General features: G+C 68.0%; 46 protein-coding genes and 4 pseudogenes (2 of these 50 cut by a window edge). 28 read left to right on the top strand and 22 right to left on the bottom strand.

Going from position 1 to position 57,671, the window contains the following annotated elements; all coding sequences use genetic code 11:
• A protein-coding gene (locus ACFVT1_RS30990) for an aldo/keto reductase family oxidoreductase (RefSeq protein ID WP_382911254.1) crosses the window boundary here: on the bottom strand, nt 1-604 show its 5' portion. The gene continues 269 nt to the left of window position 1, outside the view; the window shows 604 of its 873 coding nt (coding positions 1-604); the start codon lies at nt 602-604; the stop codon falls past the left edge of the window.
• Nucleotides 605-744: 140 nt separating this feature from the next.
• On the opposite strand from ACFVT1_RS30990, the gene ACFVT1_RS30985 reads away from it, so the two are divergent.
• The 5 genes and pseudogenes from ACFVT1_RS30985 to ACFVT1_RS30965 all read left to right on the top strand — a co-directional run bounded on the left by ACFVT1_RS30985 (nt 745) and on the right by ACFVT1_RS30965 (nt 5,550).
• On the top strand, nt 745-1,182 hold the full coding sequence (locus tag ACFVT1_RS30985) for a winged helix-turn-helix transcriptional regulator (protein ID WP_389801275.1): 438 nt from the start codon (nt 745-747) through the stop codon (nt 1,180-1,182).
• Between the two features lie 523 nt (nt 1,183-1,705).
• A pseudogene (locus ACFVT1_RS30980) lies at nt 1,706-2,249 on the top strand (GNAT family N-acetyltransferase).
• Between the two features lie 305 nt (nt 2,250-2,554).
• Nucleotides 2,555-2,722 (top strand): hypothetical protein, encoded by a 168-nt coding sequence (locus ACFVT1_RS30975; protein WP_389801241.1) that lies wholly within the window; start codon nt 2,555-2,557, stop codon nt 2,720-2,722.
• Nucleotides 2,719-3,279, top strand: coding sequence for a cysteine hydrolase family protein (locus ACFVT1_RS30970; RefSeq protein WP_389801240.1), 561 nt, complete (start codon nt 2,719-2,721; stop codon nt 3,277-3,279). Before ACFVT1_RS30975 ends, ACFVT1_RS30970 begins: the two co-directional genes overlap by 4 nt.
• A 1,356-nt stretch (nt 3,280-4,635) precedes the next feature.
• Complete coding sequence (locus ACFVT1_RS30965; protein ID WP_389801238.1) at nt 4,636-5,550, top strand: serine protease; 915 nt, start codon at nt 4,636-4,638, stop codon at nt 5,548-5,550.
• A gap of 342 nt (nt 5,551-5,892) precedes the next feature.
• On the opposite strand, the gene ACFVT1_RS30960 is transcribed toward ACFVT1_RS30965, so the two are convergent.
• Together ACFVT1_RS30960 and ACFVT1_RS30955 are read right to left on the bottom strand one after the other, a co-directional pair.
• Nucleotides 5,893-6,429, bottom strand: a complete 537-nt coding sequence (locus ACFVT1_RS30960; protein ID WP_389801236.1) for a hypothetical protein — start codon at nt 6,427-6,429, stop codon at nt 5,893-5,895.
• Between the two features lie 320 nt (nt 6,430-6,749).
• Nucleotides 6,750-7,375, bottom strand: a pseudogene (locus ACFVT1_RS30955) (sigma factor).
• A 199-nt stretch (nt 7,376-7,574) separates the two neighbouring features.
• On the opposite strand from ACFVT1_RS30955, the gene ACFVT1_RS30950 reads away from it, so the two are divergent.
• Entirely contained in the window at nt 7,575-8,060 is a 486-nt protein-coding gene (locus ACFVT1_RS30950) for a carboxymuconolactone decarboxylase family protein (RefSeq protein ID WP_389801234.1), read from the top strand.
• Between the two features lie 473 nt (nt 8,061-8,533).
• Here the strand turns inward: ACFVT1_RS30950 and ACFVT1_RS30945 are convergent, their stop codons facing one another.
• Both ACFVT1_RS30945 and ACFVT1_RS30940 read right to left on the bottom strand, forming a co-directional pair.
• Nucleotides 8,534-10,627, bottom strand: coding sequence for a DUF6351 family protein (locus tag ACFVT1_RS30945; protein ID WP_389801232.1), 2,094 nt, complete (start codon nt 10,625-10,627; stop codon nt 8,534-8,536).
• A gap of 304 nt (nt 10,628-10,931) precedes the next feature.
• Nucleotides 10,932-12,074, bottom strand: coding sequence for a mandelate racemase/muconate lactonizing enzyme family protein (locus tag ACFVT1_RS30940; protein ID WP_389801230.1), 1,143 nt, complete (start codon nt 12,072-12,074; stop codon nt 10,932-10,934).
• 234 nt (nt 12,075-12,308) lie between these two features.
• Here ACFVT1_RS30940 and ACFVT1_RS30935 point away from each other — a divergent pair, with 234 nt between their 5' ends.
• The 7 genes from ACFVT1_RS30935 (at nt 12,309) to ACFVT1_RS30905 (ending at nt 22,125) form a co-directional block, all read left to right on the top strand.
• Nucleotides 12,309-13,310 (top strand): LacI family DNA-binding transcriptional regulator, encoded by a 1,002-nt coding sequence (locus tag ACFVT1_RS30935; RefSeq protein WP_389801228.1) that lies wholly within the window; start codon nt 12,309-12,311, stop codon nt 13,308-13,310.
• A gap of 119 nt (nt 13,311-13,429) precedes the next feature.
• Nucleotides 13,430-14,770, top strand: a complete 1,341-nt coding sequence (locus ACFVT1_RS30930; protein WP_389801227.1) for an ABC transporter substrate-binding protein — start codon at nt 13,430-13,432, stop codon at nt 14,768-14,770.
• A 7-nt stretch (nt 14,771-14,777) separates the two neighbouring features.
• Complete coding sequence (locus ACFVT1_RS30925) at nt 14,778-15,728, top strand: carbohydrate ABC transporter permease (RefSeq protein WP_389801226.1); 951 nt, start codon at nt 14,778-14,780, stop codon at nt 15,726-15,728.
• Nucleotides 15,725-16,603 carry a carbohydrate ABC transporter permease gene (locus ACFVT1_RS30920; protein ID WP_327277530.1) on the top strand — a complete coding sequence of 293 codons (879 nt, stop codon included), beginning with the start codon at nt 15,725-15,727 and terminating at the stop codon, nt 16,601-16,603. Before ACFVT1_RS30925 ends, ACFVT1_RS30920 begins: the two co-directional genes overlap by 4 nt.
• 104 nt (nt 16,604-16,707) lie before the next feature.
• A complete protein-coding gene (locus ACFVT1_RS30915; RefSeq protein ID WP_389801224.1) occupies nt 16,708-18,999 on the top strand; it encodes a hypothetical protein in 2,292 nt (763 codons plus the stop codon).
• Nucleotides 19,000-19,010: 11 nt separating this feature from the next.
• On the top strand, nt 19,011-21,233 hold the full coding sequence (locus ACFVT1_RS30910) for an FAD-dependent oxidoreductase (RefSeq protein ID WP_389801223.1): 2,223 nt from the start codon (nt 19,011-19,013) through the stop codon (nt 21,231-21,233).
• 25 nt (nt 21,234-21,258) lie between these two features.
• Nucleotides 21,259-22,125 carry an NAD-dependent epimerase/dehydratase family protein gene (locus ACFVT1_RS30905; RefSeq protein ID WP_389801221.1) on the top strand — a complete coding sequence of 289 codons (867 nt, stop codon included), beginning with the start codon at nt 21,259-21,261 and terminating at the stop codon, nt 22,123-22,125.
• A 928-nt stretch (nt 22,126-23,053) separates the two neighbouring features.
• On the opposite strand, the gene ACFVT1_RS30900 is transcribed toward ACFVT1_RS30905, so the two are convergent.
• The 3 genes and pseudogenes from ACFVT1_RS30900 to ACFVT1_RS30890 form a co-directional block, all read right to left on the bottom strand.
• Entirely contained in the window at nt 23,054-23,605 is a 552-nt protein-coding gene (locus tag ACFVT1_RS30900) for a YciI family protein (protein WP_389801219.1), read from the bottom strand.
• A 168-nt stretch (nt 23,606-23,773) separates the two neighbouring features.
• Nucleotides 23,774-23,968, bottom strand: a pseudogene (locus ACFVT1_RS30895) (hypothetical protein); the annotation flags it as partial.
• Nucleotides 23,969-24,397: 429 nt separating this feature from the next.
• A complete protein-coding gene (locus ACFVT1_RS30890) occupies nt 24,398-25,045 on the bottom strand; it encodes a hypothetical protein (RefSeq protein ID WP_389801218.1) in 648 nt (215 codons plus the stop codon).
• Between the two features lie 302 nt (nt 25,046-25,347).
• On the opposite strand from ACFVT1_RS30890, the gene ACFVT1_RS30885 reads away from it, so the two are divergent.
• The 3 genes from ACFVT1_RS30885 (at nt 25,348) to ACFVT1_RS30875 (ending at nt 27,749) form a co-directional block, all read left to right on the top strand.
• Entirely contained in the window at nt 25,348-25,863 is a 516-nt protein-coding gene (locus ACFVT1_RS30885; protein WP_389801216.1) for a hypothetical protein, read from the top strand.
• A gap of 729 nt (nt 25,864-26,592) precedes the next feature.
• Nucleotides 26,593-27,009 carry a hypothetical protein gene (locus tag ACFVT1_RS30880; RefSeq protein WP_389801214.1) on the top strand — a complete coding sequence of 139 codons (417 nt, stop codon included), beginning with the start codon at nt 26,593-26,595 and terminating at the stop codon, nt 27,007-27,009.
• Between the two features lie 92 nt (nt 27,010-27,101).
• On the top strand, nt 27,102-27,749 hold the full coding sequence (locus ACFVT1_RS30875) for a class I SAM-dependent methyltransferase (RefSeq protein ID WP_389801213.1): 648 nt from the start codon (nt 27,102-27,104) through the stop codon (nt 27,747-27,749).
• A gap of 872 nt (nt 27,750-28,621) precedes the next feature.
• On the opposite strand, the gene ACFVT1_RS30870 is transcribed toward ACFVT1_RS30875, so the two are convergent.
• From ACFVT1_RS30870 to ACFVT1_RS30855, 4 genes are all read right to left on the bottom strand, one after another.
• The gene (locus ACFVT1_RS30870; RefSeq protein ID WP_389801211.1) at nt 28,622-28,936 is read right to left on the bottom strand and encodes a hypothetical protein; all 315 of its coding nucleotides are present in this window, start codon (nt 28,934-28,936) and stop codon (nt 28,622-28,624) included.
• Nucleotides 28,937-29,361: 425 nt separating this feature from the next.
• A complete protein-coding gene (locus tag ACFVT1_RS30865) occupies nt 29,362-30,090 on the bottom strand; it encodes an SDR family oxidoreductase (protein WP_389801210.1) in 729 nt (242 codons plus the stop codon).
• 926 nt (nt 30,091-31,016) lie between these two features.
• Entirely contained in the window at nt 31,017-31,790 is a 774-nt protein-coding gene (locus tag ACFVT1_RS30860; RefSeq protein WP_389801209.1) for a LuxR C-terminal-related transcriptional regulator, read from the bottom strand.
• A 31-nt stretch (nt 31,791-31,821) separates the two neighbouring features.
• Nucleotides 31,822-33,525: an amidohydrolase gene (locus ACFVT1_RS30855; protein WP_389801208.1), complete on the bottom strand. Its 1,704-nt coding sequence runs from the start codon at nt 33,523-33,525 to the stop codon at nt 31,822-31,824.
• A gap of 458 nt (nt 33,526-33,983) precedes the next feature.
• On the opposite strand from ACFVT1_RS30855, the gene ACFVT1_RS30850 reads away from it, so the two are divergent.
• Both ACFVT1_RS30850 and ACFVT1_RS30845 read left to right on the top strand, forming a co-directional pair.
• Nucleotides 33,984-34,175, top strand: a complete 192-nt coding sequence (locus ACFVT1_RS30850) for a PqqD family peptide modification chaperone (RefSeq protein ID WP_389801206.1) — start codon at nt 33,984-33,986, stop codon at nt 34,173-34,175.
• 296 nt (nt 34,176-34,471) lie between these two features.
• Nucleotides 34,472-34,957, top strand: coding sequence for a hypothetical protein (locus tag ACFVT1_RS30845; RefSeq protein WP_389801204.1), 486 nt, complete (start codon nt 34,472-34,474; stop codon nt 34,955-34,957).
• Nucleotides 34,958-35,115: 158 nt separating this feature from the next.
• Here ACFVT1_RS30845 and ACFVT1_RS30840 read toward each other — a convergent pair whose 3' ends face one another.
• Both ACFVT1_RS30840 and ACFVT1_RS30835 read right to left on the bottom strand, forming a co-directional pair.
• Nucleotides 35,116-36,333, bottom strand: a complete 1,218-nt coding sequence (locus ACFVT1_RS30840) for a hypothetical protein (RefSeq protein ID WP_389801202.1) — start codon at nt 36,331-36,333, stop codon at nt 35,116-35,118.
• A gap of 79 nt (nt 36,334-36,412) precedes the next feature.
• Nucleotides 36,413-36,721, bottom strand: coding sequence for a chaplin family protein (locus ACFVT1_RS30835; protein ID WP_389801200.1), 309 nt, complete (start codon nt 36,719-36,721; stop codon nt 36,413-36,415).
• A 394-nt stretch (nt 36,722-37,115) separates the two neighbouring features.
• Here ACFVT1_RS30835 and ACFVT1_RS30830 point away from each other — a divergent pair, with 394 nt between their 5' ends.
• The 3 genes from ACFVT1_RS30830 to ACFVT1_RS30820 all read left to right on the top strand — a co-directional run bounded on the left by ACFVT1_RS30830 (nt 37,116) and on the right by ACFVT1_RS30820 (nt 39,151).
• Nucleotides 37,116-37,592 carry a nuclear transport factor 2 family protein gene (locus ACFVT1_RS30830; protein WP_389801197.1) on the top strand — a complete coding sequence of 159 codons (477 nt, stop codon included), beginning with the start codon at nt 37,116-37,118 and terminating at the stop codon, nt 37,590-37,592.
• A gap of 652 nt (nt 37,593-38,244) precedes the next feature.
• Nucleotides 38,245-38,367 carry a hypothetical protein gene (locus ACFVT1_RS30825; RefSeq protein ID WP_389801196.1) on the top strand — a complete coding sequence of 41 codons (123 nt, stop codon included), beginning with the start codon at nt 38,245-38,247 and terminating at the stop codon, nt 38,365-38,367.
• A 379-nt stretch (nt 38,368-38,746) separates the two neighbouring features.
• Nucleotides 38,747-39,151 (top strand): nuclear transport factor 2 family protein, encoded by a 405-nt coding sequence (locus ACFVT1_RS30820; RefSeq protein WP_389801194.1) that lies wholly within the window; start codon nt 38,747-38,749, stop codon nt 39,149-39,151.
• Between the two features lie 623 nt (nt 39,152-39,774).
• Here the strand turns inward: ACFVT1_RS30820 and ACFVT1_RS30815 are convergent.
• Nucleotides 39,775-40,368: an isochorismatase family protein gene (locus ACFVT1_RS30815; RefSeq protein WP_389801272.1), complete on the bottom strand. Its 594-nt coding sequence runs from the start codon at nt 40,366-40,368 to the stop codon at nt 39,775-39,777.
• 622 nt (nt 40,369-40,990) lie between these two features.
• Between ACFVT1_RS30815 and ACFVT1_RS30810 the strand changes: the two genes are divergently transcribed.
• Nucleotides 40,991-41,464 carry a hypothetical protein gene (locus ACFVT1_RS30810; RefSeq protein WP_389801192.1) on the top strand — a complete coding sequence of 158 codons (474 nt, stop codon included), beginning with the start codon at nt 40,991-40,993 and terminating at the stop codon, nt 41,462-41,464.
• Between the two features lie 787 nt (nt 41,465-42,251).
• On the opposite strand, the gene dnaE is transcribed toward ACFVT1_RS30810, so the two are convergent.
• Nucleotides 42,252-45,848, bottom strand: a complete 3,597-nt coding sequence (gene dnaE, locus ACFVT1_RS30805) for a DNA polymerase III subunit alpha (RefSeq protein WP_389801191.1) — start codon at nt 45,846-45,848, stop codon at nt 42,252-42,254.
• 354 nt (nt 45,849-46,202) lie between these two features.
• On the opposite strand from dnaE, the gene ACFVT1_RS30800 reads away from it, so the two are divergent.
• The 5 genes from ACFVT1_RS30800 (at nt 46,203) to ACFVT1_RS30780 (ending at nt 50,987) form a co-directional block, all read left to right on the top strand.
• On the top strand, nt 46,203-47,138 hold the full coding sequence (locus tag ACFVT1_RS30800) for a LysR family transcriptional regulator (RefSeq protein WP_389801189.1): 936 nt from the start codon (nt 46,203-46,205) through the stop codon (nt 47,136-47,138).
• 758 nt (nt 47,139-47,896) lie between these two features.
• A complete protein-coding gene (locus ACFVT1_RS30795) occupies nt 47,897-48,784 on the top strand; it encodes a peptidoglycan recognition protein (protein ID WP_389801187.1) in 888 nt (295 codons plus the stop codon).
• 211 nt (nt 48,785-48,995) lie between these two features.
• Nucleotides 48,996-49,622, top strand: a complete 627-nt coding sequence (locus ACFVT1_RS30790; RefSeq protein ID WP_389801185.1) for a TetR/AcrR family transcriptional regulator — start codon at nt 48,996-48,998, stop codon at nt 49,620-49,622.
• Nucleotides 49,619-50,380, top strand: a complete 762-nt coding sequence (locus tag ACFVT1_RS30785; RefSeq protein ID WP_389801184.1) for a VC0807 family protein — start codon at nt 49,619-49,621, stop codon at nt 50,378-50,380. The genes ACFVT1_RS30790 and ACFVT1_RS30785 overlap by 4 nt, the downstream gene beginning before the upstream one ends.
• Before the next feature lie 19 nt (nt 50,381-50,399).
• Entirely contained in the window at nt 50,400-50,987 is a 588-nt protein-coding gene (locus ACFVT1_RS30780) for a histidine phosphatase family protein (protein ID WP_389801182.1), read from the top strand.
• 27 nt (nt 50,988-51,014) lie between these two features.
• Here ACFVT1_RS30780 and ACFVT1_RS30775 read toward each other — a convergent pair.
• The 3 genes and pseudogenes from ACFVT1_RS30775 to ACFVT1_RS30765 all read right to left on the bottom strand — a co-directional run.
• Nucleotides 51,015-51,528: pseudogene (locus ACFVT1_RS30775) on the bottom strand (IS5 family transposase); the annotation flags it as partial.
• A gap of 145 nt (nt 51,529-51,673) precedes the next feature.
• Entirely contained in the window at nt 51,674-52,072 is a 399-nt protein-coding gene (locus ACFVT1_RS30770; protein WP_389801181.1) for a transposase, read from the bottom strand.
• A gap of 162 nt (nt 52,073-52,234) precedes the next feature.
• Nucleotides 52,235-53,284, bottom strand: a complete 1,050-nt coding sequence (locus ACFVT1_RS30765) for an ISL3 family transposase (protein ID WP_389801270.1) — start codon at nt 53,282-53,284, stop codon at nt 52,235-52,237.
• Between the two features lie 398 nt (nt 53,285-53,682).
• On the opposite strand from ACFVT1_RS30765, the gene ACFVT1_RS30760 reads away from it, so the two are divergent.
• Entirely contained in the window at nt 53,683-53,889 is a 207-nt protein-coding gene (locus ACFVT1_RS30760) for a DUF5988 family protein (protein ID WP_362211267.1), read from the top strand.
• Nucleotides 53,890-54,671: 782 nt separating this feature from the next.
• Here ACFVT1_RS30760 and ACFVT1_RS30755 read toward each other — a convergent pair.
• From ACFVT1_RS30755 to ACFVT1_RS30745, 3 genes are all read right to left on the bottom strand, one after another.
• Nucleotides 54,672-55,256 carry a hypothetical protein gene (locus ACFVT1_RS30755; protein ID WP_389801179.1) on the bottom strand — a complete coding sequence of 195 codons (585 nt, stop codon included), beginning with the start codon at nt 55,254-55,256 and terminating at the stop codon, nt 54,672-54,674.
• A gap of 1,004 nt (nt 55,257-56,260) precedes the next feature.
• A complete protein-coding gene (locus ACFVT1_RS30750) occupies nt 56,261-56,503 on the bottom strand; it encodes a hypothetical protein (RefSeq protein ID WP_389801177.1) in 243 nt (80 codons plus the stop codon).
• A 376-nt stretch (nt 56,504-56,879) separates the two neighbouring features.
• Nucleotides 56,880-57,671, bottom strand: the 3' portion of a protein-coding gene (locus tag ACFVT1_RS30745) for a S1 family peptidase (RefSeq protein WP_389801175.1). It continues 378 nt past the right edge of the window; the window shows 792 of its 1,170 coding nt (coding positions 379-1,170); the start codon falls outside the window, past its right edge; the stop codon is at nt 56,880-56,882.

Raw genomic sequence — 57,671 nt, 5'->3', positions numbered from 1 at the left:
CGATGAGCTTGTCGTCGTGGCGGTGGGCGAGGTTGTACATGTTCTGCACGCACACGATCGGCGCGATGCTCTGTGCCTCGGTGACCTGCTCCTCGGTGGCGTTGCTGACCCCGAGGTGGCGGATCAGGCCCTGCTGCTGGAGTTCGACGAGCGTCTCGAACGCCTCGGCGAGCGAGCCGGGCTGGGGTCCTTCGGCGTTGCCGAGTCGGAGGTTGACCAGGTCGAGTACGTCGAGCCCGAGGGACTTGAGGTTGTCGTGGACCTGGCGGCGCAGATCTTCGGGCCGCCGGGCCGTAGGCCAGCCACCCTGTTCGTCGCGGGTCGCGCCCACCTTGGTCACGATGTGCAGCGACTCGGGATAGGGACGCAGTGCCTCGCGGATCAACTCGTTGGTGACGCGCGGCCCGTAGGCGTCGCTGGTGTCGATGTGGGTGATACCGACGTCGACCGCTTCACGCAGAACGGCCAGGGCACCCTCGCGATCGGCGGGCGGCCCCATAACCCACGGGCCGGCCAGTTGCATGGCGCCGTAACCGAACCGGGTGACGGTCAGGTCACCCAGAGCCCAGGTGTCGCCGGGAAGAGAGAGGGAAGACGTGCTCATCTTGTTGCCTTTCGTCGTGCACTTGGGGGTGGCGCCCGCTGCCTCCCTGCATCAGCATTGGAGAGAAACTTCCTGTCGGGAAGTAGGCACTTTGGAGTGCGTAACCCACCCATTGGTGAGAGGTGCGATCAGTGACGACAATGAAGGCGGCCCAGAAGAGGGCTCAGGCCAAGGTGGAGTACAACGCGTTCCTGGCAGAGTGCCCCAGCCGGCAGCTGCTCGACCGAATCTCGGACAAGTGGGTCGTCCTGATCTTGTGTGCGCTGGGCGGCGACAACAGCCCTCGCCAGCCCGGTGCAGCACACGCAGACGCTCCGAAGGCGATGCGCTACTCCGAGATCTCTCGTCTTCTGGCCGGGGTCAGCCAGAAGATGCTGACCCAGACGCTACGCTCGCTGGAGCACGATGGTCTGCTCACCCGTACCGTGACGCCAACCGTCCCTGTCACCGTCTCCTACGAGCTGACCGACCTCGGCCTCTCGCTCCACCACATGACGCGCGGGCTCAGAAACTGGGCGCAGACGCACATGGCCGAGGTCCTCGCAAACCGCGAGAACTACGACTCTCGCACGTCCTGACGCCTCACATCCAACCGTCCAACAGCACTACATTCATCGGCGCTACACCCTCAACTGCGAAGAGCCGTCGAACCGGGCGATCTCCAGGCGTCGGCCTTCTGCGAAGTGCCCTGGTGCTCGCGGCTGGCAGGCGGCTACGTGAGCTTCTGGCTGCCGGCGGCAGTGGTGAAGGGCGGCTCGGCGCGCTGGACGTACGTCCCCGGTTCGGCGCAGGCGGACGTGGACGCCTACCGGCGGTGGGACTGGGCGGAGGTCGTCGCGAACGCGCAGGCCGTGGGCAGGTACGCGCAGTGGCGCAGGCCGTGGGTGGTGGAAGGCACGGCGAAGCCGTGGGCGCGCCGGGTCGGTTCGCAGTTCCGTGTCGCGGTGGAGCTACCTGGCGCTGCGCGAGCGGCGGCTGCTGGTGGCGGCGGCGGACGAGCAGTTGGAGCCAGCGGTGCCGTGGCTCGGCGAGTGCGGGCAGCCACTGCCGTTCGCCGGTCGTCTGAGACTCCTGCCCGGCAGGCGTACGAGGTTGCCCGCCATGACCGATCTCGGACCCGTCGCCTGGCCACCTGCCCCGATCAGGACCGAGCGGCTCGTGCTCCGCGAGTCCGACGCCCGGGACCGTGCGGCGTTCATCGAGCTGTTCGCCTCGCCAGAGGTGGGCACCTACATCAGTGGCCCTCAACCGCGTGATGAGCTCGAGCGCGCGGTGCCCGAGGTTCCCGGGCGGCGCCCCGGCTTTTTCGTGATCGATCTCGACGGGGCGATGATCGGCACGATCATGCTCGATCCGCACGCAGAGCGTCAGGGGCACGTCCGTCCGGACGTCGGGGAGGTCGAGTTCGGCTGCATGTTCCTGCCGGAGGCGTGGGGATGCGGGTACGCCATCGAGGCGTGCGCAGCGGCACTCGACTGGTTCGCCGACGCGCTTCCCGGCGAGGCGGTGGTGCTCCGCACCCAGACCGCCAACGAGCGCTCGATGCGCCTCGCGATGAAGCGGGTTCACCGAGGTGGAGCGGTACGAGGACTACGGCGCCGAGCAGTGGTTCGGCGTGTGGACCTCGGTCACGCCCTCCGGTTGAGCTCGTGCCCGGCAACGCGGATCCACGAGGCCACCGAACGCCTCCTGCCGGCACGTGGATTGGGTCGAGGAGTTCCACAACGACCCCGAGGCGATGCGCCGCCCGGCTGCCTGGCTGCCTGGCTGCCTGGCTGCCTGGCTGCCGGGCTGCCGGGCTGCCGGGCTGCCGGGCTGCCGGGCTGCCGGGCTGCCGGGCTGCCGGGCTGCCTCCGAGAGCGTAGCCGTCCGGCGCACCGTCGGCGCACGCCCGTCACCTGCACCGACGTCCTGGACCGACTCTCGCGCGACCCCGGCCCCAACCCTCAAGTGCAGTCCAGCTTCGCCTACTTCTGCGAGGACGCCATGGCAGGCCGCCTGGCGAAACCCGTCCCCGGCAGGCACACTGCCACGGTGCGGGCGGCCGCGCACTACCCAAACATGGAGAACCCGGTCCGCTTCAGCACCGAACCGACATCGTTCCTGGAGACCGTATGAACAGCGCCCTTCTCGTGATGGACGTCCAGCGAGCCGTCGTGGACATTGTCGACGACGGTTCCGGATACCTGCCCCGCCTGCGCAGGGCGATCGATGGTGCCCGGGCGGCAGACATACCTGTCATCTACGTGGTCATCTCACTACGCCCGGGCTTTCCGGAAGTCGGCCCGCACAACAGGGCACTCACCGCCGTCGCGCGAGCCGGACTCCATGTCGAGGGAGATCCTGGAACCGAGATCCACCCCGATGTCGCGCCCCGGCCGGGCGAGGTGGTGGTCACCAAGAGACGGGCGAGCGCGTTCTCGGGCAGTGACCTCGACGTGGTGCTCAGAGCGCACGGCATCGACAGCCTCGTCCTCACCGGAATCGCCACCAGCGCCGTGGTGCTGCACACCCTGTGCCAGGCCAACGACCTGGACTTCGACCTCACCGTCCTCGCCGACGCCTGCCTGGACACCGACGCCGATGTTCACCGGTTCCTCACCGAGAAACTGTTCCCGCAGTGGGCGGATGTCGTCACCGTCGACAACTGGCTCGATGCCACCACACCCCGTTAGCGGCAGACCAGGGAGGAACTGGCGTGTGGTGGCGCACGTCGACGCACCGCTGCCGCTTCGGGCACGACCTTGTCATGACGCTCCGTCACGGCATGTGAGAATCCTTGTAGGCAGCGATGCCGCCTTCGACGAGCCGGGCAGCGGTGCCGGCCGAACGAGCGAGCGTCGCGGCGTGCGAGCTGGCTGACGGGTACCCCGATGTCTCTGTCCTCAAGGACGAGCTTGTCCGCCGGGCTGAGCCGCACGCCCGGGCGTCGCTGCCCCGTTGGTGTTCGTCGGCCAGACCGACACCGCTGCACGACGGCCGACGACCCCGCCGGCTTCGGGCCGTAGCACTTCTGGACCGCCTTCGTCGCACCCGCCGTACGCGGCCCGAACGCCCCGTCCGCGGTGACCGTGTACGCGGCGGCGAAGCGGATGCCGGACGGTACGGACGTCCGCTCCCCGGGCGGCGATCAGTACGTCGGGATGCGGGACGAAACCGCAGGCGGCGGAGACGGCCAGGAATAGGGGTCAGGCCGTATCCGAGTGCCTGCCGGGCAGCGATCCGGTCCGCGACCGAACCCGCCGATCAGCGCGGCGATCAGCGCCGCGGCGGAGCTTCCCGGTGCTCTGGAGAGGCCCACTGACGGAACGGGCGTGGCGGTGGGCATGAAAGGCTCCCCGGGAGGGTGGTGGCGAGCGGGGTCCCGCAGGGAGGCCGGCTCAGGCAGACGGTGTGGCGGGCGGTGCGGGCCGGTCAGCCGACGCGACGTCGGCTTGGAGTCCCTCACCAGATACCTGAAGGCCCACACTGCCCGTCCGGCACGGTCTTCACGGCGCCCCGCAATGCCTGTCATGGAACGCGAATACATCCGCGACCGCACCCTCGAAGGCCACGAGTCCGCCCGCAAACGCGGCAAGACCATCGGCGACGCCGGCGTCACGACAACGACGTGCTGTCCATGACCCTCCACTTCCGCAACCAGGAGATGAACCTGCGCGACATCGCCGAGCGCCTCGTCATCACCACAGGCGCGGAAAGGGCCGGCATCCCTCGCCCGCCACCGTCATACAGATGCTCCGCGAACACGACGAGCAGATGGCCACCGCGGTGAGTACACGATCCCCCGCTGCTTTGCGGCTGATGTCTGAGCCAGGACACCGGGACCGACTCAAGGCACCGGGACGGTCGGCCTCTGTGTACCCATGGCCAAGGAAGGCAGTCCCGCTGCGGTGGCCGTCAAGGGAGCGAAAAGAGCCAGGACGGAGCCGCGGGGTAGCGGAGAACTTGGCTGTACGCCGACAATGCGGTCACCCTTCACCGTCCGGGGGCCACCGGGCTCCCGGATCGAACCGAGAGGACCGACCATCACCATGCGCAAGCCTCTCCTCGCCACCCTCACCGCCGTGGCCCTCGGTGCCGCCGCCTTGATAGGCACCACGGGCACGGCAGCCGCAGCACCCAACCGCGTGAGCGGGGCGACCCCCACTGCCGCGACGGCCGCCGTGCACCCTGAAAGTACGCCCGCCTCGGTGACAGCTTCCTCCTTCGCCGGCACCGTGGCGCTCAGCAACTGCTCGGGTTCCCTGATCCGCATGCCGAACTCGCAGGCGACGGACCCGGGACTGGTCATGACGAACGGCCACTGCCTCGAAACCGGCTTCCCGAGCGCAGGTCAGGTCATCACCAACCAGTCCTCCACCCGCAGCTTCACGCTTCTCAACGCCTCGGCAGGCACCGCAGGAACACTCAAGGCGAACAAAGTCGTCTACTCGACGATGACCGACACCGACGTCACGCTCTACCAACTGACCAAGACCTACGCCCAGATACAGCAGTCCACGGGAATCGCACCGCTGACGCTGTCCGCCACCCACCCGGTGCAGGGGCACGCGATCGACGTGGTCTCCGGCTACTGGAAGCGGGTCTACTCCTGCTCCGTCGACGGATTCGCGTACCGCCTGAAGGAGGACCAGTGGACATGGAAGGACGCCGTCCGCTATACCCCGGAATGCCAGGTCATCGGGGGTACTTCGGGCTCTCCGGTCATCGACACGACGACCGGGCAGGTCACGGCGATCAACAACACCACCAACGAGAACGGCGAAAACTGCACCCTTGACAACCCTTGCGAGGTAAATGAGCAGGGAGCCGTCACCATCCGCCAGGGAACCGGATACGCCCAGGAGACCTACGGCATCCCCGCCTGCTTCACGACGGGCAACAAGCTCAACCTGTCGGCCCCGGGCTGCACGCTCGCGAAGCCGGCAGCGGTAACAGCACGCTGAGTTGACACCTGCTGGAACTCCGACAGCACCAAAAGACACACCACCCGCATCAAAACGCTGTCGCTCAGCCGGGGGCATCACAGCCCCCGGCCCTCACAGAACCGTACGTAACGATCTTTCGTGTGCAGGTGGGGCCCTGCGGCCGATGGCCTTCGCGTCGGCCGCCGCACCCACAACCGCACGGGGGTGCCGACGTTCCGACTGCACGAAGACGCACCATTGGCCCAGGCGGGGGCGGAGGACTGCTCCAGGCAAGCTTGCGCTGCTCGCCTGAAGCCTGTCCAGTCGATCGTGTGAGCCGGGTGACGGTCGAGCGCGGGAGGCAGATGTTGGTGGCGGGCCTCAGTGCTGGATCAGGCCTCCGACCTGGACGGGAGCGACGTGGCCGGTTTCCGGAACGGTCTGCGCCAGGGCGAGGCCGACGTCGACCGGCGACGACCGGCGCAGGCAAGCAACGTCGGGGATCGGGGTCCAGACCGACTCGACGGTTTCACCGTTTGGCTCAGGCCGGAGTTGACCGCCCGTGATACGGACCTGGTAGAAGACACCCACATTCTGGTGCTCGGGTCCGCCGGAGATGGTGCGTTCGGCCGCAGGGATCGGAGTGGTGCCGGCGGCGTGTGGGTTTCCTCCCTCGCATGGGTGCACGTCGGTGCGGGTGCCGGGTGCGGCGGGTGACCCGCGATCAGGACTGGTGTGCTCCCAGTCCTGCGCCTCCTTGCCTTGGGATGCCGCACCGCCTTTGTAGCCGACGAGGTCGGTCGGGTTGAAGACGAAGCGAAAGGTCTGCCAAGGACTGGACCTCGCGACTGTCGTCGTACGCGTGCTCCCTACTGCCCTTGATGGCCGCTCGGTCGAGCCGGCCTTCGACTGCGCCACCGGTCGAATCGTGCAGCCCGTTTGAAGGACGGTCGGCATCATCCGCCACGCAGGTCGGCCGAGACCACGGGGAAATGCCATATCCGTGAGACGGAGCGGCTGCGCCATCGACGTGGGACTGAAGAAGAGCCGCTGGTCGACCGATCAACCGAACCTTCTGCCCACGAGCAGCGAGACCCACACGACTCTTGCAGGGTCGCAGGCTCGGCTTCACGCTCTCTCGGATCTGACTGGACATCAGCAGCACTCATGCAGCGACATGAGACTCACTGTTGAGCGCATCCACCCTTTCGGTCAACGGCTCGCCGGACGCGCCCGGCTCAGCGGCCCACTGCGGTCTCCCGGTCGATGCGCGACAACTTCTCGGGGTTGCGTACGGCGTAGAGCCCGGTGATGAGGCCGCCTTCGAGACGTACCGCCAGGACGGTGTCGATCTCGCCGCCCCTACGCAGGATCAAGGCCGGGTGGCCGTTGACCTGGGCCGACTGCAAGGTCGCGGACGTGAGCCTGCTGAGCACATTGGCCACCGTTTCGGCGCCCACGACGGGCTCCAGTGCGGCCCGTACGACTCCGCCGCCGTCGGTCAGCAGCACGACGTCCGGGGCGATCAAGTCGAGCAGGCGCTGCACGTCACCTGACTCGGCTGCCTGTTGGAAAGCCTCAAGCGCACTGCGCGTCTGGGCTGGGGAGACGACCTCGCGCGGTCGGCGCGCCGCGACGTGGGCTCGCGCGCGGTGGGCGATCTGCCGGACTGCGGCGACGGTCTTGTCGACAGCCAGGTCTCCTGAAGGACGTCCTCGGCGTCGGCGGCGGAGCCGAGCATCTCGTAGGCAACGGTGAACAGCAGGTTGCGATGGACGACGAACGCCTCGGTGGCGGAGTCCGTACCTCCGGCGCGTGGGCTGTGCCCGGTCACGCCGGCCGCTCGCTCGGTGTGCTCGTCCATCGTCGGCTCCTGCCTGTTACGTCTCTTGCCCGTGTCACGCACAAGTCGCCGCTCCTCACTCTCTTGTGACACGGAAGCTCGGTGGCCTTCGTCACATCGCCGTGCTGTCACAGGGCCTGGGCGGCCGGCGACTTATGAGCGTCAAGACGCTGCGCGGACGATCCGCGCAGCAGACGATTCCACAAGCGAGGACGTGGTGATGGAACCCCGAATGAACCTGTTCGCGAACGAGACCGGCACCAAGATCGGCAAGCGGATCTTCGCCGTCAGCCAGGCGATCCAGGAGTCGCCGCTGCCCAAGCCCACCCAGGAGCTGGTGCAGCTGCGCGCCAGCCAGATCAACGGCTGCGGCTTCTGCGTCGACATCCACAGCAAGGACGCCGCAGCCGCCGGCGAGACCGCAACCCGGCTGAACCTGGTCGCCACCTGGCGTCACTCCACCGTGTTCACCGAGTCCGAGCGCGCCGCGCTGGCCCTCACCGAGGAGGGCACCCGCATCACCGACAGCTACGAGGGTGTCTGCGACGAGACCTGGGCCCAGGTCCGCAAGCACTACGACGACGACCAGGCCATCGCGCTGGTCTCCCTGATCGCCGTGATCAACGCGGCCAATCGGCTTGGCGTGATCCTCAACAACCAGGGCGGCGCCTACGAGCCCGGCAATCTCGCCACCATCGCCGGCTGATCGCCGTCGATGCCGCTGGGCCGGCCCTCGAACATTCGATTCGGGCCGGCCCAGGGGCAAGGCCACCTCGCCCCTGCCGGTTTCGAGCCCCTGTGACGAATCGCGACTGTCGGCAGATGCCGAGCTTCAGCCCGAATCAGGGTGCAGGTGGGAACGGACAGGGATGCCAGTTCCCAGACCGATTGGAGGAAGTGCTTCCCGGCCATCGGACCCGCGCTCCCCCCGTCGGCGGCGTCCGGTCCCCGGCCGGGCGCCGGACTCGGCCCGCCGGGGCTGGGAAAGCCTCCAGGCCCCATACCCCCCCGATGCTCTCCTCCCCCACGGGCGACAAGGAGGGGAGGAGAGGAGGGGTGACGGTGCTTCAGCGGACCGGAAACAGGTGCTGACCTGGACGAACGCGGGAGATCACCACCACTGACACCAAAGCGGGAGGTCCCGCCTGCCCCCGTTGTGGCTCGCCTGCCGCGATCCCGTCACTTCGGGTCGAAGGAGAGCCATGTACCGGCGAGGCCCTGCTGACCCGCCCCGGGCAGGGACCAGTCGCAGACACCGGTTCGGAAGATCGACTTCAGATCCTCGAACTGGGTGTCGGTCACGGGTACTTGGTAGTCGGTGCGGACAACGGGACGCTTGCGGCACTTGACGATGTCGTTCGCCACGTCGGCTCCGGCGACCATCCGCGGCGATGTCCACACCGGGTAGAGGGTGTTGCACTCGGTGTTGTCGATGCCCTCGACCTGGGGCTCCGTGATCTTCTTCGCACCGATGCCACGGGTCCAGCAGGCGTCCGAGAGACCCTGCGGCCGGTTGCGGACGATCTTCTCGATGGGGGCATCGGTGCCGGAGTCCCCCTTGATGCCGGTGAGCCACTGGTCCATGTCGGACAGCATCCCGGCGAGAGTGAATCCGTGCCCGCTGGAACGGGTGAGCATGACCTGGTTGGCGTGGGTTCCGTTGGCCTTGTCCAAGCGCGCCCGGGTGGAGAAGGAGTGGAAGCGCATGTGCATGTCGCCGGCCGCCGCGTCGTCCGTGTAGTCGCGGTAGTCGATGATCGGAACGTCGGCGAGGCCGCCACCGCCGTTCAGCATGCGGCCGGTGCGGTAGGCGAGCCGTACGGCCTTGAGATCGGCGACGGTGCGCTCGGCAGCGGGCTTGGCATCGTCGTCGAGGCCGCCGATGCGCCGGTTCAGGTCGATGAACTGGCCCATGTCGATGGACCCCTTGTTCAGGGCCTCAAGTCCGTACTGGATACCGGTGTTGTCGAGCGGCCTGCGCGCCTTCCCGGTCTCCGGCACCTCGCCGTAGACGTTCACGGCATGGCTGTAGACGTCGCAGCGGGCACCGTCCGGATTGGTGACGGGGTGGTAGCGCTGCCCCGCGGGCAACTGCGCCGGACAGTACACCGTGGGGTCGATACGGCCGCTGGCCCTGGCCAGGCTGCCGATGCTCTCCCACTTGCCGAACCCGGAGACCGCCCTCTGCTGCTCCTTGGTGAAGGCGTCCGGCGCGACGTCCTTGAAGTAGTGGTTCAGGAGCTGGGCGTCACTCAGGGTCTGAATCGTCCCGAAGCCGACATCGGGGAAGCTGCAGCCGGAGAGGATGCCGTCCAGCAGACCCGGGTAGTTGTCGGCGATCTGGTGCGTCTGGTACGAGCCGCCGGAGCAGCCGTTCCCGATGGTGAAGGCCGGGTCGCCGTACGTCTCCACGAAGCGTTCCTTGACCATGCTCATGGTCTCGGCGGCCAGCACGTCGTTGCAGTTGTTGCCGAAGACGTTCAGCGTGGACGAGGCGACGCCGTAGCCCTTGCTCAGATACGTGTCGTTCATGATGCCGACGGTGTTGCGGCCCTGGACGTACCAGCCGCCGTTGCAGCCGCCGCCGAAGCCGTACACGAGGCGCCCGTTCCAGCCCGGACCACGTTGCAGCGGGTCGGGGGTGCCCTCACTCGGGTCGTGCAGCACGGCCGTCTCGTAGATGCCGCGGTTGATGGTGCCGGTCTCCACGCGGACGATGTACGGCACCTTCTTGCCCGCACTCGTCGTGGCGGTCGCCAGGTCGGCGGGACGGGCGCTCTCGTCGGGCAGCGGAGCGAACTGGCCGGCCGTGGTGCGATACATATAGTCGACGCGGGTCTGGACCGAGCAGTCCTGGTCGATCGGCAGCCCGAGGGTGGCGCCGGTGACCGTCTTGAACTCGGCGGTGTCACAGACGAACGGCTGCTCGTGCGGCCCGGAGAACACCGGCCCTGTGATGGGGTGGTTCTTCAGGGCCAGCTGTCCGGAGTCCGCGCCCTGGGCACTCGCCGTGAGCGTGTTGGCGCCCTTGGACAGCTCCTTCACCACGCCCATCAGTGCGTGGTCACCAAAGGGGCGGAAGCTCGACGTCACGTCCCGGCCGTCCGCCTCGACCCGGACCGCGTCGACCACGATGGAGGCAGGCACCTCCACACGTATCAGGGCGTCGTCTCCCGACACCGTGCCGGGCCGCGACGACACGGCCGTCACCTGCAGCTTCTCACGTTCCTGGCTGCCGGCCGGCGTGGCTGACGCGCCCACCAGCACGCCCATGAACGCTATGCCGACAAGGCCCAGTTGGACTGGTCTCGCGGCTCCTCTGAACGACACGACGGAAATCGCCTCACTTCCTGGAGTCGGAATTCGTACTCGGTGTGCGGACGCGGGCTGTGAACCCGCCGGGACGGTGACGCACGCACCTGTCCCGTTGTCACGGTGTGCGGCCTCCCGGCCAGCAGCCGGAAGGGCCTGTTCCCCGTCCGGCGTCGTGCTTCTCTGCCGGATGGGCCACAAGGGTTGTGGGCGGCCTTCGTTTCCGCAGGGGTGGACCGGCGCGGCCGGCCCTTGCCCTGCCCGGCTACCAGTTGGTGAACGCCCCGTCCGCCGTACGCAGGTGCGGGCGCTCGTCCGCCGTGGCCTGGTACCGGCGCGCCGCCTCCCGGTCGATGTCGACTCCGATGCCGGGCAGTTCACTCAGCTCCACCCGCCCCGGAACGATCGTCGGCCGGGCGGTGAAGAGGGCGGCGATCGCCGGATCGGGATCGGTCTGGTGCTCCTGGATCGCCACATTGGGGCAGGCCAGGTTGAGTTGGAGCGAGGAGGCGGCGGTGACCGGACCGAGCGGGTTGTGGGTGGCGAGCTTGATGTGGTGGGTCTCCGCCATCGCCGCGATCTTCTTCGCCTCGGTCAGGCCCGCCGCCACCCCGACATCCACGCGCGCGTAGTCGATGAGGTCGTCCTCGATGAGGGTCTTGAACTCCCATTTGGAGCCGTACTGCTCGCCTGCGGCCAGTGGTACGCCGGTGCGGGCCCGCAGCATGCGGTAGCTGTCCGGGTTCTCACAGCGCAGTGGGTCCTCGACGAAGTACGGGCGGGCCGCCTCGATCTCCCGGCACAGGGTCAGCGCCTCCGGCGGATCCAGGCGCGTATGGACGTCGAGGATCAGCTCCACCTCGTCGCCGACCGCGTCCCGCACCTGGTGGAAGAGGTCGACCGAGTCGCGCAGGCAGCGGCGGGCGTCGAGCGTGCCGTCGTCGTCGTGCGGCGAGGCGAACCGCAGATGGCGCCAGCCCTCGGCGACCAGGTCGCGGCAGCGGTCCAGGAACCGCGCGCGGTCGTGGTAGCCGTCGCCGACATGCACATAGGCGGATACGTGATCACGCACCCGGCCGCCGAGCAGCTCATGCACCGGTACGCCGAGCGCCTTGCCGCGGATGTCCCAAAGGGCCACGTCCACCGCTGCGATGGCGGCGCCGAGTATGCGGTCGGCGGGGAAGAACCCGCGCCGGAACATGACCTGCCAGAGGTGCTCGATCCGTCGCGGGTCCTCGCCAACGATCAGCTCCGCGAGGTGTTCGAGCCCCCCCGCGACCGCCCGCTGGCGCGACCTGATGCCGACCTCGCCCAGACCGTGGATGCCCTCGTCGGTGTCGACCACGACCAGCATCATGCTGTCGCCGTGGTCGGGGAGAGTCAGCACTTCCAGGCCGGTGATCTTCATTCCACTCCTCTATGAAAACGTTCCCGCAATTTCAGTGCCGTTCTTGAGAGCACATCATCGGCAGCAGTCGGGCCGAAGCGCAAGACCCGTGCATACAGAAGGTTTCCCTCGATGAAATACTCCGGACACATCTCTTGACAGGCCATGGGAACGTTCGCAAACATCAACCGCATTCGCAGGGTTCCGATGCGAGACGACCGGGTCCCCCGGCTCAAGATGACGAGGAGGCCGTCCGTGGCAGTCACGATCCGGGAGGTGGCGAGCGCCGCGGGCGTCTCGGTGTCGACGGTGTCCCGCGCGTTCACCGCACCCGGCCAGGTGCAGCCGACGACGCGGCAGCGCATCCTCGACGCCGCGGCCGAGCTCGGCTACTCCCCCAACCCGGCGGCCCGTTCACTGCGCGGCGGCGGCACCGGAACACTCGGCCTGATCGTCCCGGACATCGCCAACCCGTTCTTCCCACCGATCATCAAGGCGATGCAGGCCCGCGCCCGGCACCTGGGCTACACGGTCCTGGTCGCCGACAGCGACGAGCGCGAGGCGGACGAGCTGGCCGCCATCGCTGCCGTATCGAAGCGGGTCGACGGCCTGATCCTCTGGGCCTCCACCCTCACCGAGGGCCGGCTCCACGAACTCGCGGGCCAGATGCCGCTGGTGGTGGTGAACCGTCACGTGCCGGGCATCCCCGAGGTCCGGATCTCCCTGTCCGCCGGCATCGCACAGGCCGCCGAGCAGTTGAAGGCGTACGGTCATCGGCGCTGCGTCTTCATCAACGCGTCCCGCGCCGAGCCGAGCCGCGGCAAGTCCATCCAGGAGTCCTTCGAAGCGCTCGGCCTCTCCCTGTCCGAGCTCGGCCCGTACGAACCGCGGTTCGAGACGGGCGTGCACGCCGCCACCCTCGTCGCCGCCCACGACGCGACGGCCGTGATCGCCCACAACGACCTGGTCGCCCTCGGCGTGCTGCACCAGATGGCCAACCTCGGCGTGAGCGTGCCGCGCGACGTCAGCGTCATCGGCATCGACGACACGCTGCTCGCCTCCGTCTCCACCCCCGGCCTCACCACGATCAGGATCGACCCCGAAGAGATCGCCACGCGCGCGGGGGACCTCCTGATCGAGACGATCGCGAGCACAACAGACCGCGCTGGACGAGGACGTGACGCCACTTCCCCCTTCGTGGAGATCGGCTCCCGCCTGATCCCCCGCGCCTCGACGGGCCCCGCACCCGCCCACTGATCCACGGCGCACACCACCACAACGCGCAAAGCGCCGAGCTACACCGCACCGAGCCCACTCCTGCCCTTCTTGGAGCCGTTATGCCCAGAAACTCCCGCTGTTCGGCCATACTTGGCTGCATGGCGCTGACCGCGACCCTCGCGGGCTGTTCCTCCCTCACCCCGAGCAGTGCCGGCGGGGGCGGCGATCTCGTGCTGCGGGTGCAGGGCATGCCGCCGGCCACCGACAAGCCGGGGGTCGCCCTGTTCAAGAAGCAGGTGGCCGACTTCGAGAAGGCCAACCCGGGCATCAAGGTCAAGGGCTCGACCACGGTCTTCGACCCGCTGACCTTCTCCGCGAAGCTGTCCGGCGGCAATGTCGAGGACGTCATCAAGGTGCCGCTGACCGAGCCGCAGCGGCTCATCCGGCAGAAGCAGGTGCAGCCGATCACCGGGCAGCTCAAGGAGTGGAAGCACTTCAAGGAGTTCAACCCTCAGGTCATCCAGCCGCTCACCGACAGCGCCGGCGACGTGTACGGCGTACCGCAGAATCCGTACGCCCAGGGCCTGGTCTACAACCGCGAGCTCTTCGAGAAGGCCGGCCTCGACCCGGACAGGCCGCCGACCACCTGGGCGGAAGTCCGCACAGCCGCCAAGAGGATCAGCGACAGTACCGGCAAGGCGGGCTTCGTCCACGAGTCCAAGGACAACCAGGGCGGCTGGCAGCTGACGATGCTGTCGTACGCCTTCGGTGGCGAGCTGGAGAAGGAGCAGAGTGGCAAGTACGCCGCCACGCTCACCGGGGAGCCGACGAAGAAGGCGTTGCGGCTGCTCAAGGACATGCGCTGGAAGGACGATTCGCTCGGCAAGACCCTGCTCAACAATCAGAACGACGTGATCAAGCAGTTCGCGGCCGGGCAGGTCGGCATGTTCATGGGCAGCCCGGGGACGTACCGACTGGCGAAGATGCAGTTCGGCATGGAGAACACCGACGCCTTCGGAGTGGCCCCGATGCCGCAGTCCGGCGGCGATGCGACACTCACCGGCGGCGACATCTACATGGTCCCGAAGTCCGCCGACAAGAAGCATGCGGCAGCGGCCGTCGAGTGGCTGACCTTCGCCTACGCCAAGCCGCAGTACAGCACCGACATCGCCGCCGAGCAGGCCAAGGCGCTCTCTGCCGACCCGAAGTCCGCGGTGGGCGTGCCGACGCTTCCGGTCTTCGACAAAGAACGGCAGACCGAGATCGACGCAGCGACCAAGCCGTACGTCAATGTGAAGCTGCAGAACTTCAAGCCGTACATCGACGGTCTCGCGACGCTGAAACTGAAGTCGGAGCCGCCGTACCAGGCGCAGAAGCTGTACACCGTGCTCGACCCGGTGGTCCAGGCTGTGCTCACCAAGCGCGACGCCGACATCGACTCCCTGCTGGCCTCGGCCGAGAAGGACGTCAATGCCAAGCTCGCCGCGGACCAGAAGTAGCCGCCCCATGGCCCTGCTCACTCCATCCCGTCGCCCGGCCGCTGTGGCCAAGGAGCCCGTGTCGCGAACCCTGCCGCAGCGGCGGCGTGGCACCGGCCCCCGCAAACAGTTCACGGCCTGGCTGTTCCTCGTCCCCGCGCTGCTGGTCTTCGGGCTCTTCGCCTGGTGGCCGATCGTGCGCAGCCTGCTGCTCAGCTTCCAGAAGACCAACCTCGTCGAGCCCGCGGTCTGGGTCGGCCTGGACAACTTCCGTGCCCTGTTCGACGATCCGCTGCTCGGCACCGCCGTCGGGAACACCCTGTTCTTCGTGGTCCTCGGCCTGCTGATCGGCTTCCCGGCGCCGCTGATCCTGGCCGCGGTCATGTCGACGGTGCGGCGCGGCGCGGGCGTCTACCGCTTCCTGGTGTATCTGCCGGTGGTCATCCCGCCGGTGGTGGCGATCCTGCTCTGGAAGTGGTTCTACGATCCCGGGAGCGGGCTCTTCAACAACGTCCTCGGCAAGGTCGGGCTCGGCCCGTACTCGTGGCTGGAGTCCTCCGACAGCGCCATGCTCTCGCTGGTCCTGGAGGCCACCTGGGCGGGTATGGGCGGCGCCGTCCTGATCTACCTCGCGGCGATGGTCGGCATCCCCGGCGAACTCTATGAGGCCGCCGAGGTGGACGGTGCCGGGATCTGGCGGCGGATCTGGCATGTGATGCTGCCCCAACTCCGGTCTGTCATCGGACTGTTGCTGCTCGTCCAGCTGATCAACACGGTGCAGGTCTTCACCGAGCCGTACGTCTTCACCGGCGGCGGACCCGAGAACTCCACCCTCACGGTCCTGCTGCTGATCTTCCGGTACGCCTTCCAGGACGGCGAGTACGGCCAGGCCGCCGCGCTCTCCTTCCTGATGGTGCTCGCCCTCGCCCTGCTCTCCGCGGTGTATCTGCGGGCCACCCGCAGCTGGAGCACGTCATGACCACGCTCACCACCTTCGTCTCCACCAACGACCGCCAACGCCCCGGCGTACGCGCCGCAGTGCGCTCCATCCAGGTGTTCACCCTGATCCTGCTGCTGCTCATCGGCATCGGACCGCTGTACTGGATGGTCAAGGGCGCGGTCTCGACGCCCACCGAGCTCACCACTCAGCCCCTGGCCCTCTGGCCGGACCGGCCGGCCCTGGGCAACTTCTCGGCGGCGTACACCGATCTGAGTGTCGGCCGCTATCTGATGAACACCTTCCTGGTGGTCGGCGGATCGTGGTTCGTGCAGCTCTTCGTCTCGGCCACGGCGGGCTTCGCCCTATCGGTGCTCAGGCCGAGGTTCGGCAAGGCCGTCTACGGGGCGATTCTCGCCACGATGTTCGTGCCGTACACGGTGAACATGGTCAGCCTCTTCATGACCGTGATCGATGTGCCGTTCCTCCACCTCAACCTGGGCGACACCTACTGGGCGATCTGGCTGCCGGCCGGCACGAACGCCTTCACGGTGCTCCTCGCCAAGCAGTTCTTCGACGCCCTGCCGAAGGAGTTGTTCGATGCGGCGCGGGTCGACGGGGCGAGTACCTGGCAACTGCTCACCAAGATCGTGCTGCCCATGAGCAAGCCGGTGCTCGCCGTGATCAGTCTGCTCGCGGTGATGCACTCCTGGAAGGACTTCATCTGGCCGCTGGTGGCCATCACCGACCCCGAGAAGCAGCCGATCAGCGTCGCTCTCGCCCAGCTCGCCACGCAGGCTCCGCAGGACCAGCTGATCGCCGCGATGGTGCTCGCCGTCGCCCCGCCGGTTCTCGTCTTCGTCGTCTGCCAGAAGTACATCGTCGCCGGGCTCGGCTTCACCGGAGTCAAGGGCTGAGTTCCACCGGAGCCGACGGCCGAGCCCTCGACTCCCCCACCGCATCTTCCGCTTCGGACCCTTCGGAGCATCCGGAAAACCCCGACCGAGAGAAGGGCACCTCCATGTCAGTCGCCCGCCGCAGATTCATCCAGGGCACGGCCGTCGCCACCGGCGCCGCACTGCTGCCGACCGTTCCCGCGTACGCCGCGGACCCGGTCACCATCGAGGCCGACGGCATCACCCTGGTCGGCCGTAGCGACGGCAGCGTCCTCGTGCAGGACGGTGCGGGCACCGACCGCATCCTCCTCAACCACTTCATGATCAAGGACACCGCGCTCGGCCAGCAGCGCACCTTCGGCGGTACGCCCGCCCGGATCACGCTCCCCGACGGTCGGCCCGCGATTCAGGTCACGTACACGATGGCGAGCGGCGTACCCGGAGTCACGGTGCGCGGCACCTTCGACGTCACCCCTCACAAGGCACACATGAAGTGGGAGGTCAGCGGCTCCAGCACGCTCACACCGGCCGGCTTCATGTTCTCCCGCACGGTGTACGAAGCGAGCGCGGCGGAGTCGTACGAAGCGCTGACCGTCTGGGAGCGGGACGCCCGAGGCGGCATTCCGTACGAGGTGAACGCGGGCGGCGCGTACGTGGAGACGTGGGCGGGATCGAAGGGCTTCTTCTGCCTTTCGTCCACCAACCCGGCGAACACGAACGCCACATGGGTCCATTCCCCCGGCACCTCGACCGGTGCGAGCACCGCCGTCACCGAGGCCGATCTGGTCCTCGGCGATCTGCGGCCGCGCGCGGCGGGAGCGCTCGCCGCCAAGAGGCCCCTCGGCGTGGAGGTGTGGACGGACCAGCCGTTCAACCTCTACAAGGCGGCCGGGCAGACGATGACGCTCAAGGCGCAGGTCGTCAACGGTTCCGCCGCTGCCAGGAAGGTGACCCTGACGTGGTGGGCGCGCGACTTCGGCGGCACGAAGATCGCCGGTGGAACGCTCTGCAAGACCCTCGCGGCGGGCGCCGCCTGGGACGCCGCCTTCCCCGTAACCTCGCCGTCGCAGAACATCGTGTTCACCGGGGTGGAGGTGGTCGGCGGAAGTGACAAGGCGCTGGCCCGCACGAATCTGAGCGTGCTCCCGGAGTTCACGTACAAGGCGGGCAAGGAGTCGATGTTCGGCCTTGCCAACTACCCCTGGCTGCTCAAGCCCAGCAAGGAGGCCGTACTCGGGCTGGTCAAGACGCTCGGCATCAAGTGGATCCGCATCGCCTACGCGGGCGCCCCGGGCATCGACACGGCGACTCTGGACGCGAACGGCATCGGGCACAACGTCGAGCTGAGCGGCATCCCCGTGGGCGGTAGTCCGGAGCAGATCGCGGCCTGGGCCGACACGAATGTCGCCAAGGCCCTGGACGCCGAGGCCGCGTACTTCGAAGTGAGCAACGAGGTCAACCAGCCCTGGATGTCGGGCCGCGGCGCCGACGCCTATGTCCGGGACGGTCTGCGCCAGGTCACCACGCGCCTCGACGCGGCGGGCTCGCGGATGAAGGTCATGAACGCCGGCCTCGGCGGCATGGACTACGTATGGACCAAGAACTTCCATGACGCGGGCGGCTGGGACCTCATCGACGCCTTCACCTTCCACCCCGGTCGCGGCAACTTCACGCCCGACTTCGCGCCGCCGCCCGAGGAGTGGACGCAGGGGCCGTCCGGCACGTACTGGAACTTCCTCGGCGCACTGCGCAAGGCGAACCAGGTCCTGGAGGAGTACGGCGGCGACAAGGAGCTCTGGCTCACCGAGGCGTACGCGCCGACCCGGCCCAACGCGTGGTGGAGCGACACCTACCGGCACGCCGCCGAGAACACGCTGCTCACCCTCGCTCTCGCCAAGTCCGAGAAGGTACGCGCCGTCAACTGGTACCAGCTGCACGACTCGGTGCTCTACCACCCGCAGGAGGCCGACCCGGCCAACCCCGAGTACCACTACGGCCTGATGAACCGCGACACCAGCGCCAAGCCCTCGCTCCTCGCCTTCGCGACCGCCGCCCGGGTCCTGGACGAGGCCGAGTTCGTCCGGCACCTCGCCTTCGCGGACCAGGACATCAAGGGGCTCCTCTTCACCACTCCCGGCGGGCCGGTGTCGATCCTCTGGAGCCGCAAGGACGGGTACATCCTCAACTCCGAGCACGGTGAGGATCCTTGGTTCGCCTCGCCGGAGCCCTGGGTCGACACCTGGACGACCAGGACCCCGGTCGTCGCCCACTCGGGGACGGTCAACGGCACGGTGCGGGAGCTGAACTGCATCGGCCAGGAACGCTCCCTGAAGGCCGCCGGCGGCAAGATCACCCTCACCCTCGACGGCGCCCCGCGCATCTACTACGGGCTCGCCGCCAATCCTGACTGGAAGTAGTGACGTACGACATGAGGAATGAAACCGCACGGCACGACATCACCGTCGTCGGCGGCGGCCTGGCCGGGGTCTGCGCGGCAATCGCCGCGGCCCGGCTCGGCCGGAGCGTCGCGCTGATCAACAACAGGCCGGTCCTCGGCGGCAACGCGAGCAGCGAGGTCCGGGTCTGGGTGTGCGGCGCGACCGGCCACGGCAAGAACCACCATGCCCGTGAGGGCGGCATCATGGGCGAGCTGCTCGTGGAGAACCAGTTCCGCAACCCGGACGGGAATCCCTACTACTGGGACGCCGTGGTCCTGGACGCCGTGCGCGCCGAGCCCGGCATCACGCTCTACCTCAACACCGACGTCCGCGAGGTCGACGCCGAAGGCCCGGACGAGGCCCGGCGGATCACCTCGGTCACCGGCTGGATGATGGGCTCGGAGCGGCGGATACGTTTCGAGAGCTCGCTCTTCCTCGACTGCACGGGAGACGGCCTCATCGGCCACCTGGCCGGCGCCCACCACCGCATCGGCCGGGAATCACACGCCGAGTACAACGAGGCATGGGCTCCGGAGACGGCCGACGACATCACCCTGGGCTCGACTCTCCTCTTCTACACGAAGGACGCCGGTCACCCGGTCAAGTTCGTGCCGCCGAACTTCGCCAAGGACATCACCGGGACCTCCATCCCGCAGCGCCGCATCATCAAGGCGGGCGACAACGGCTGCGCGTACTGGTGGATCGAGTTCGGCGGCGAGCTCGACACCGTCCACGACAACGAACGCATCCGCGACGAGCTGTGGTCGGTGATCCACGGCATCTGGGACCACATCAAGAACTCCGGCGAGTTCGACGCGGAGAACATGACCCTGGAATGGGTGGGCTCGATCCCCGGCAAACGGGAGTACCGGCGCTTCCTCGGCGACTACGTCCTGCACCAGGGCGACATCCTCGGCCAGACCGAATTCGCCGACCGGGTCGCCTTCGGCGGCTGGTCGATCGACCTGCACCCGCCGCAGGGCATGTACGCCACCGAGGCAGGTGCCAAACAGCTCTACGCGGACGGCATTTACCACATCCCGTACCGCAGCCTCTACTCGGTGAACACCGAGAACCTGCTCTTCGCCGGGCGCAACATCTCCGCAAGCCATGTCGCCTTCGGCTCGACCCGGGTCATGGCGACCTGCGCCACGATCGGCCAGGCGGCCGGCACGGCGGCGGCACTCTGCGCCACCGGCGAGGTCACCCCGCGCGAACTCCCCGTACCCCAGCTGCACCGGGCGCTGCTGCGCCAGGATGCCTCGCTCATCGGCCTCGCCTCGACGGACCCGGAGGACCTGGCGCTGCGGGCAACGGCCACGGCATCGTCCACCCTGAGCAGTCTGGCCGTCGAGGACTCCGACGAGCTGTGGCCGCTCACGGCGGACGCCGGACTCGTCCTCCCCGCGGACCCGGACCTCTCCGGGGTGGAACTGCTCGTCGACGCCGACCGCGACACCGAGATCGTGATCGATCTGTACGACCCCGAACTCGGCCAGAACTACGTCCCGCGCCGCCTCGTCACCTCCATCACCCTGCCCGTCGCCGCCGGTGCCCGGCAATGGCTCAAGACCGGCCTGGACTGGACACCCGAAACCCCGCGCAACGCCTTCCTGGTCGTCCGCGCCAACGACGCCCTCGCCCTGCACCGCTCCGACCGCCCGACTCCCGGCGTCCTGTGCTTCACGCGCGTCCCGCTGCGCCCGTCGGACGAATCGCCGCAGCCGCTGCGCGAGTGGACGGACAAGGGCCTGCTGCGCCGCACCTTCTGCTTCCGTACGGGAGAGACCGCGGCCTACTCCCCCGCCAAGGCCACCGACGGCTATGCCCGCCCGTACGCGGGACCGCATATGTGGGTCTCCGAACCGCTGGCGGACGCCTCGTCCCCCTGGCTCCAGCTGACCTGGCCCGAACCTGTCGCACTGGGCCGGATCGAGGTCATCGCCGACGACGACGTCAACGAGGACCTGATCAACTTGCACCACCACCGCACGCCCTTCGACACCCTCCCCACCCTCCTTCGCGACTACCGCGTCGAGGCACTGGATACTGACGGCGCCTGGCGCGTCATCGCCCGTGCGGCGCAGAATCGGCGGCGACGCGAGACGCACACGCCGGCGGAGCCGATCACCACATCGGCGATCCGGGTCGTCGTCGAAGCCACCAACGGGGCGGCGTCGGCGCACGTCGTCGCTGTGCGCGCCTACGAGTAGAAGCACGACGCAGGAGTGTGACTGGATGGTCGGAAGAGCGATGGTCACCGGGGCCGCCGGGCGGATCGGGCGAGCGGTCCTCGCGCTGCTCGCCGAGCGCGGGATCGAGGCGAACGCCTTGGTCCTCGATGATCCCGGTGATCTCGCGGCGCGCCTGGTCGTGACCGGTGACGCCGCCGATGCGAAGACCGTGCGAGCGGCGATGGAGGGCGCCGACGCGGTCATCCACCTGGCGGCGATCCCGACGCCCGCGCGCAACACCGCATTCGAGGTCTTCGCGGGCAACAGCCTCTCCACCTTCACCGTCCTGGAGGAGGCCGGCCGGGCCGGGATCCGGCATGCGGCGGTGGCAAGCTCCTGGGGTGTCACGGGCCTGCCCTGGACGGACGTCGAGGATCCGCATCCGCCGTACGCACCGGTCGATGAGGCGATGGCCTCCCAGGTCGCCGACCCTTACGGCCTGTCCAAACAGGTCGACGAACTCACGGCGCAGATGATGGCGCGGCGGCATGGGATGAGCGTGGTGTGCCTGCGCTATCCGTACGTGGGCGGATTCGAGGAACGGCTGCACGCCCATGCCGCCCGGCTCACGGCCGACCCGGCCGCGGGGGCAAGGGACCTGTGGACGTACCTCGAGGTCCATGACGCGGCGAGGGCCGCACTGCTGGCCTTGGACGTACCCGGCCGTGCGGCGCACGCGGTACACCTCTGCGCCCCCGAGATCATCGTGCCGTACCCGACGGAGGAACTGCTGCGCCGCTATCACCCCACCACCGTGCTGCGGTGCCCGCTGCCGGGTCGCGCGGCGCCGGTCGACACCTCGGCCGCGCGCAGGCTGCTGGGGTTCACGGCACAGAATCTCCTCGGTCACGGGGCGGTTCCGCCGAGTTGAGTTCACAACGACCGCCGAACCACCGCGAATGGGAGAGACAGGATAATTCCCGAGTCCGAGTGACGTACCGAGTGACATCCGCGACGACTCCACCGCATCGTCGTCGGCCGGGCGAAGGTGAACGGCGCGCGGCCAGTGAGGTCGGCCGCCTCTGCCGTCGACGCGACCCGTGAGGTCGGCCGGCTGTGCCGTGGCCCCGGGCAGCCCTGCGCGTGACAAGTTGTTGTCTTTCCGGTCGTGCGGTCGTTCTGGATCGCACGGAGTGCTGGACCGGGTGAGTTCGCCGCCGTGCACGCATGCAGGAAGGGCCTCCTGGTAGCTCGCGGCTGTTGAAGCCGGAGCGAGAGGGAGGCCCTTGTTGTTGCAGTCTTGCGTGGTCACCTTGGTGGAGTCCGGCTCGTCCACCTCGGGGTGTGACTGTCTCGCCCACAGATTGGGGAACGCGGCCGATCAGCCCGACCGGGGACCGCGCGTTGAGGAAACGACCCCTCTGACACGACGGGAACTTCAACGGCCAGGATGAGGCTTCCCGAAAAGCAGCAGGTCACGGCTCTGTGGAATGACGCCGGATCCGAGATCCCGCAGCCGGGTAGCGGACCGGAGCGCCGAGGAAGGGTGCCAACCGTCTGACCAGGGGTCGGAGCGCGGCCGGGCCACCGCACCGCACCCCGAGCCTCACGCCGGTGCCCAGGGCGTCGCACGTGGATCACGGGCAGGCCTTCCGGGGTGGAGTTGGGCGGTGCTGTCCGGGGTGCGGGCGTGCAGCTCGGTGTGAGGGCCTCGGTCCCCATGGACTGAGGGAAACGGAAGATCCTTCAGCGTGAACCCAGTCAAAGGCTGATGCATCCGCGGGTCCACCGGTGCGCGTACGAGGGCGCTGAGCGATCCGAAGGACTTCGGCGGCAACTTCGGCCTGGACGTCCTCGGTTCAGGACGACCGCCCGCCGAACTGCCAGTTGTGCACCTCGATGTCCGCGTACCTGTCCGGGGTGAGGATGGCGCGTGCCGTTTCCGGGTCCGGTGCCCGGACCAACGCAGCGGTGCCCAGCCAGGCGTCGCCGGTGTCGGACAGCAGAGGCCCCCAGGCGATCAGCTCGTCCTGGTCGGGCGGCGCCGCGAGGTCGGCGGCCGGCCCCGTGCCGAAGCCGAGCACCAGGTACCGGCTGCCACCGGTCCGGCCCCCGGGGAAATCCCACATGGTGCGCCCCAGAGTGTTGCTCCACCGTCGCAGCAGCACGTCCCGGTAGACGCCGGCCTGGTAGCCGGGCTCGTCGAAGGCAAACGCGCGGGCGGCGACGGCATCGGGCAGGTCGACGATGTGCACGCTTCCGGTGGGTGTGCCGCCGGCCTCGGCGAGGGTCGGGCCCCGGGCGATCATCTCCTTCGCGTACCCGTCCATATAGGACCAATGCTCTTCCAGTAGCTCGTCGCGTAGCGCCAGGGAGCCGGACCGGTCACGGTGGTAGCAGAAGAACTCCATGCCCATATGATCTCTTCAAGGAGATTCCCAGGTCGAGCGGGTTTCACTGCGCTGGTTGCTCGGCAGCCTCGCGCAGAAGCAACTGAAGCGTACGTGCCGACTCCGCGTAGCGGATGGCGGTCTTTCTCCGTCGATGCCGAAGACGACCGCGAGGCGCAGAGGTCGTTGCCGAGCCCGCAGGGCACCGAGCTTCGTGACCTTGGCCGTCCAACCGCCCGCGAGCTTGAAGGTCCCCGGTCCGGTGTGTCCGCCGCCCATCCAGGAGTGGACCTCGCCGCCCAGCGTGAGCACGACGAGCATGTCGTTGGCGTCGAGCCCGGCGTCGTACCCCTTCGTCTCCAGCGTGGCCAGAACCGAACCGCGCGGCGGGTCGTCGAGAGGGACACGAGGGTTCTCCTGAGCGAAGTAGCGGTGAGGACGCGCACGCCGTCCCCATTGCCTCCCGTCCAGGCACCGGGAGGCAATGGCCGCATGACCGTTCGCCTCGCCGTGCCCGGCCTGCGAGTTGATCGACACGTTCCGGGATGGTCGCCTTCATTCCGCGTCTGCGCAGGTAGGCGCGGAAGGAGCGGGCGGGGAAGGAGCGGGCGGGGAAGAACTCGCTACGGTCGTCTGGGAGCCTCGCGACTCAGACCGGGCATCGACGAAGCGGCTATGGACGGGCGTACCGCTGGGGTATTCCCACTGGAACTGAACGAGTCCCGGAAAATCGTATGGAACGGGTCCAGCAGGCGCAGCACTGTCCCGAACGGCCGCGGGGTATCGGGCGGAGGCTCATCCCCCTCGCCCTGCTCAGCTGTCGAACCAGACGACGAGTCTGACCGCCTCATTCCCGTGCAGATCCGCGAGCGTGCGCATGACCGTCCAGACGGGCTTCCACTGCCCGTCCGGAAGGACGACGTCCTTGCGCCTGAGGCGACCTATACGAAACAGCCGCTCGCCGTCGGACCATTCGGTGCCTTCGGGGAAGTGGAGGCCTGCCCTGCCGGCGATGTCCTCGGGGCAGCCGCAGAGATCGAGGAATGCTTGCGGGGCCCCAAAGTGCCGTTTGTAAAGCTGCCAGCCGCCGTCGGCGTCACGACGATGCTCGTGTACGTAGGGGTCCGGCTGCAAGGACAGCTCATCCCAGTCGACCACCGTGACTTCTGCCCAGCTGATCGAGGTTGCGCTGTGTCCCTCGTGGTCCTCGTACAGATCACGGACGCGTTTCGACACATCGTGTGGAAGGCCGCGGGCGGCTGCGACCGGTTCGAAGGCTTCGTCGTCAAGGATCCCGAAATCGTTGCGGACCCCGAAGAGACACCCGAAGGCGTCGTAGTCCCGCACGTCGTTCAGGTGATCCAGGTTGATGACGGCGTGCCAGTACGAGTCGTTCTCGTAGTCGCGAAAGCCACGGCGGCATTCGATGAAACCGTGTATGTCACACCCCATGCAGACCATCTTCGTGATCCAGGACAGGTTTCCGCCACCCAAAATTGAGCGGACGGCCTCCGGTCACCACATGGCTCACGGCACCTTCGACGCATTTCGCTCGTCCCTCGCGTGCCCGGGTCGGACACCGCTCACAGGCGCGGAGCAGGAAAAGACCGGGGCGTCCCCCGCGCACCCGGGTTGGCCGGCCTGTCCCCTATTGCATGCGGCGCGCACGGGGGCTTGGCAAGGAGGCAGAAGCAGGCATGTGAATCACCATGTGCCTCGGCTGTCGATCACCGTCGTGACCGGGCTTGGCCTAGGCTGAGCAAATGTTCGACAACGGCGCACCACCGAACGGCTCGGGCACTGAAGAACCTGGCGTTGACGCGGAGCTGCCCTCAACCCTGCATATCGCCGGGCTCGCGTTGACACGGACGGAGAGCCCTCCGTCACTGGCCTGCTGGACCGGCTACTTCCCGGAGCCGGCGGGCGCGGACCCTGCCGGGATATGTCTGGTCGTCGAGCCGGCCGCCCCGCCGGAAGAGTCCACCCTCCAACTCGCTCACGACGTTGTGAGCCGTTTCGGCGTCTTCGTCGACCAAGCTCTGGAGTACTGCCGCACCCGACTCCGGGAACGGCACTTTGAGCTCACAGCCGAAGAACTGAGCCGGCTGGACCTTCCAGAGTTGCCACTGGCAGTTCCCGAAGCAACGGTCTGGGACGACCAGACCTGGGCAATCCGCTTCGCCGAGAGCGGGCTCCGACTGGCGGACCCCTACGGAATCCTCGTCACCTTCCACGGAACACAGCCTGTCGACGTCCAGGGCCTCGACGGCGAGCAATGAGACGCACGTTCCGCGAGCCGTCCACCCCCAACTGCGGCACACTGTGCGCAGTCCCGGCCTGCTCAACTCGTGCACGCCGTAGGGCAGTGGCCTCGGTGTCCGCAGTCCGACGTCGGCGCCGGGCGCGGATCGCCTCTGTCGGGGACAACGCATCGTCCAGCATCGTCTCCGTGATGGCTGGGGCCGACCTACGACCGCATGCGCTATAGTTGATCTTGGAAGTTCGCCGCGACCTGCGGCAACTGACGCTGCGTTGGTGGTCCAAGGAAAGACGCCCCGCTTCCTGCGGGGAAATGCAGGTGCAAGGCCTGCCCAGCGCTCACTCGCGAGGCCCTTCCCCCGGTGGGGGAAGGGCCTCGTCACGTTCCCCGCACGCCCCGGAGAGCCTCCGCACAGCCAGCGCCCGCGAAGACCCCGCAACGACGACCGCGAGAGGCACGACGTCGTGATCTGCCAGGCCCGGCAAGGCTGGCCCACCTCTCCCTCGGCGGCGTCGACGCCGCTCTTGACCTGGATCACCAGGTCATCGACACGATCGGCGGTGTCGGCTCCGCCCGCACCACCAGCGCACTCGAAGAACCCTGCGGGCAACTCGCCGACCACAGACGCACTCCTTCCGTAGCCGGCTTCCCCCACCACGCGGCCCGATCCCGCTCGCTCCTGCCCGTCGTCACCATCAAGGCCGGCGGGGCTCCGGGGTGGTTTCGTCGATCTCCGACTGGCACGGTCGTGCTCTCGTGGCCCAGTCCCTCCGCCGCCGTACAGAGCGCAGCCAAAGCGTTCCTCGACTCGCTCGGCAACGCGAACGCGGCCTGCAACTACGGGACCGGGGTCGGCAAGACCGTCGAGTGGCTCGGCGAGACCCGCCCGCTCGCGACGGTCGCGGACGACGAGATCGGCGGCGTCCTCGAACACTTCTGGGACGAGGCTGCGGTCAACACCTGGAAGCCCGCCGGGCATCGGCGCTGTCGTGGCTGGACTGGTGCGGCAAGCACGCGTGCGACGGCCCGAAGGTGTCGGCATGGGCAAACCGGACGGCCCCGCCGGACTCAGAGGCCCCAGCCCGCTCAAAGGTGGCCCATTGACTCGCTGATCGCCCGCCACGACGCCCACCTGCGGGAGAAGACGCTGTGGCGGATGCTCTGATCTCTGAACCAGCGATATCCCGGGCGAACCGGCGGGAGACAGGATCATGATCCTCTCGGCTCGCCTCAGCGCCAGGAACTACTATCGCGTGCGTGATCGAACATGATGCCCTCAGTGCCACCCGCGAGGCCTACGACGCTGCCGCCCCCACCTATGCGCAGCTGTTCCGCGACACGCTGCGTGACAGTCCCCTGGACCGCGCGATCTTGAGTGCCTTCGCCGAGGCCGTGAGTGCGAGTGGGGACGGTCAGGTCGCGGACCTGGGGTGTGGTCCTGGCCATATCACCGCCTATCTTGACGAGTTGGGGCTGGCGGCGTTTGGCGTTGATGCCTCTCCTACGATGATCGAGCTGGCTCGACAGGCCTATCCGGGCCTACGGTTCGACGTGGGCTCGATGGCCGCGTTGAGCATCGCTGACGGCATGTTGGGCGGCGTACTCTCACGTTGGTCCATCATCCACACTCCGCCGCAAGAACTCCCCGTCGTCCTGGCGGAGTTCCATCGTGTGCTGGCACCTGGCGGCCACCTTCTGGTCGGCTTTTCGGCAAGCGATGACCCGTCTCACCCGACGCAGGTCTTCGACCACGCAGTCACGCCGGCCTATCGATGGTGGCCCGATCACCTCGCCGCGATGCTGCGCAAGTCCGGGTTGGCCGAGGTGGCCCGGTTGGTACGCGAGCCTCAGCCCACCGACCGACGGCAGTTCCAGGAGATCCAACTGCTCGCCCGCAAAGCCTAGGTAGGGGCTGACTGGCCGCACGCACGACCGCACCCAACCTGCCGGGCAGGGAGCCGACAGGTCCAGGCTTCGACTCACGATCAGGGCTCACCGCCCGCTCTCCGTACTTCGCCATCGGGGCGCAACCAAGCGGACGTTGGGATGATTCAGGGGTCGTCGGGTGCGGGCCGGTCTCCCGGACTCTTCGTGTTCCCGGCGTGAACCACCGTGGGGATGCAGAGATCAACAACGCTGTGGGGGCCGGACGGTGGTCGAACTGTGCGAGTTTCCCCTCAGCGCCGACGAGGCTGATCTTCAGTTCCTCGACATCGCCAAGCCATCCTTCGCGTTCGGCCTCGGCGATGCGGGCGTGAAGACTGTCGCGGATCTCGACGAGACGCATCCACTGGTCGGGGTCGGCGATCCTCGGTACGGACGGGGCGCTGGAATTGCAGCGGGTTCGGCTCCAGCCACTCGTTCTCGTGCCGGCCGTAGGCGCGGACCAGGGGGCCGGCGCCTGAAGCGTCGCGGACGCGGCAGATGATCGTGGTGCCCGCCCCAAACAGGATGTCCGGGCTTTCCGGCCGGTAACCCCGGGCCGGAAGGGGGGACAGTACGTGCGGCGGCCTGCCCGGTCTGCTCGGCGTGATGAGCCAGCAGCCCACGGATCACTTCCTCCTTGCGGGCGGGGGTGAGGTAGAACTGCGCCGTTACCAGCTTCCTGTGCCCGAGGACGAATCGCAGTTCAGCGAGCGGGAGATTCGGATCCTCGGCCATCCGATGGGCTGCGGTGTGCCGCAGGGCGTGCAGTGTCGCAGTGGTGCCGGCCTTGGCGTTGGCGCGCTCGAAGACCGGTGGGCGGCGTGGGGGGGTAAGCGGCCGGGACGGTTCCCTCAGCGTCCACCACAGCGGCACCCGCCGTCCTCGTGGGCCCGAGTGTCCTCCATATCCAGCTGGTAGAGCCGCAGCCACACGAACGCGTCGGTCGAGGCAGGAAACTCCCGGACCTCCCCGGCGCCCTTCCGCACCACCGCGATCAACCGCCGTCCCGGATCAACTCCACCCTGCCACGCGGTCAGCAGCTCGCTGGCGTGGGTACCGGTGGAGATGGAGAAGGCGACCAGGACCCGGTCCCGGCGCGAGGACAGGCGCGCAAAGATCTCGCTGAACTCCGCGTCCGGGACGCTGCGTGGCTCCCGCTTGGGCACCGTTGGCCGGTAGAGCCCGGTGCGCTTGTTGCGGGGCGGATCCAACGGGTTGCGATGCGCGTGAGCTCGTCGACCCCGGCGGGAACGGTCCCGTGGGAAGGGATTGAGTACCGAGCCGGTGCCCGCGCCGCGGTGAAAGTCGCAGAAGGTCCGCAGGACCGTCTCGCTGTGCGTACGGACCGAGGGGCGGCATACGGCTTCCCGCCCGGCTTCCACTGCCCGACATGGTCGGCCAGACGGCGCCAGTGCGGGCGCGGGCCGAGGCGGCGACCCGGCCACCCATTGCCGTAGCCAGCGCGCTTGTGCCGGAGCTACTGGAACCCGTGGATGCCCGGCCGGTAGTCGCGCTCCGCCGGGCTTCGACGCTGCCGGCTACTCGAATCGTCCGCGCCCGGCCGAACCGGAAGCCGAAGGACGCGAGCGCTTCAGGAAAGCCAGTCGGCGTAGCGGGTGGGGGCGAGGTGGGCGTCCCTGTCGGTGAGGACGTCACCCCTCACAACGGAGAACATGCCGGCGGTGGGGTCGGTGACAACGGTGCGGCGGTCGGACTTGTGGGACAAGGTGATACGGCCCAGATCGTCCAGAGGAAAGACCTCGGGGCCGGCGATGTTGCGAATGCCCTTCAGTGGGGCCCCCGCGGCGACTTCCGCCACCGCGTCGGCCACGTCCTTGGCGGCGATCGGCTGGATCGGCGTGGCGGGCAGCCGGACGGTGTCGCTGTCGGCAGTCCAGGAAAGGACCGCGTCGATGAATTCCATGAACTGCGTCGCGCGGACGATCGAGTAGGGAATCGGTCCGGCCGTGAGGATGTCCTCCTGAAGCGCCTTGGCCCGGTAGTAGTCCAGCTCAGGCACCTGGTCCACGCCGACGATCGAGAGAATGACGAAGTGACGGATGCCCGCCTTCTGTGCCGCGGCCAGAAGGTTGTCCATTGAGGTACGGAAAAAGGCCGGGGACGCTTCGTCGAAGGTCGGGGAGTTCGTCAGGTTGACGAGGACATCGGCCCCCGCCACCGCCTCGTCCAGCCCCTGGCCACTGATGACGTCGATTCCGGTGGACTGTGAGTGCGGTACCGCCTCGTGCCCGGCGGCGTTCAGATTCTCCACGACCTGTGACCCGATCAGCCCGGTACCACCGATGACCGCGAATTTCATAACATCCCTTTCGTCGGATACATCCGTAATATGGCACACAAATCCTATGCAGGCGTTTGGCCTGATGCCGTGGTCATGGCTCCGGCCGACGTGTTGCTCAACTGGTCGGCTGCCACGCTCAATGGCCGGCCGAAGCGGCCGGCCACGGTTATCTCATTGCGCGGTAGTTGTCGTCTTCGCGTGCACCAACCTGCAAGTTCCCTTGAACGGAGCGCCCTGTTGGCTCCCCTACCGGTCTCGCCGAGCGCGTCGATGGTCACGGTGTAGGAGTGCTGCAACTGAGCGGTGATCCGCGCTTCGCGCAGAAGACCGGGCGCGTGCGTCGTCGCCGCGGCTTCCACCACCGGCGAGCGGGGAGATCACCTAGACGGCCGCGGGCCGACCCGATGTCTCGTCCTGGGCCTCCCCCACCGGGCCCATGCCACCCACACTGGGCCCCTGCCGCCCTCTCCGGGCTGTCACACCACCCCGTAGCGGTCCCCGAGAAGCTCATCTCGCACGCCACGCCTCCCCGCTTCGAGCTTGTACCTCCTGCCACGTACCCGCCCGGTGGAGATCACGACACGATCGCGGAGGCCATGCTCCCGACACTCAGAAACCCGCCACATAGCAGGCCCGTTCACCAAGGCCATCACCCGGGCCGAATCGGAAGGCAGTCGGGTGCCCACCAGTGATCCTGGCGACCACAAGCACGCTATGCGGCAATTGCCGTACCACGGCTCAACGGAGGCGTGCCCGAGCATGTGATTCGACGGGTTGGGCACGGCGCGGACAGCACGTACGGCGGCACAAGATCGTCCAACCCGCGGGCGTGCGCCCCCAGCGGCCCTGCCTCAACCCTCTGTTGCCGCTCCAGCAGGTGAGGGCGCGGGGTGGCCCTCAGGGGGACGTCCGCGGTCCAAGCGTTTCGCGCTGCCGGACTCGGGTCAGCGGGAGGGTTCGATTCCCCAGGCGGCGGCTCGGGCGGCGGCGGCCGCGCGGTTGGGGAGGTCGAGCTTGGCGAGGATGTGCTCGATGTGGGTCCCTACGGTGCGCGGCGTGATGTACAGCCGCTCGGCGATCTCCCGGTTGGTGCGGCCGGCGGTCAGTTGGGCCAGCACCTGGAGCTCTCGTGGCGAGAGTCCGCCAGGCCGCCGCGAGCCCGGGTTCCGTGCGTCTGCGGCGATCTCCTCGGGCGGCGGGCCTGCGCAGGGGTCGACGGCCGCGGCGAGGGCCTCGGTGAGCAGGGTGACCACGGCGCGCGCCGGATCGGGCGCGCGCCGCGGCCTGCGGGTGCTGACGTTCAGCATGCCGACGTACCGGCCGTCGGCGGCGAAAAGGCACTGGGCCACGCCGTCCTCGATCCCGAGGGGAGACAGCACTTCCTGGAAGCCCGGGGATGCCGCCAGGAGATGCCAGGGGACGTCCTTGAGCCAGAGACCGCCTCGGGCCGGGCTGCGGAGCACGGGGAACACCGGGTCGTGGTGGAGGCGGGTCTCGATGTAGGCCGTGGCGTCGTCCGGGTAGCTCCCGGCCAGGGTGGTGTGGCGCCGGCGCAGCGGATCCCATTGGGCCAGGGAGGCGTGGTCGTACTCCATCACCTCCGACAGCGCCGCCAGGACCGTGTCGACGCCGGCCGCACCGCTCGTGGCGCTCCTGGCGGCCTCTCGGACGTGGACAGCCGCGTCCAGGATGTCCGCTCTGCTCCGCTCCCCTGCCATCCTCCCAGGATGATCATTTGTTCGGAATACGTCAATCGCGAAGGGTGTCGTGCACGACCTGCCCGTCCATGACGGTGAGGACGACGGGCATCTCCGGGATGTCGTGGGGGTCGGCGGTGAGCAGGTCACCGCCGAGCACGCAGAGGTCGGCAACCTTGCCCGGCTCCAGGGAGCCCTTCCAGTCGTCGGCGAAGTCCTGCCAGGCCGCGTCGATCGTGTAGGTACGGATCGCCTCGGCCAGGCCGATGCGCTGCTCGGGGCCGCTGACGCGGCCTGTGGCCTTGGACTCGCGCAGGATCATGGTGGCGACGCCCTGGCGCCAGTCCGGGTGCGTGACAGGGGCGTCGGACCCGCTCGCGACCCGTACTCCGGCGTCGATGGCGTCGCGGTAGGGCCAGGCGTACGCGGCCCGTTCAGCTCCGACGAAGTCCTCCTCCATGTCGGCGACGGTCCACTTGATGGTGGGGTTCATGTTGGCTCCGAAGCCGTGCCCGGCCAGCACCTTCATGCTGTGCTCGGTGAGGAGGTCGCCGTGGATGACGTAGTGACGGGCGTCGGGCCGCGGGTGCTCGGCCGCAGCAGCGGCGAAGACGTCCACAACGGTGTCGCACGCCCGGTCGCCGGTGACGTGGACGCCCAGCTGGTGCCCGGCGGCGTGGGCATGCCGGATGATGGCGTCGATCTCGGCGATCCGCTCGGCGTCGGTCTCGCCGCCGACGCACAGGGAGCCGCAGCCGCCGCCGATGTACGGCTCGTGCATCCAGGACGTCTTGTTGGGGACGATGCCGTCGGCGAAGATCTTGACCCCGTGGATCGCGAGGCGGCGAGGATCGGTGTCGCCGGACTCGCCGAGGGCGGTGAGGGTGCGGGCGAACTCCTCGGCGGTGCTGGCCATACCGGTGGGCAGGAGCAGGACACCGAGGCGGGCGGTCAGTTCGCCGTCGGCCAGCAGCCGGCGGTAGACGTCGAGGGTTTCCGCACCGAGCGCGCCCCGCATGATGCCGTCGCCGCCGGGGCCGAGTCCGGGCTCGGTGTAGCTGGTGATGCCGAGCCCGGCGAGTGTGGCGAGGTTCGACCTGATCGCGTCGGTCCGCTCCTGCCGGCTGAGCGGCGGCAGCGCGTTCTGGATGAGGGCCTGGGCCCCTTCGTGGAGCAGCCCGGTCGGCTCCCCGTCTTCGTCCACGACGATGGCCCCGCCGGGCGGCGCGACGGTGTGCCGGCCGATCCCGATGAGCTCCAGTGCCTTGGAGTTGACCCAGGTGGCGTGCCCGGAGAAGGAGTACAGGACGACGGGGTGGTCCGGGCTCACGGCGTCGAGGTCGTGCCGCGAGGGCAGCCGCGACGAATCGGAGACGCACTCGTCGAGGTAACCGGTGTCCCAGCCGTGCCCCGTGATCCACTGCCCGCCCGGAACCCGCCCGACGGCCTCCCGTACCTCCTCGGCCACGTCCGCGAGGGAGGACACGGCGGGGTGGCTGAGGTCGAGGGAGAGCGGCGGCGTCGACATGCCGAAGGCGCATCCGTGCAGATGGGAATCGTTGATACCGGGAAGCAGCGTCGCCCCCTGCAGGTCGACGACGCGGGTGTCGGATCCGACGAGCGGCGCGACGTCGTCCCGCCCGCCGACGGCGCTGATGACCCCATCGGTCACTGCCAGGGCCGAGGCGACGGAGAATTCCGCATCGACCGTGACCACTCGCCCGCCGAGAAACACCAGATCCGCATACGTGTCCACAAAAGGTCCTTTCGAAAACCGGGCGCACCACGGCCACCCGTGAACGCTCTCCCGAGGACTATGGCCAGGCCCCCGCTCCCCGCACATCGGTCATCCCACCGATACGCGCTCTCGCCGTGGGAGGCTGACGCCTCGTACTCGGGATCGTGTCGGGCTTCGGGCAGGCAGGGGGCGAATCGCGCTTCGCCGTGGGCGCCCCGGGCACAGATGTGGGCGGTGGCGACGAGCGCGCGGTCGTCGGAGACGTAGCGGAGGCTTGGCCGACGCACAGCGAGCACTCGTCGACTGCGGCAACGTGGTGCGGGGCATCGAGGGTGGTGCGCTCCCTGCCGCTCCACCCGGTTCCGACACTGCCCACGCACCACGGAGTGTTCTCGTGCTACTCCCGCACCAGGAACGCGCCGAGGAGACCAGCGAGCCGGCCGCGGCCGGGCACCCACCCCCCGACGATCACCTCGATGGTCCTGCTCGACGAACGCGACGGCCGCTACTGGCAGCTCAACTCCACCGGCGCCACTGTCCTCCAGGCACTCCTCGACGGCGCCGGCCCCCAGCAGATCGCCGACCGAAAGAACCGCTGGTCAGTCGGCACGACGCGCTACGGTACAAGCCGCGAGACCCTACCGGGAGGCGGCCCGGCCGCCGGCTAGGAGACAGACCAGGGGCAACCGGCCACCGCCCGTATCCCGATCCTCACGCCTGGCCCGCGCCAGCGCATCCGGATGCGGCGGATGCGCTTGCTGTCACCCAGGTGGAGTTTGGTGCAGGGGGCCACTTGGTGGTGGAGGTGCTGACCGGGCCCAGGGTGCGGTGAGCGTCCACGTGGGCGCGACACGGGCGACATCCCGCGTGTGCTTCGAGCCTTGGGTACAGCGGCCAACCCCTGGACAGTGGGGTTACTCCTGCTTCTCCCGGTCGGTGGCCTGGTGGCGGGACCTCAGGACTTGTGGAGGTAGCTCGATCTGGCGGAGCGATTGCCGCCCCCGGCGGACATGGGGCCGAGCAGCCGCGCGAGTGCAAGCCCTACCCCGACGACCGCTGGAACGAGGGCTGCACCAACACCTGGAAACTCAGGGAGGAGATCGTCCCGCTCGGTCACAAGGGCAGCCACGGCCTCGTCAGCGCCTACATCAGGAAGAAGCGCACGTCACCCCGGCCGATCACCGCACAGCCCCCGGCACCCCGCCTGATGGCCGGATGCACTCTCAGCCGCCCGGAAGCACTCCCGAAGACCGGACAACTCCGACTCAAGGCGGTCTTGGCCAACTGTCCCGAGTTCGACACCCTCACTGCCACCTCCGGTCCTTCGCCCGGATGCTCGCCGAGCGCCGGGGCGAACGGCTCCCTGAGTGGCTCGGCGCCGTCCGCCAGGACGACCTGCCAAGCCTCCGTAGCCTCGCCGCGGGCATCGATCGCTGCCGCGGCGCTGTGATCGACGGTCTGATCCTGCCCTGGAGCTCGGGCGTGTTCGAGGGCCGCGTCAAACCGATGTCCAGACGCCGCGGGCTTCAAGTGAGCCTCGGGCTTCAAGTCAACGGAGCCACCGTGGCTCCTGCTGAAACGAGAAGCCGTGCCATCCGGTGGTGAGGATCAGCGGGAGCCGACCACGGCAGCCGACGTACGTGCGGCAAGGAGGAGATCCTCGTAGGTGTGGTGGTGCCGGGTGGTGGTGCGGTGGTGCAGCAGGTCGGCCGCGCGGACGTGCTGACCGGCGTCGACGAGGGCGCGGGCGAGGGTGTCCTGGATGATCTCGCGCTCGACCCGCACCCCGCCGATCCCTTCCGCTTTCTCGCCCAGGTCGGTCAGCAAGTCCACCGCGACGCGGGGGCGGCCTGCGGTGACCTCCGCCAGAGCTTGCACCACGGGGGCCAGGACATCGCGGAAAACGGGGCGTTCGTCGGCGGCAGCCCTGCGAGCCAGGATGCGCAGGTCGTCGGTGGCCGCCTCCACGGCCAGGGCCAGCGCGAGGTTGAAGGTGTGGAAGACCTCCGCCATCCCGCCCGGTGCGGCGAGCAGTTCCCGGACCAGGTCCGGGTCGCTTCGGCCGGCCGGTGACTGGCCGACCAGGAGCAGGCGCCAGTTCGTGGCGGCCCGCATGCCGACATCCGTACGCGCCAGTGCCGTGTCCGCCCGCCGGCGCGCGTCCGGGAAGTCGCCGCAGGCGATGGACTGCAGTGCGGCGTGCCAGTTCAGATGCCGTGACTGCACCGCCTGCGGGTCCGCCCGGAGCCACTGGTCCAGGAAGTCGCCGCAGGCGCGTCCGGTTCCCCACTCATGCTCGGCGTGCGCGAGGGCGTGCGCGGCCACCCCCGAGCGGGGATACAGGGCCAATGCCTGCTCGGCCAGCTCGTGCGCCTCCCGTACCCGGCCCTGCTCCGCCCTGGCCGACGCCAGCCAGCTCATCCACGGCCAGCTCTCCGGGCCGGCCAGTGCCGCCTGCTCCTCCATCAGAGCATCGCCGTGCGCACGGTAGGCGGTGTCCCCGCAGGAGGAGAACGCGCCCAGCATGAGCCCGGCCAGTTCGTCAGCGGGCCACCGGGCGAAGTGCCCCGCCAGGTGATCGGCCGTCAGCCGGTACTGCCGGTGCGTGTGGAGGAACACCGCGTACACCAGACTCGCCTCCCGCTCCCCGACGGCCAGCGCGTCCCGGTGCGCGACCACCAGCTGCTCTTTCAGAACGGCGTCGTCCCACCGGTCTCCGGTCGCCAGCGCCAGCAGCGCACGCGCCACACCACAGCCCGGATCCCAGCCGACCCACTGGCGCAGCAGAGGAAGCGTCCGCCCGCTCAGGGACAGCAGTGCATCCACCGCCCGCTCCTCCACCGGCGTACTCGCCGCTGCCCCACTCACCGCCGTCCGGCCGGTCACCCGCCGTTCACCGTCCCGTTCACACGCTTGACATGAACAAGGCTGTGCAGATGATGCCGCTGTTGCCGCATTGGTTGCGCGGCAGGCTCAACGGCAAGCCGGTCTGATTGCCGCTGCCCACCCCGCTCCCGGCCACCGTGGCGCCCACAGCCCGCGCACCGCCCTGGCTGGCGCAGGTGTTGCCGAACACCGCGTTCCCGACCCCGATCACGCCCGCGTGAGCAGCACCGGCCGGAAACAACGCCGCCCCCGCCACCGCACCCAGCACCGCGGCCCGCACACCCACGCGTCCCGCACCACCGCCCGTACCCCACGTCTCCGTACCCATCGCGTTCCTCCTTCATCCGGGACCGCATCCCGGTACCCGTGCGGTCACGCCGGCCGGACGAACCCGGACCGCACACCCACCAACGAGAGGACCCGGCTTCCGACACGCAGCCACCACTCGCGCTCGCGTGGGACAGGTCGCCGAAATGATCCGCGAGTTGGCCGCGAGCCCACGCCCCATCACCCGGAATCAGGGCAACGGACCTGTGGGTTCGAGCTGCAGAGCCTCGCGGTTGCCCGAAGTCTCGGGCTTCTGCGCCCCCCGGTACTGGTGGGCTCGTGCATTGAACTGTCGCCGACTCCCTGGTCCTCGGATGGGTGTCCTTGACGGACAGTGACCGGGGAGCTCGGAAAAGCGTTGTCCCGCATCGGGGCGGCACTGATAGGAAGTGAAGATGATCGGTGAAGCGATTGGCCCCATGGACCGCCTGCTCGCGGAGCGAGCCTGCGAACGCCTGATCGTCGACTTCGTTCGCCGCCTCGACCTTGGAGACCCTGGTTCGGTACCGGATCTGTTCACCGCCGACGGGGTCTGGGAGTGGCCCCACGGGGGCCGCCGCATCGAGGGCCGGGAAGCGTTGCGCGCATACTTCGGCTCTCGGCCGGCGGACCGCTTGTCGCGTCGCATGATGACGAACATCCTGGTCACGGTGGACTCTGCAACGACGGCGACGGCGACCTCGTACCTGGCGACCTACCGTGTCGACGGCTACGTCGACGGGATGCTCCCGCCGCGGCTCCCCGTCAACGTCGGTCACTACGAGGACACATTTCAGAAGGTCGACGGCGAGTGGCTCCTCGCCACCCGAGCTGTGTTCCTGCCCTTTGGCCGCGATACGGAGCGTCTACCCACCTCGCCTCCTGACTCATGAGAGCGGACTGCCGCGGGGGCGGGGTCCAACCTTTTGGTGCCTCTTGGTGCCTCGTTGCGGAGCCGGGTGGTGGTCTTGTCGTGGCAACCGAGAGCGTCCGCAACGACGCTGGCGGGCAGTTCGAGGGGTTGCTGCCGGATGGCTGCGCCGCGAGCGGCTGCGGCCGGGACCCCGACCTGGTTCAGGAGTGCGGACAGGTGGTCGGGGCAGGCGGGCTGTCCTGCCCGGCGGCCGGGGATCCAGCGGGATGCGGGGTTGGTGGCGGTGTTCATGCTGTCGCGGTTTGCGATGTGCTCCAGCAGCAGGGGCAGCGACCGGTGCGGGAACGGGCGAGGCCGGTTCTCCGAGCCGCAGCGGCACCATGTCGCCGTCGCAGATGACGTCGTCGACGCCGAGCCGCACAATGCGGCTCACGAGCTGCGCGTAGAGGAGCACGATGACTCCGGCGACGCGGAGACGCATGGGTGTCTCCGCGTCGGTCAGCAGTCGGCCAAGGGCGCCGAGGCGCTCGACCTGGCTCAGCGCGGCTCGCCGGGGAAACTTCATCGCGGGGATGGAGAGGGTGCGTCGGTAGTGGCGGCTCTGCATGGCCCGGTTGAGGAAGGCTCTCAGACAGGTGCGGCTGTGTTCGGTGTCACCCGGTCGGTGGGGCGTGGCAGAGCCCGTGCCCGGCGGCTCCGTCATCCGCGAGTACCTGTACGAGCACCGGGCGGCGGCCGCTGTCACCGAAGGCGCCCTCATCCCCGTCCCCCGCAAGGATCGGACGGGGCGGTAGGGGCCGCGGGCCTGTGGCCGCCGGTCTGGACGGACGACACCCATCCGGGCCGGCGCCGGCCCCAGACCGGCCGGTCCGTGAACGTTCCGGGCGAAATCGTGGAGATGGCGCACCCGCTGTACACCTCCCCGGAGCTGCCCTACGAGGTCCTTGTCTGCAATGCCCATCACTGCGTCGTAGACGAGACCCACTACAACGGCGCACCGTCACGGGGGGACGTGGGGATGGTGCACGAACCAGGAAAGCCAACTCGCCGCGTCGGGCGGTCTACGCTGTCACCGTTGCCCATTACGTTCAACGGCCGAGCGTCCTGGGAGGAAGCCTTGAAGCGTTCCCAGGTCGCCCAAAAGCTCCGGCCGCCTGCAGAAGGGACAATGCGATGGATCCTGATATCCGCACCAGGGCCGCACTCGAAGAACACTGGCAGGCATCGGAACGTGGGGACACCGAAGCCGAGCACGCCATCTACGCCGCGGACGCGATCCTCGACTACCCCCAGTCTGGTGAACGGTTCCGGGGCCGCGCGACGATTTCGGCGCAGCGTGGGGGGCATCCGGCCGATCGGCACTTCACCGTCCACCGGATCCTTGGCAGCGGGGATCTGTGGGTGAGCGAGTGTGTCATCACGTACGACGGGGTGCCCACCTACTCGGTGAGCATCATGGAGTTCGCCGATGGGCACGTGGTGCGCGAGACGCAGTACTTCGCGGACGCCTTCGGTGCACCTGAATGGCGGACGGCACTCGCGGAGCCGATGCCGAGCAGGAATATCACCAAGGCTTGATCCAGGGCCGGCCCGGCTCGTTGTGGCTTCCCCGACCGTGCACCGCGTACGGCACGCTTCCGTCTGGCCCGGCTCCCGCTCCTGGGCCGGGCGACCGGCCGCGTCATACGCCGCTACGAACACGACCGGCCCGACGCACTCGTGCACGTCGACATCAAGAAGCTCGGCAACATCCCGACGTCGGCGGCCACAAGACTCTCGGCGTCACCACCTGCGCATCGCTGCTGCCACCGGCACAGCCATCACCCCACCACAAGCTCTCGTGTGCATCAACAACACGAACGGCCAAGCGACTGCCTGCTCGTCGCGGCGGGTGGAGGCGATTTCGCCGCCCTGGTGGGCGAAGGCCGCGGTGACGGCAACAACCGCCCGAACGGAACGCCGGTGACACGCGAAAGCCAGTCCTGGCGACACTCCGCAGGCTCCGCCCACGCGCGGACCCGGTCACCTCACCTGCGGCCTTGCCCGAGCCACGCTGGACACCGGCGGGCGAACAACCGACGGGGGAATCTCCCACCCGGCCCGGCTCCCCGCGGCGAGCCCGGCGACGAGGTGGACACAGCCTCCGCCGGGCAGGCAGGACGCCGACGCCGATACAGGCGCGTCTCGAACCGGGGCCGGAACTATTCCGGTACCGGCGCCTCGCCGGATACCGCAATGCCTGCCTGCCGAAAATCGTTGAGGGCAGCAGCCGTTGTGCGCGGGGCGACCCCGACCGAGTAGTCGAGACGTACCCGTGTGCGGAATCCCGCCGCAACGGCGTCCAGCGCGGTCGCACGCACGCAGTGATCCGTCGCAATGCCCACCACATCAACGTCCTCGACCCCGCGGACGCGCAGCCAGTCCGCCAGGGAGGTTCCCTCCGTGTCCGCGCCTTCGAAGCCGCTCTTGGAGGCGCTGTAGGCACCCTTGAAGAAGACGGCGTGCACCTTGCCGTCCATGACCACGGGGGCGAAGTCCGGATGGAATTCGCTGCCGTCGTTGCCTGCCACGCAGTGGACGGGGAAGCTGTCCTGGAAGTCCGGGGTCTCGGAGAAATGGCTGCCCGGATCAATGTGATGATCCCGGGTGGCCACAACGTACTGGTAGTCGCGACCCGCGCTCTGCTCAACCAGATCGGCGATCTCCGAGGCGATCCGCGCACCTCCCGCGACCGGAACACTCCCTCCCTCGCAGAAGTCGTTCTGCACATCCACCACGATCAAGCCTCGGCCCATCACAAACACCTTTCACAACTGCGGAACACAGGAAAGAACCGGCGACCCGGACTACGGGCACCGCTGGTCTACGGGACGGTGGAATCGGTGATCAGGACCGCCGATTCAGCTTCTTCTCGAAGATCAACCATCCGGTCGGTCACATCACGGAAAGCCCTCGTGGATGCCTCCTTCGGCGCCCGGACCGGCAGAGTACCTGCGCGTCGAACGCCTCGGATCGAGCGTCTGGCAGTGGTGCTCCTCCGACTCGGTACCCGGTCAAGTCGGGCTGCGGGGACAACTGCGGCGGACACGCTCCGGAGAGCGGTGGCGGCACGCACCCGTCCACGTGACGTGATCATGAGTCAAGGGATAGCGGTCCGAGGCCGCTTCACGGGTGCATCCACTCGTTGGAGGGCGTGCCCTCTCCGCCATGCCCAGGCGTGCGCCGAGGGTGAAGCGGGCGGGGACGGCCCGGCGCAAGGTGTACATGCCGCCGACTCGAGGCCCGGCACGTTCGATGGCGTCGGCGACGCGGTCGGCGCAAGCAGTGTCGTCTCGGTGTTGAATTCGCTGGACCGTATGGGTGAGTTCGTCGCTCCGGACTGTCGCGGGCATATGCGAACTGCGTAGAACCGGGGTTGTGATCAAGAACCTCATTTGGCGCGGCCTCCCCGCGCTCACCCTCGCGGCCCTGCCCATCCTGGCCGCCGTCCCTCCCGCCGGCGCCGTGGCGAGCAGCCGTACCGTCCAGAGCACGCAGCCCCGAGAGTCCCTGCGGAGCGACTCACGCTTCTACGCGCCTTCAACCCTCGGCAAGAACCAGGCATGGACCTCCGGCAACGGCCGCACCATCCTGCGTGTTCAGAGCGACGGCAACGTCGTCGTCTACAAGGACAACCGCCCCGCCTGGCAGGCCCCGAACGTCTACCCCAACGCCGACCACCTCGTCATGCAGGAGGACGGCAACTTCGTCATCTACAACAGGGCGGGCAAGGCCATCTGGGCCGCCGGAACCTGGCACAAGGGCCGCTACCTGGCCGTCCAGGACGACGGCAACGTCGTTGTCTACAACAACGCCGACCAACCCGTATGGGCGACCAACACCGGCGACTGAGTGACACTCCCGTATGTGACAGGGCCCGGGCCAGCCGTCCGGGCCCTGTCTTCTCCCGTATTGATCGCCGCTGCCGCGAAAGCGCCCGACTTCTCGTGGCGGAACGACTGACGTTGCGCGGCATGCAGCATCCGTTTCAGACCTGTGACCCTGGCCCTGGCCCTGGTAGGCGCGGAGATGCTCCCCCGGCGATCGCCGGAACGGTGGACGGACGCCCGTACCCTCCTGTCGTCGGCGGGAGGAGCATCTGGGCCACGAAGCCGCAACACAACAGCATCGCCGTGAACGACCAGAAGGCCGGGAGCACGCCGAGCGCGATTTCCAGTAGCCCGAGCACGATCGCAAGGAGACCAGCAGGGACGGGTCCGGCCGTCGGCGCGGCGCCCAGCGGGCCACCGCCGCCGTCCCGCCCGCCCCCGTCGGCAGGCACAACCCTCTGCCTCCGGCTGTCGCGGAGAAGGACACCTCATGCGGCTGAGCCCTCAAGCGGAGAACGGCCCCCGGCGGAAGTCGGGTAGTCGATGCGGACACAGCCAGGGGAGGTGTGCGGGTGGTTGAGACGCCCCCTTACGAAGCCGGCCGTTCCTGATTGCCACGCCGGACGCTTGCACGCCTGGTCCTCTGCGATCGGGCCGTGGACATCGCCGATGGCGCCACGGGCGGGGCGGCGAAAGCCTACAGGCAGCCGGTGTGTGGGCAGCGGGCCACCGGCACCTCACGGCGTGGGCTGGGAGGGGTGCCACGGAGGTCCGCAGCGCGATATCGGCCGACTCGTCGGTCCTGGGCGTCATAGGAGGCCCACCCACGCGTCAGCCCCGAATGTGCCTTTCACGTCGGAGGCGACGGTGGTGGCATCCACCGTGGCTTGCAAGGCGTAGACAGTCGTCTTCCGTGCGCTGCGGACGCTGAGGTGGACTGGACTGTCGCCTGGGTGGTCCGCGAGGATTTGCTTCAGTTCTCGGACGGACTGCTCAGTGATCCGGTGGGAGGGAAGGGCAAGCCTCACCGGAGGTTTCCCGCCGTGTTCCGCGGAGGACACGTCCAGGACCGCGAGTTCCCTGCCGAAGATGTTCACGGTTCCATCCCGGTCTTCGATCTTTCCTTTGACGGAGATGACGTTGTCCTCGGTCAACGCGTGCTGCACGAGCTGGTAGGCGGAGGGGAAGAAGAGGACCTCGATGCCGACATCACGGTCCGCGAGGTTCACGATGGCCCAGGCGTTGCCCTGTTTGGTCATCTTGAGCTGGATGCCGGTGATCAGGCCGGAGAGCTGCACATCCCCGGCGGTGCGGCCGGAGGCGAGCAGTTCGGCGATGGAGCAGTCCCGGGCGCCGGAGAGGATGTGCTCGGCGCCGTCCAACGGGTGGGCTGAGACGTAGAGGCCGAGCATTTCGCGTTCGGTCGCCAGGAGCTGTCTGCGAGGCCATTCTGCTTCGTCGACGGGGAAGTCGAGGCCGAAGGCCGGTTCGCCGCTTCCTTCTCCGCCCAGATCTGCGAAGAGATCGTCCTGCCCGAAGCTTGCCGCTTTCTTCACCGGGATGATCGCTTCGATGGCTTCCTCGTGGATCGCGGTAAGGCCCTTGCGTGAATGCTGCAGGGAGTCGAAGGTGCCGGCCTTGATCAGGGACTCCACGGCCCTCTTGTTCAGTGCGGGCAGGTCGGCCTTGTCGAGGAAGTCGGAGAAGGAAGTGATTTTCCCTTTCCGGCGGCGTGCGTCGACGATGGCCTCGATGACGTTGTCGCCGACGTTGCGTACGGATCGCAGCCCGAACCGCACGTCATCGCCGATGGCGGTGAACTCCGCAACGGACTCGTTCACGTCGGGCTGGAGCACCCGGACGCCGTTCTTACGGGCGTCGGCGAGGTAGATCGCGGCCTTGTCCTTGTCGTCGCCGACGGAGGTGAGCAGGGCGGCCATGTACTCGGCCGGATAGTTGGCCTTGAGATAGGCGGTCCAGTACGAGACGAGGCCGTAGCCGGCGGTGTGGGACTTGTTGAAGGCGTAGCCGGAGAACGGGAGCATGACGTCCCACAGAGCCTTGATGGCTTCTTCGCTGTAGCCGTTGGCCTTCATGCCGTTGTGGAACTTGCCCCACTCCGCAGCCAGCACCTCCGGTTTCTTCTTGCCCATCGCACGTCGCAGCAGGTCGGCGCCGCCGAGGGTGTACCCGGCCAGTTCCCTGGCGATGGCCATGATCTGCTCCTGGTAGACGAGCAGATGGAAGGTGTTGCCGAGGATCGGCTCCAGTGCGTCGCGCAACTCGGGGTGGATCGGGGTGATCTCCTGACGGCCGGTCTTGCGGTGTGCGTAGTTGGTATGCGCGTTCGCCGCCATGGGGCCGGGCCGGTAGAGGGCGTTGACTGCGGCGATGTCCTCGAACCGGGTGGGTTCCATCTGTTTCAGCAGCACGCGCATGCCACCGCCGTCGAGCTGGAAGACACCGAACGTGTTGCCGTCGGCCAGCAGCCGGTACGTCTTGGCGTCGTCCAGAGGGATCACGACGGTGGACCGGTCGCCGTCCAGGGCATCCACGGTGGCCAGGCTGATGCCCCGGTTCTCGCGGATGTTCTCGATGGCCTGGTCGATGACGCCCAGATTCCGCAGCCCCAGGAAATCCATCTTGATCAGCCCCATGGCTTCGCAGGACGGATAGTCGAAGCCGGTGATCTTCACGCCGTCCGAGGCACGCATGTGCAGCGGGATGCGGTCGGTGAGCTTTGTCTTCGAAAGGATCACCGCCGCGGCATGCACGCCGGTGCCGCGGGTGAGGCCCTCCACCCCGCGAGCGGTGTCGAAGACCCGCCGCACATCCTGTTCGGCTTCATACATCTGCCGGATCTCGCCAGCCTCTCCATACCGCTCGTGGCAGGAGTCGAAGACGGCGGCCAGTGGGGCTGACTTGCCGTTCTGGTCCGGCGGGAGCGCCTTGGTGATCCGCTCGCCGTGGGAGTAGGGATAGCCCAGAATGCGCGAGGAGTCCTTGATCGCGTTCTTGGCCTTGATCTTGCCGAAGGTGTTCACCATGGCGGTGTACTCCTCGCCGTACTTCTCGGTGACGTAGCGGACCATCCGGTCGCGCTGACGGTCGTCGAAGTCGAGGTCGACGTCCGGTGGGTTGATGCGTTCGGGGTTCAGGAACCGCTCGAAGAGAAGGCCGTGCTCCAGGGGACACAGTTCGGTGATGCGGGTGGCGTAGGCAACGATGGAGCCGGTGGCCGAGCCCCGGCCGGGACCGAGGGGGATCTTGTTGTTCCGGGCATGGCGGCAGATGTCCGCCACGACAAGGAAGTAGGAGCTGAATCCCATGGGGCCGATGACCGTCATCTCGGTCTCGAAGCGGTCCATGACGTGCGGGGGGATCGGGTCCCCGTAGCGCATGGCCAGCCCCTTGAGGACCTCCTTGCGAAGCCACGATTCCTGGCTCTCGCCTCCGGGTACGTCCGGGAACTGCGGCATCTCGTCGACGTAGTCGAAGACCTCGTCGTAGGACTCGACGCGCTCGGCGATCAGCAGGGTGTTGTCGCAGGCTTCCGGAAGTTCCGAGAACAAGCTGCGCATCGCGGCCGCTGTCTTGAGGTAGTAACCGGAGCCGTTGAAGCGGAAGCGGCCCGGGTCGTCCTTGTTCTTGCCGACACCGATGCACAGCAGGCTGTCGTGGGCGTCGGCCTGGTCCTCGGTGACGTAGTGGGCGTCGTTGGTTGCCAGAAGGGGAATGTTCAGTTCCTTGGCCAGGCGCAGCAGACCTCCGCGGACCTCACGCTCGATGTCCAGGCCGTGGTCCATCAGCTCCAGGAAGTAGTTCTCGCGGCCGAAGATCTCCTGGTAGGCCCCGGCAGCAGCCTTCGCCTCGTCGTACTGGTTGAGCCTCAGGCGGGTCTGGATCTCGCCAGACGGGCAGCCCGTGGTGGCGATGATGCCGTCCGGCCGTTCAGCGATCAGTTCCCGGTCCATGCGCGGTTTGCCGGCAGGAAACTGACCCTGGTAGCTGGCCTGCGTGCTGAGCCGGAACAGGTTCCGCAGACCCTGGATGTTCCGCGCCCACATGGTCATGTGGGTGAAGCGGCCGCCACCGGAGACATCTTTCGACCCCTCACCGTCTGCGCTCGTAGCGCGACGGCCTCCCGGCCCCCAGAACTCCTGCTTCCGGACGAGACGCGAGGAAGGCGCCACATACGCCTCGATACCGATGATCGGCCTGATGCCCTCGAAGCCCTTCGCGACCTGCGCGAACTCATAGGCGCCGAACATGGTGCCGTGATCGCTCATGGCGATCGCAGGCATCCCCTGTCGGGCCACTTCGTCGAACATCGGCTTCAGCTTCTGTGCGCCGTCCAGCATCGAGTATTCGGTGTGATTGTGCAGGTGAACGAAGGAATCCGGCACGGGTGGGTCATCTCCGAGGTGAGTAGGAAGCCCCACCCCGGCAGAGACGCGATGGTGGCCTTGTCAATGGCCGACCGCACCGGCATCGGCACATGGGCGGACGACTCGAAACGTCGCGGTGCGGTCGCGCCGACGGAGCAGCCAACGGGTCGAACCCGCTGGTGTACGCGATCAGGCCAAGCCCTTGAAGCGCATCCGGCGGCCGCCCGGCAGCCGGGCAACGTTCCTCCTGCCCGCCCGGCTTACGAAACTGCACGTTGACCAGAGACATCAAAGCGAGCATGGCGTACTGGAATCAAACAACCATTTCACCGATCAGACTCAACAATTAGTTGTTTGCCTATGATGCTCAGCGTGGACCTCACTGCCGTACGCACCTTCGTCACCGCCGTGGACGCGGGACAGTTCCAAGAAGCCGCCACCACCTTGTCGATCACCCCACAGGCCGTCTCCAAGCGCATCGCCGTGCTGGAGAAGGACCTCGGCGTGCAGTTGTTCAGCCGCACGGCTCGCGGAGCTCGGCTCACGATCGACGGACAGGCGTTCTTGCCCTACGCCCGGGCCCTCCTCCAGGCCGAGGAGCGGGCAGCCGCTTCCGTGCGGCCAGGGCGCCGGGCGTTGCGCGTCGATGTGATCGGCCGCCGGCTCTCGCTGGCAGGACTACTGCGCGACTTCCACCGCGCGTATCCCGACACCGATCTCGATGTGGTGACCCTGTTCGACTCGGCCACGGCCATCGCCGCAGTCCGGTCCGGGACGATCGACGCAACCTTTCGCGCCGTCACCCTGCCGGGCCGGAAGCTCCCCGTCGGCGTCGAGGCCACTCCGGTCTTCGACGAACCACTGCACCTGTTCACCGGACCGGCTCACGAGTTCGCCGCCGCCCGCGCGATCGCTCCCGGACAGCTCGCCGGGCGCCGGATCTGGATGCCCGGCAACATCCCCGGCACCGAGTGGGCCGCCTACTACGACGAACTCGCCGCCGTTTTCGGGCTCACCATCGACTCGATCGGCCCCAACTTCGGTATCGAGCCCCTCCTCGACACGATCGCGGACTCCTCGACGCTGGCGACCTTTGTCAGCGAACAGACCCCGCTGGTCTGGCCTGCCGGCCACGACCTGCGGCGCATCCCCCTGCACGACCCGACCCCGGTCTACCCGCACTCGCTGATCTGGCGCACCGACAACCCGCACCCCGCCCTCGCCGCACTGCGCAACCACCTCATCTCCGCATACCCCGGCCGCCTCGACAGCGGGATCTGGGTGCCGAAGTGGGCGCAGCGCGTTTAAAGGTCTGAACGGAATCCAGTGGTGATGTACCTGTCGGCCGGGACGGTCGTAGGTCTGGTGGTGGGCACGAGGGAGTCTCGTCCATGGGCAGTCTCGGACGAGCTGTGGTCGCTGCTCCATTGTCCAATGCCTTTGTGGGGACCTTCAAGGCAGGCGTGCTTCTGAACGCAGCCGGTTCCGTCTGCTCGTCCGCAGTCTCCAGGAGCAAGTTCGCGACGTGCGACGTGGCCCATGAACTGCTCCCGAGTCTCTTGGCGTGACCGCCCGGTAGTCATCGGCCGGCCGGAACCGGCGACGGCGACGGCGACGGCGACGGCGACGGCGACGGCGACGGCGACGGCGACGGCGACCGATGAACGCCCGGTGCGCTTCGACGGTGCGCTCAGGGGAGATCGTGGCAAGGCCAATCGTCGTGCTGATGTCGCTGCGACCTGCAATTACCTGAGCAATGTAGGACGGCAAGCCGTTGAGGGACGGCAGGTGTGGTGAAGATCCGGATCCGTACACGGTCATCCGCTTCGGGCCCGCCGGCCCATGCCTCGGCCAACAGGACCATGTGGTCGATGCCGAGCTTCCGAGCATCAGTGACACCGACCTCGTCGTGGCACGACGGCCCGGGAGCATCCACGCAGACCAGGAGCGAGGATACGCTCGCCTGACCGCAGTAATCCGGCGCGCGCGGCACACATCCCACCGCAAAGCTGTGGGCATACGCGCTCCCGCCGCTGTGCCGGCGAAAGAAGAAGAAGGTTTTTCCTGTGCGTTTGTTCCGCATGGCGCTATGGGTCACAGCCCCCATGGCGGTGTCCCTCATCGCAGCGCCGCCGGGGCTGACGACGGCCGGTGCCGACGACAAGACGGCGCCGCAGAGTCCGCCCGCCGTGTGGCCGGCCGGATCGGTTCCTGGACCGACTGCCGATTCCGCACGGCCGTTCCCGGCCCTGGGAGCAACCTCAGTGGCGGTTTCCCGTGGAGCACCACGGCCCGCCATCGTGCAGCGTACGCAGTGGCGGGCCGACGAAACCACGCGTGACCCCCATGCCCACTACGCGGAAAAGGTGACGGCGGTCTTCATTCATCACACCGACACCCCCAACGGCTACGACTGCACGAACGTCCCACGTACCCTGCGCAATCTTTATACGGGCCAGATTCGCGACCGCAGGTGGGGAGACCTGGGTTACAACTTCCTCGTCGACGCATGCGGCACTATCTACGAAGGCCGTGCCGGCGGTGCCAACCGTCCCGTCATCGGGTCCCACACCCTCGGGTTCAACCGCGGCACCACAGGGATCGCCGCGATCGGCACCTTCGGACGAGGCACCCCCGTACCACCAGCCATGGAACACGCGATCGCGGCCCTCGCCGCCTGGAAGCTCGGCCTGAGCGGCATCGACCCCACCAGCAAAGTGCGGCTCACCTCCACGAACGACAAGAGCCGCTACACGAAGGGGACTTCAGCCGAATTCGACGCCATCTCCGGCCATCGCGACGGCTATACCACCACCTGCCCCGGCGAAGCACTCCTCGCACGGCTCCCCGCGATCCGGAATCTGGCTGCCAGCCTCCAGGCCCAATCCTCACAACCCCCCATGGGCACCCGTCTTCCTACCGGCCTGCAGAACCTCGGGAACGCCAGTTATTGACCGGCCATCAGGACGTGACACACCCGACGAGGTGCAAACCACCGAGGGCCTTGCCACGAGAGCAGGCATGCGACTGCATCGGGCGGCACCGGCGTGACTGCGGACGCGGAACGGCCGGCCGTCCCGTCGGGGCAACTGGCCGTCGAGGCAGTTGGAGCGTGACACCCGAGGCGAGGAGGCAGCATCAGACCGCATGGTCTAATATCTGACCATGCGGTCTGACACGGAAGGGCGAACCTTCATCGAGGAAGCACGGCGCCGTCAGTTCATTGACAGCGCGATCGAAACGCTCGACGGGCTCGGCTTCTCAGGCACCTCTGCTGCGGAGGTGGCCCGCCGTGCCTCAATCGCCAAGAGTGCGCTCTTCTACCACTTCAAGAACAAGGACGAACTGCTGCGAGCCGTCGTCAGCGATCTCTACGCCCTCGCAGCCCAGGAGATCGTGAAGGACATGGCCACCGCGGATGGGCCGCGTCAGATGCTCATCCGGTACATCCGCAGCTGCATCCTGTTCGCCTCCGCTCACCCCCGTTGGATTGGCGCCGCGATGGAAGTCATCCAGAACTTGCGCGACACGGACGGAGCTCTGGTCTTCGGGACTGCGACGAACCAACCGAACATCGACGCCATTGAGCAGATGCTGCGCGAGGGGCAACGCAACGGATACTTCCGCGACTTCGCCACCAGGCCGATGGCCGTGTCCATCCGAGCGGCCATCGATGCCGCACCGGCGTACTTCGCCCACGAACCCGACCTGGACCCTGGTGCGTACGCCGATGAACTGGCGGCGCTCTTCGACCTGGCCACACGCCGGACCGACGCCAAGGAGGACACGTGACCGAGCATCCCGCCGAGGCCAGAAGAGCTCGCTCCGAGTCGAAGCCCTCGCACGCAGGGACGTCCTGGCCGAAGATGGCTGGCGCGCTGGCCGGAGACGTGGTGATCCCACTCATGGCCTTCTACGGCTTGCGGGGCGCGCAAGTGAATCAGTGGTTGGCTCTCGTGCTCGCCTCACTGGCCCCGGCCGCCACTGTCGCCGTGACCTGGGTGCGTCAGCGTCGGTGGGACCCGATGGGGACCTTCGTGATCGTGGCAATGACATTGTCGTTGGCGGTCGCCCTCGTTACGGGTGACCCGCGCACGCTCCTGGCGCGCGAGAGCTGGATCACCGGCCTGCTCGGTGTGTGGGTCATCGGCTCTCTGACTACATCCCGCCCCTTCCTTCTGGACGTTGTCATCAAGCTCAGTACGCCGGAACTGGCAAATCGCCTTGCCCACTTGTGGCAACACAGTGCTGTGTTCCACCGATGGATGCGCACCGCAAGCCTCGCCTGGGGCGCAGCCTTTCTGCTCGACGCCGGTGCCCGCGTACTCATGGCCTACACCCTTCCGGTCGACAGTGTTCCGCTGCTCGGCGTCGTCCTCCTCGTCGCCGCACTCGTCATCGCGCAAGGCGCCTCCATGCTCCTCGGACACCGCAGTGGCGCCCTCAGGCTGCTCACGCCCGGCTCAGAAGTCATCTCATCCGGTGAGTCCGTTGCAGTAGATGAGGGTGCAGCCGAAGGCGGCGAGGAAGTGTTCGGAGGTTTCGCGTGATCAGGTATCGTGCGCGGCCATGGGTGAACTGATATTGATCAGGCATGGCCAGACCGAATGGAGCCTGTCGGGCCAACACGCCGGCCGCAGCGACATCCCGCTGACTAATGCTGGCGAGGCCGCGGCCAAGTCACTCGCTCCGAGGCTTGCCCAACGCCATCTGGTCGCCGTGTTCAGCAGCCCGCTGAGCCGCGCCATGCGGACGGCCGAGTTGGCCGGCCTGACCGGCGTCCAGCCCGATCCCGATCTGATGGAGTGGGACTACGGAGGGTATGAGGGCCTGACTGCGGCGCAGATCCAGGAGACAACGCCAGGTTGGGACCTGTGGCGGGATGGCGTGATTCCCGGCGACGCAGCCCATCCTGGCGAGGAGCTCCGACAGGTGGCCGCGCGCACGGACGCGGTGCTGGACCGGATCCGGCCACTGTTGGACGATGGCGACGTCGCTGTCGTCGCCCACGGTCATCTGGCGCGCGTGCTCACCGTGCGCTGGCTCGGCCTCGACGCGTCCGCCAGCCGACTGCTCGGCCACCCGCATCCAGGCACGCTCAGCTTCCTGGCCACCGAGGACGAGCAGCCCTTCATCGCCGCCTGGAACGTTCCGTAGCGGCAGCCCGCTGCCTCGCGCCTGCCGCGAGAGGCGCCGGAAGCAGATGAGCGCCGCTGCGGCCCCGGCAAAGGCCAGGAAGTGTTCCGCCTTGCGCTCGTAGCGGCGGTGGAGTCGGCGGCACCCAGCCAGCTACGGCGCCGTCCGCTCCACGGTCCAACGATGGCGGTCCAGCCGCTGAGAGGACTCGATACCTCTGCGGGCGATGCGCGGGGCGATGTTCCCGGGCCGGAGCCATCGGCGCAGGTGGTCGTAGTCGTGGCCCTTGTCTGCATGGAGCTTGGCCGGCCGTCGTCGACGGGGCCCTCGGCGGGAGCGGATGGGCGGGATGCCCGGCAGCAGGGGCTCCGGACCCTGGCTGTCATGGGTGTTGGCGGCGGAGATGCCGATGGACATGGGCAGACCGGTCCGCTCGGTGATCAAGTGGATCTTTGAACCTTGCTTGCCGCGGTCTACGGGATTCGGACCCGTCAGGTCCCCCTTTCGCTGCCCGCATGTTCGCCGAGTCGATCACGCACCGTGACCAGTCCAGGGCGCCACGACGCTGAGCTGTCGACCACACCGAGATCGGCACCGGTAGTTTTCGCACAACTTCCAGGAGGTTGATCCGAGCGGCAGTCATCACTCAGCGTGCCCCCGTCACGGAAAGCGGCTCTGTCGCCATTTTGGGGGTAGCAGCTGGTTGATCACGGTGAGAGCAGGATGCGGCGTCGTAGGAGATCGAAGTTGGCTCGGCCGTACATCTGTCTCTTCAGCAGCTTGATCCTGGTGACGTTGCCTTCGACTGCTCCCGAAGTGCAGGTGGTGGTGAGGGCAGCCTGGATAGCTGCGTGGTCGCGTCGTATGCCGTTGGCCAGGGTGCGGAGTTCGCGTTGGCCGTCGAGGCGGACGTCGGCGATCCAGACATCGAGGGCCAGGTGTTCGCTGCGTCGTTCGCGCACCATGAGTGCAAGACGGCGAGCGTACGTGGTGGTCGTGGCCAGCACAGGACTCCGCTCGCACAGTTCGGTGAGGCATTTGCGCTCGGTGTCTGTGAGGCGCTCGGGGCGTCTCATGATCCAGTCGGTGACCCAACGGACGGTCATGTGGGGCAAGGGAGCGGTTTGCGGGATCGTCCCGTTGCGGTAAGGCCTCAAGTGTCGGCGGACGGTGTTGACGTCGCCGCGATAGCCGAGCTGCTGGATCTCCCGGGTAAGAGCGGAGGCATTGGTGCAGCCCTCCATCCAGCGGTGGTGCAAGTAGAGGCGTTAATCGTCGATCAGCGTGGGGCGGTGGGTAGCGGCGAAGAGGAGTTCCGTGACGTCAGCGGCCCGTGCGAAGCGGTTGACCGTGCCGCGGCTGAGGTGGAGATCGCGCGCGATGGCCCGAAGGCTGTCGCCACGTTCGATGCGTTCGTGGACCTGTTGGCGGCGTTCACGAGTGCGGGCGACCAGAGGCCGCGGCCGTCCATGGATGTCCAGCTCCGCGCGGCCTGGGTTCTCCTGGGTCTGGCCGTCTTCGGTCCGGTCGTCGTAGCACGTGAGGAGTTCTCGCAGGACGGCGCGGTGTCGGCCCACGACGCGTTCGACTGCTTCGGCCAAATTGTGCAGTAGGTGCCAGTCGTCGGCCACCTGCCGGGCCTGCGGAGCACCCGCTTGGGCTCCGTCGCGGAAGGAGCCGGCGCGGTCGCGGCAGATCATCCGCGCCTCGGGATGATCTCGCAGCCAGGACACGAAGGTGCTCGCGGCGCGATCGGCAAGAACGTCGACCGGACGGTGGGTGGACATGTCGATGAGGGTCGTCGCGCAGGTCCGTCCGCGTCTCACGGCGAACTCGTCGACGCCGAGAAGCGGGACCGGACCCGAGGACGGGAGCGGCAGCGCGCGGATCAGCCGGAGCAGAGTGTCCTTGCAAGTGCCGATAGCCATGCGTTCGGAGAGGCGTGCTCCTGCCCGGCCGCCCAAGAACGGGGCCATGTCGGTGAGCTGGGCAGTGAGAGCGTCCGTGCAGCGTGCGTGGCGCCGGGTCAGGTTCGGTATCTGCCCGGCGAACGTCCGCCGGTCGCATTGATCATTCCCGCACACGAGCCGGCGGGCCCGTAGCTCTAGTCGTACACGCTTGCCTGCGACCGGACGATCCGCCAGAGCCCGCAGGTTGTAGCAATACGCTTTTGAGGATCTCCGTCCGCAGTCGGGACATGCGGCCGACGCGGCTTGCGACCGCACAGCCAGTCGAACCTCCGTATCCGTGAGTGCCACTTCCTCGACCTGAACCCCGACACCTGGCAACAGAACGTCCGCGACGCGGACCCCACCCATCACACAAGATCGATGCCCAACTACCCACAAAATAGCGGCAGAGCCCGGAAAGCGAGCCAGAACCCACTCTCGTGAACACGGCCAGCTGCCCCGTTGAAACGGAGACAGGCCTCATCGGCGGGCGGCGACTGGGCGCCCTTCCCCACCCCGATATCACCATTGCCTCGTGACGGCGGCGCAACTGCCTCTACAGGCCGTAGAAGGAGGCGGCTCACCGGCCCCGAAAAGCCGAGCAGCGGCCGGATACCCCGGGCCGGGACCGCACAGACGGAGGACAGCTGTGATGCGCCACCGGGAAATGCAGTCGTCGCCCCGTCGGACTGCCGACGGACACACAGCGGCCGGCACTTCGGCGCGTCATGAAAGAGCGGGACCACCCTCCCGGAGAGACTTCCCTCATGACCAACACGACGAAAGCAGCTCTCGAGGGCGGCCCCCACGATCTCCCTGAGCGGATCGTCTCCGTACCCGCACCTGGAGCCGACCTCAAGATCCCGTTCCGAGGCGGATACGAGCACTTCAAGATCACCACGCGCCACCAGGAAACCCCCGAAGGCTCATTGCCTGTCTACGAATGGTGGGAGCGCACGGAAATCCCGGGCTGAGCACCAGCCAGAGGATGAGACCGGACGCTCCGTCCTGGGCCATGAGATGCCCCACTGTTCCGCCCGGTCAGGTGTGACGTGACGGAAAGCCCCGAATCGGCCGCCGTGGTCCAGGGGCTTCAACCCGGTCGTCGGCACCGTACGGGCGGAACGCAAGCAGCCGAGCCTCCGGCAGGAGAGCACCACGGATGCTCCGTCCGGCACGCACACCGGTCGGGCGAGGGTGTCTCGAACAGGGACACAGCGTGGCGCACAGGGGGCGCCTGCGAGACCGAGGCCAGGCCGGGGACCGGTCATCGGTGTCGGCTCCGGCCTGCTGTCTGCAAGATGGACACGTCGGTTCAGTGGTCCACGGTGAGGTATGCAGGAGTTCAGCGGGCAGCGGTGGCCAAGAGTTCGGACAGTTCGCGCATGTCGTGAAACAGGGTGTTGCAAGGCTCTTCGGGGCGCGAAGCCGACGTGAGACCGCCACAGCAGCCAGAGGCCGGCGTTCCGGCGGCACGGGCCGCCTGAACTCCGCACACACTGTCTTCAACCACTACGCACCGCCTTCAACCACTACGCACCGCCCCGGGTCCACGCCCATGGAGCGGCGCGTCCGGCACATGCGGGCCGATGACCGGCACCTCCACATGAAGGAAACCCCGTTGGTCCCGGGGTTCGTCCCTACAAGGGTGTTGGGGCCGAGGGTGCGGCGGTGCCCTGCCTGAAGCTGTTGGGTCACGGAACCCCGGCCCGATTCCGGCGGGCCGGGGTTCCGTGTCAGGCGGATGATGGTTGGGTCACCGGCCTTCGTGGTGGCGCTCGATCACGCGGAAGCTGCCCACGACTCCGTCGCGGACGTGGACGCCGCCCCGGACGTGGCCGGGGAAGACGCCGTCGCTGGAGCTGTGCGGGCCGACGGTGGCGATGGGGGCGCCGTTGTCGCAGGTGGCACCGCGGAAGACCTCGATGGTCCGGCGGCTGTCGTTGCGGATGTTGAGGCTCCGGGAGCCCAGTCCGCTGACGACGGTGATGCAGCCGCCGCGCTCGTCGGAGTAGGTCCGCTCGTTGATGTGGATGCGGCCCTCCTCGTAGTGCCCGCGCTCCCTCTCCTCGCCCCTGTCGTTACCCTTGCCCTCATAGCCCCCGCCCTCGTTGCCCCCGCCCTCGTTGCCCTTGCCCTCGTTACCCTTGCCGGCGTCGCCGCCGTTGAGGGCCGAGGCGGGGGCGGGAGCCTGCTGGACGACGGGTGCGGGGGCCTGCTGGACGACGGGGGCAGCCTGGGCCGGCTCGGAGGTGGCGGCCGAGGCGTAGGTGATGCCAGTGGCGGCCAGGGCCGCGGCGGCCGCGACAGCGGCCGTAACAACGGTGGAACGGGTAGTCATGTCACTTCTCCTGTCTCAGAGAGGCCGACTGAGCAGCCGACCCGTAATTGAACGTACTGACGGTCCCCATACCTGTCATATCGGATGCATTGGGCGCCGGCACCGGAACGCCGATCGAGGTACATAAGGTACGCCATATGCTATTTTCATATAATCTTAGATAAAGATAACTAGCCAAGAAATCAAGCGACTTGAAATCCGGTTAGCCTGTCCAGGCGACTTCCCGAAACCCGCTCACCCTGGCGGCCGCGTGTCTTTCCTTGACACGCCCCAAGCAACCGCTCTACACCACCGCCCTGAGCACCTGTCAACCACCACCCAGCACCCTCTTTTGCCTGCTCAGACGGGATCGCGTTCGAGCTGTGTCACCAATGCGGGATCCGGCAACGCAACGGGTGAGCACCGCCCGGCCTTGCCACACGCCCCCGGGCGTCCGCCCTTGGCGTCGCGGTACTGCACGTGCAGGCGGGCGGGCACGTGTCGACGAGACTGTGACCGTGGGCCGCGGCCGAGCTCGGCGCAGGAAGGCCCGGAACGGTCGCCGCCCCGTTGACTTCAGCCCCCGGCAACCGCGCCAAAGCGCGCACTCCGACGGCTACGACGGCTACGGCCGGGCCCCGACCTGCGCCGATGCCAAGGGGGCTGGCAGCGTATTTCCCGACGTCGCGATCCCGGACGCCTCATAAGGGGAGCGCGCATCGCCGGCCGTCGGCTGCGCAAACATCCCGGCCGTCGCGACCCGACCTGCCGCCGGCCTCAGCAGCGCGAGCCCCCCGACGCCCACCTCGTCGAAGCCGGGGTCGTGAACGCCGATGCCGCCGGGTCGGACCGCATCGCCCGAGCCGACCCACACGCACCGTCGGCCGACCCACCACTGCCCCGGCCCGTGAACGTCCACGTGAACGGCGACCGTTCGATCCGCCCGTATACGCAGTGGCGGCGCGGCTGGACGCGGTGCCCGTGCCTCACGATTCGGGCCGGACGACGACGTGTCGATGGTGCTGTCAGACCCCGCCCCAGAACTCCGTCGAACCATCGGGGGTGCGGTCACCCAGGATGACGGAGAATGCGATCAGCACGATGAACGGGAGGACGATGACGTCGACCCACATCCACGTCCGTTCGCCCGCCGCCCACGGCCAGACGACCGACGCGGCACAGCCGAGCACCGCGACCACGCAGAAGACAAGAACAGCTGGCCTGACGCGTCGTTGCTTCTTCGCGGACAGGGAGTACCCGCGCGGCACTCCGGCGTCCGTTGCCTCCCCGCCACCCGAATCACTTCCACCTGACACCGTCAGCAACGCGGCGGCTCCCGAGGGTTCTCGTCCGGCGTCACGTTTGGCCGGACAATCGGCGTCCAGTCTTCCCAAGTCCTCGGCAGGCCGCCTCGGCCGATGCCAATCCGCACGCAGAACGGCCGGTAACACCACCGTCGCCGCTTCCCATGCACACATGTGACACACCTCGGTGGCCGCACCGGCCCACTCTGCCATCCTTGGAGCAGTCCTCGGGCCCCATCCGCCCGGACGGGCCTGTCGCACTCGAGTGGTACAACCCTTTTCGCAACAGGCCCTCCGAGCGGAGCCGGCAGGAGAACCGATCCGGCCGCCCCGCGTACCGTCAGGCCGTGTGCAGGGTCAGCCCGTAGCGGTTCAGGATCTCGTTGATCGGCTGATGCCAGGTCTCGCCGCCGCTGCTGCAGTTGCCCCAGCCGCCCGAGGTGACTCCCTGGGCCTGGTCGCCGCTGATGAAGGAGCCGCCCGAGTCACCCGGCTCGGCGCAGACGCTCGTCTTGGTCATCTGGTAGACGGCGCCCTGGCTGTAGTTCACGGTCTCGTTCGTGGCCAGCACATTGCCGCAGTGCCAGTGGGACGTGGAGCCGGAGCGGCAGATCGAGGCGCCGACGGGCGCCTCCGCGGAGCCCCGGACCAGTTGGTCGGAGACGGTGCCCCAGCCGAGAACCACGGGTACGGTCCACCAGCCGTTGCCCACACTGACCCAGGCATAGTCGTCACCCGGGAAGGACGATCCCTGGAAGTTGCCGATGGCCGACCCGTCCCATCCGCTGACCGCCGCGCCCGCCTGGCCGCAGTGTCCTGCCGTGACGAAGCCGCCGTAGACGGAGAAACCTATGGAGCACCGGACGTTGCCCGTGTAGTACGGGTCACCGCCCACGGTCCCGGCGGAGAAGGTCCGAGGCGCCTCGGGCGTCTGCCTCACCAGGACGGGGCCGGTCTTGCGGGCCTGTTCCACGAACGTGCGGACATCGTTGTCATCCTCTGCCGAGGCGACGACGTTCACGACGACCCGGTTGGCCTTCGGGTCGACGTGCCAACTGCTGACGCCGTCCGGCGCGGACAACCTGTCGATCCGCGCCTTGGCCGCGTCGAGCTGACGCGCGCTGTGGTCCAC

Origin of the sequence: Streptomyces sp. NPDC057963, from assembly GCF_042887155.1 — a bacterium.
GTDB lineage: Bacteria > Actinomycetota > Actinomycetes > Streptomycetales > Streptomycetaceae > Streptomyces.
This window is presented reverse-complemented; position numbering and strand designations above follow the sequence as displayed.

Bases quoted from the DNA above. Each gene is read 5' to 3' on its own strand.
- ACFVT1_RS30815 (WP_389801272.1), bottom strand. From the start codon at position 40,368: ATGGGCCGAGGCTTGATCGTGGTGGATGTGCAGAACGACTTCTGCGAG.
- ACFVT1_RS30780 (WP_389801182.1), top strand. From the start codon at position 50,400: ATGGGTGAACTGATATTGATCAGGCATGGCCAGACCGAATGGAGCCTG.
- ACFVT1_RS30850 (WP_389801206.1), top strand. From the start codon at position 33,984: ATGGTCCTGCTCGACGAACGCGACGGCCGCTACTGGCAGCTCAACTCC.
- ACFVT1_RS30950 (WP_389801234.1), top strand. From the start codon at position 7,575: ATGGAACCCCGAATGAACCTGTTCGCGAACGAGACCGGCACCAAGATC.
- ACFVT1_RS30820 (WP_389801194.1), top strand. From the start codon at position 38,747: ATGGATCCTGATATCCGCACCAGGGCCGCACTCGAAGAACACTGGCAG.
- ACFVT1_RS30915 (WP_389801224.1), top strand. From the start codon at position 16,708: ATGTCAGTCGCCCGCCGCAGATTCATCCAGGGCACGGCCGTCGCCACC.
- ACFVT1_RS30940 (WP_389801230.1), bottom strand. From the start codon at position 12,074: ATGAAGATCACCGGCCTGGAAGTGCTGACTCTCCCCGACCACGGCGAC.
- ACFVT1_RS30905 (WP_389801221.1), top strand. From the start codon at position 21,259: ATGGTCGGAAGAGCGATGGTCACCGGGGCCGCCGGGCGGATCGGGCGA.
- ACFVT1_RS30965 (WP_389801238.1), top strand. From the start codon at position 4,636: ATGCGCAAGCCTCTCCTCGCCACCCTCACCGCCGTGGCCCTCGGTGCC.
- ACFVT1_RS30760 (WP_362211267.1), top strand. From the start codon at position 53,683: ATGACCAACACGACGAAAGCAGCTCTCGAGGGCGGCCCCCACGATCTC.
- ACFVT1_RS30790 (WP_389801185.1), top strand. From the start codon at position 48,996: ATGCGGTCTGACACGGAAGGGCGAACCTTCATCGAGGAAGCACGGCGC.
- ACFVT1_RS30910 (WP_389801223.1), top strand. From the start codon at position 19,011: ATGAGGAATGAAACCGCACGGCACGACATCACCGTCGTCGGCGGCGGC.
- ACFVT1_RS30985 (WP_389801275.1), top strand. From the start codon at position 745: ATGAAGGCGGCCCAGAAGAGGGCTCAGGCCAAGGTGGAGTACAACGCG.
- ACFVT1_RS30765 (WP_389801270.1), bottom strand. From the start codon at position 53,284: ATGGGTGGGGTCCGCGTCGCGGACGTTCTGTTGCCAGGTGTCGGGGTT.
- ACFVT1_RS30925 (WP_389801226.1), top strand. From the start codon at position 14,778: ATGGCCCTGCTCACTCCATCCCGTCGCCCGGCCGCTGTGGCCAAGGAG.
- ACFVT1_RS30835 (WP_389801200.1), bottom strand. From the start codon at position 36,721: ATGGGTACGGAGACGTGGGGTACGGGCGGTGGTGCGGGACGCGTGGGT.
- ACFVT1_RS30945 (WP_389801232.1), bottom strand. From the start codon at position 10,627: ATGGGCGTGCTGGTGGGCGCGTCAGCCACGCCGGCCGGCAGCCAGGAA.
- ACFVT1_RS30970 (WP_389801240.1), top strand. From the start codon at position 2,719: ATGAACAGCGCCCTTCTCGTGATGGACGTCCAGCGAGCCGTCGTGGAC.
- ACFVT1_RS30890 (WP_389801218.1), bottom strand. From the start codon at position 25,045: ATGGTCTGCATGGGGTGTGACATACACGGTTTCATCGAATGCCGCCGT.
- ACFVT1_RS30755 (WP_389801179.1), bottom strand. From the start codon at position 55,256: ATGACTACCCGTTCCACCGTTGTTACGGCCGCTGTCGCGGCCGCCGCG.
- ACFVT1_RS30885 (WP_389801216.1), top strand. From the start codon at position 25,348: ATGTTCGACAACGGCGCACCACCGAACGGCTCGGGCACTGAAGAACCT.
- ACFVT1_RS30830 (WP_389801197.1), top strand. From the start codon at position 37,116: ATGATCGGTGAAGCGATTGGCCCCATGGACCGCCTGCTCGCGGAGCGA.
- ACFVT1_RS30920 (WP_327277530.1), top strand. From the start codon at position 15,725: ATGACCACGCTCACCACCTTCGTCTCCACCAACGACCGCCAACGCCCC.
- ACFVT1_RS30930 (WP_389801227.1), top strand. From the start codon at position 13,430: ATGGCGCTGACCGCGACCCTCGCGGGCTGTTCCTCCCTCACCCCGAGC.
- ACFVT1_RS30900 (WP_389801219.1), bottom strand. From the start codon at position 23,605: ATGGAGTTCTTCTGCTACCACCGTGACCGGTCCGGCTCCCTGGCGCTA.
- ACFVT1_RS30865 (WP_389801210.1), bottom strand. From the start codon at position 30,090: ATGAAATTCGCGGTCATCGGTGGTACCGGGCTGATCGGGTCACAGGTC.
- ACFVT1_RS30770 (WP_389801181.1), bottom strand. From the start codon at position 52,072: ATGACCGTCCGTTGGGTCACCGACTGGATCATGAGACGCCCCGAGCGC.
- ACFVT1_RS30860 (WP_389801209.1), bottom strand. From the start codon at position 31,790: ATGGCAGGGGAGCGGAGCAGAGCGGACATCCTGGACGCGGCTGTCCAC.